This window comes from Burkholderia sp. USMB20 (genome assembly GCF_000949135.2).
Taxonomy (GTDB): domain Bacteria; phylum Pseudomonadota; class Gammaproteobacteria; order Burkholderiales; family Burkholderiaceae; genus Burkholderia.
Genome location: NZ_JTAN02000001.1, coordinates 456,918 through 512,122 on the forward strand (window position 1 = coordinate 456,918; position 55,205 = coordinate 512,122).

At 66.0% G+C, this 55,205-nt stretch carries 55 protein-coding genes and 3 pseudogenes (2 of these 58 cut by a window edge); 25 read left to right on the plus strand and 33 right to left on the minus strand.

Features of this window, described 5'->3' with window-relative positions; genetic code table 11:
* Nucleotides 1-848, minus strand: the 5' portion of a protein-coding gene (locus PL79_RS02125) for a fatty acid desaturase family protein (RefSeq protein ID WP_044846489.1). The gene continues 88 nt to the left of window position 1, outside the view; 848 of the gene's 936 nt are visible here — the first part of the coding sequence; the start codon lies at nt 846-848; its stop codon lies off the left edge, out of view.
* Nucleotides 849-961: 113 nt separating this feature from the next.
* On the opposite strand from PL79_RS02125, the gene PL79_RS02130 reads away from it, so the two are divergent.
* A complete protein-coding gene (locus PL79_RS02130; protein ID WP_063927848.1) occupies nt 962-1,846 on the plus strand; it encodes a metal-dependent hydrolase in 885 nt (294 codons plus the stop codon).
* Complete coding sequence (locus PL79_RS02135; RefSeq protein ID WP_044846488.1) at nt 1,843-2,763, plus strand: hypothetical protein; 921 nt, start codon at nt 1,843-1,845, stop codon at nt 2,761-2,763. The genes PL79_RS02130 and PL79_RS02135 overlap by 4 nt, the downstream gene beginning before the upstream one ends.
* On the opposite strand, the gene PL79_RS02140 is transcribed toward PL79_RS02135, so the two are convergent.
* Nucleotides 2,751-3,869 carry a hypothetical protein gene (locus tag PL79_RS02140; protein WP_235879179.1) on the minus strand — a complete coding sequence of 373 codons (1,119 nt, stop codon included), beginning with the start codon at nt 3,867-3,869 and terminating at the stop codon, nt 2,751-2,753. The two genes, PL79_RS02135 and PL79_RS02140, sit on opposite strands and share 13 nt — an antisense overlap.
* Entirely contained in the window at nt 3,862-4,551 is a 690-nt protein-coding gene (locus PL79_RS02145; RefSeq protein ID WP_235879180.1) for a hypothetical protein, read from the minus strand. The genes PL79_RS02140 and PL79_RS02145 overlap by 8 nt, the downstream gene beginning before the upstream one ends.
* Here PL79_RS02145 and PL79_RS02150 point away from each other — a divergent pair.
* Nucleotides 4,550-6,109, plus strand: a complete 1,560-nt coding sequence (locus PL79_RS02150; protein ID WP_235879181.1) for a fatty acid desaturase family protein — start codon at nt 4,550-4,552, stop codon at nt 6,107-6,109. The two genes, PL79_RS02145 and PL79_RS02150, sit on opposite strands and share 2 nt — an antisense overlap.
* Before the next feature lie 327 nt (nt 6,110-6,436).
* A complete protein-coding gene (locus PL79_RS02155) occupies nt 6,437-6,862 on the plus strand; it encodes a cobalamin-dependent protein (protein ID WP_442861521.1) in 426 nt (141 codons plus the stop codon).
* 105 nt (nt 6,863-6,967) lie between these two features.
* On the opposite strand, the gene PL79_RS02160 is transcribed toward PL79_RS02155, so the two are convergent.
* Both PL79_RS02160 and PL79_RS02165 read right to left on the minus strand, forming a co-directional pair.
* Nucleotides 6,968-7,915 carry a ketopantoate reductase family protein gene (locus PL79_RS02160; protein WP_044846484.1) on the minus strand — a complete coding sequence of 316 codons (948 nt, stop codon included), beginning with the start codon at nt 7,913-7,915 and terminating at the stop codon, nt 6,968-6,970.
* A gap of 10 nt (nt 7,916-7,925) precedes the next feature.
* Entirely contained in the window at nt 7,926-8,168 is a 243-nt protein-coding gene (locus PL79_RS02165) for a hypothetical protein (protein WP_044846483.1), read from the minus strand.
* Between the two features lie 264 nt (nt 8,169-8,432).
* Here PL79_RS02165 and PL79_RS02170 point away from each other — a divergent pair, with 264 nt between their 5' ends.
* Complete coding sequence (locus PL79_RS02170; protein WP_044846482.1) at nt 8,433-9,344, plus strand: LysR family transcriptional regulator; 912 nt, start codon at nt 8,433-8,435, stop codon at nt 9,342-9,344.
* A gap of 126 nt (nt 9,345-9,470) precedes the next feature.
* On the opposite strand, the gene PL79_RS02175 is transcribed toward PL79_RS02170, so the two are convergent.
* The gene (locus tag PL79_RS02175) at nt 9,471-11,195 is read right to left on the minus strand and encodes a sensor histidine kinase (protein WP_044846481.1); all 1,725 of its coding nucleotides are present in this window, start codon (nt 11,193-11,195) and stop codon (nt 9,471-9,473) included.
* Between the two features lie 205 nt (nt 11,196-11,400).
* Between PL79_RS02175 and PL79_RS02180 the strand changes: the two genes are divergently transcribed.
* Nucleotides 11,401-11,622 carry a hypothetical protein gene (locus PL79_RS02180; protein ID WP_135800937.1) on the plus strand — a complete coding sequence of 74 codons (222 nt, stop codon included), beginning with the start codon at nt 11,401-11,403 and terminating at the stop codon, nt 11,620-11,622.
* Between the two features lie 280 nt (nt 11,623-11,902).
* Here the strand turns inward: PL79_RS02180 and PL79_RS02185 are convergent, their stop codons facing one another.
* A complete protein-coding gene (locus PL79_RS02185; protein WP_044846480.1) occupies nt 11,903-12,853 on the minus strand; it encodes a helix-turn-helix domain-containing protein in 951 nt (316 codons plus the stop codon).
* Nucleotides 12,854-13,118: 265 nt separating this feature from the next.
* On the opposite strand from PL79_RS02185, the gene PL79_RS02190 reads away from it, so the two are divergent.
* Nucleotides 13,119-14,606 (plus strand): NAD-dependent phenylacetaldehyde dehydrogenase, encoded by a 1,488-nt coding sequence (locus PL79_RS02190; RefSeq protein WP_044846479.1) that lies wholly within the window; start codon nt 13,119-13,121, stop codon nt 14,604-14,606.
* Between the two features lie 72 nt (nt 14,607-14,678).
* Here PL79_RS02190 and PL79_RS02195 read toward each other — a convergent pair whose 3' ends face one another.
* The 5 genes from PL79_RS02195 to PL79_RS02215 form a co-directional block, all read right to left on the minus strand.
* On the minus strand, nt 14,679-15,770 hold the full coding sequence (locus tag PL79_RS02195) for a porin (RefSeq protein WP_044846478.1): 1,092 nt from the start codon (nt 15,768-15,770) through the stop codon (nt 14,679-14,681).
* Nucleotides 15,771-15,977: 207 nt separating this feature from the next.
* Nucleotides 15,978-16,700 (minus strand): SDR family NAD(P)-dependent oxidoreductase, encoded by a 723-nt coding sequence (locus PL79_RS02200; RefSeq protein ID WP_044846477.1) that lies wholly within the window; start codon nt 16,698-16,700, stop codon nt 15,978-15,980.
* On the minus strand, nt 16,678-17,799 hold the full coding sequence (locus PL79_RS02205) for a 2,3-butanediol dehydrogenase (RefSeq protein ID WP_044846476.1): 1,122 nt from the start codon (nt 17,797-17,799) through the stop codon (nt 16,678-16,680). Before PL79_RS02205 ends, PL79_RS02200 begins: the two co-directional genes overlap by 23 nt.
* A gap of 1 nt (nt 17,800) precedes the next feature.
* Nucleotides 17,801-19,111 carry an MFS transporter gene (locus tag PL79_RS02210; protein WP_044846475.1) on the minus strand — a complete coding sequence of 437 codons (1,311 nt, stop codon included), beginning with the start codon at nt 19,109-19,111 and terminating at the stop codon, nt 17,801-17,803.
* Nucleotides 19,112-19,129: 18 nt separating this feature from the next.
* Nucleotides 19,130-19,663, minus strand: coding sequence for a 2,4'-dihydroxyacetophenone dioxygenase family protein (locus PL79_RS02215; RefSeq protein WP_044846474.1), 534 nt, complete (start codon nt 19,661-19,663; stop codon nt 19,130-19,132).
* A gap of 191 nt (nt 19,664-19,854) precedes the next feature.
* On the opposite strand from PL79_RS02215, the gene PL79_RS02220 reads away from it, so the two are divergent.
* Nucleotides 19,855-20,817, plus strand: coding sequence for a helix-turn-helix domain-containing protein (locus PL79_RS02220; RefSeq protein WP_044846473.1), 963 nt, complete (start codon nt 19,855-19,857; stop codon nt 20,815-20,817).
* A 92-nt stretch (nt 20,818-20,909) separates the two neighbouring features.
* Here the strand turns inward: PL79_RS02220 and PL79_RS02225 are convergent, their stop codons facing one another.
* The 4 genes from PL79_RS02225 to PL79_RS02240 form a co-directional block, all read right to left on the minus strand.
* Nucleotides 20,910-22,475: a GMC family oxidoreductase gene (locus PL79_RS02225; protein ID WP_044846472.1), complete on the minus strand. Its 1,566-nt coding sequence runs from the start codon at nt 22,473-22,475 to the stop codon at nt 20,910-20,912.
* Nucleotides 22,476-22,686: 211 nt separating this feature from the next.
* The gene (locus tag PL79_RS02230; protein WP_044846471.1) at nt 22,687-23,655 is read right to left on the minus strand and encodes a helix-turn-helix domain-containing protein; all 969 of its coding nucleotides are present in this window, start codon (nt 23,653-23,655) and stop codon (nt 22,687-22,689) included.
* 583 nt (nt 23,656-24,238) lie between these two features.
* On the minus strand, nt 24,239-25,186 hold the full coding sequence (locus PL79_RS02235) for an aldo/keto reductase (protein WP_044846470.1): 948 nt from the start codon (nt 25,184-25,186) through the stop codon (nt 24,239-24,241).
* 359 nt (nt 25,187-25,545) lie between these two features.
* Complete coding sequence (locus PL79_RS02240) at nt 25,546-26,166, minus strand: LysE/ArgO family amino acid transporter (RefSeq protein ID WP_044846469.1); 621 nt, start codon at nt 26,164-26,166, stop codon at nt 25,546-25,548.
* A 106-nt stretch (nt 26,167-26,272) separates the two neighbouring features.
* Between PL79_RS02240 and PL79_RS02245 the strand changes: the two genes are divergently transcribed.
* Nucleotides 26,273-27,166 (plus strand): LysR family transcriptional regulator ArgP, encoded by an 894-nt coding sequence (locus PL79_RS02245; RefSeq protein ID WP_044846468.1) that lies wholly within the window; start codon nt 26,273-26,275, stop codon nt 27,164-27,166.
* 70 nt (nt 27,167-27,236) lie between these two features.
* On the opposite strand, the gene fnr is transcribed toward PL79_RS02245, so the two are convergent.
* Nucleotides 27,237-27,983 carry a fumarate/nitrate reduction transcriptional regulator Fnr gene (gene fnr, locus PL79_RS02250; protein WP_044846467.1) on the minus strand — a complete coding sequence of 249 codons (747 nt, stop codon included), beginning with the start codon at nt 27,981-27,983 and terminating at the stop codon, nt 27,237-27,239.
* A gap of 89 nt (nt 27,984-28,072) precedes the next feature.
* Here fnr and PL79_RS35970 point away from each other — a divergent pair, with 89 nt between their 5' ends.
* Entirely contained in the window at nt 28,073-28,228 is a 156-nt protein-coding gene (locus tag PL79_RS35970) for a hypothetical protein (RefSeq protein ID WP_193759796.1), read from the plus strand.
* On the opposite strand, the gene PL79_RS02255 is transcribed toward PL79_RS35970, so the two are convergent.
* Together PL79_RS02255 and PL79_RS02260 are read right to left on the minus strand one after the other, a co-directional pair.
* Nucleotides 28,216-28,683: a universal stress protein gene (locus tag PL79_RS02255; protein ID WP_044846466.1), complete on the minus strand. Its 468-nt coding sequence runs from the start codon at nt 28,681-28,683 to the stop codon at nt 28,216-28,218. The two genes, PL79_RS35970 and PL79_RS02255, sit on opposite strands and share 13 nt — an antisense overlap.
* 368 nt (nt 28,684-29,051) lie before the next feature.
* The gene (locus PL79_RS02260) at nt 29,052-29,462 is read right to left on the minus strand and encodes a DUF3005 domain-containing protein (protein ID WP_044846465.1); all 411 of its coding nucleotides are present in this window, start codon (nt 29,460-29,462) and stop codon (nt 29,052-29,054) included.
* 279 nt (nt 29,463-29,741) lie between these two features.
* On the opposite strand from PL79_RS02260, the gene PL79_RS02265 reads away from it, so the two are divergent.
* A complete protein-coding gene (locus tag PL79_RS02265; protein ID WP_044846464.1) occupies nt 29,742-29,975 on the plus strand; it encodes a hypothetical protein in 234 nt (77 codons plus the stop codon).
* A gap of 137 nt (nt 29,976-30,112) precedes the next feature.
* Entirely contained in the window at nt 30,113-31,033 is a 921-nt protein-coding gene (epsC, locus tag PL79_RS02270; RefSeq protein WP_044846463.1) for a serine O-acetyltransferase EpsC, read from the plus strand.
* Between the two features lie 131 nt (nt 31,034-31,164).
* On the opposite strand, the gene PL79_RS02275 is transcribed toward epsC, so the two are convergent.
* From PL79_RS02275 to PL79_RS02285, 3 genes are all read right to left on the minus strand, one after another.
* Entirely contained in the window at nt 31,165-31,968 is an 804-nt protein-coding gene (locus PL79_RS02275; protein WP_044846462.1) for an SDR family oxidoreductase, read from the minus strand.
* Nucleotides 31,968-32,597, minus strand: coding sequence for a GTP cyclohydrolase I FolE (gene folE / locus PL79_RS02280; RefSeq protein ID WP_044846461.1), 630 nt, complete (start codon nt 32,595-32,597; stop codon nt 31,968-31,970). Before folE ends, PL79_RS02275 begins: the two co-directional genes overlap by 1 nt.
* A gap of 101 nt (nt 32,598-32,698) precedes the next feature.
* Complete coding sequence (locus PL79_RS02285; protein WP_044846460.1) at nt 32,699-33,625, minus strand: LysR family transcriptional regulator; 927 nt, start codon at nt 33,623-33,625, stop codon at nt 32,699-32,701.
* Nucleotides 33,626-33,741: 116 nt separating this feature from the next.
* Between PL79_RS02285 and pobA the strand changes: the two genes are divergently transcribed.
* The 8 genes from pobA to PL79_RS37115 all read left to right on the plus strand — a co-directional run bounded on the left by pobA (nt 33,742) and on the right by PL79_RS37115 (nt 40,931).
* Complete coding sequence (pobA, locus tag PL79_RS02290) at nt 33,742-34,974, plus strand: 4-hydroxybenzoate 3-monooxygenase (protein WP_044846459.1); 1,233 nt, start codon at nt 33,742-33,744, stop codon at nt 34,972-34,974.
* 147 nt (nt 34,975-35,121) lie between these two features.
* A complete protein-coding gene (locus PL79_RS02300; RefSeq protein WP_044846458.1) occupies nt 35,122-35,838 on the plus strand; it encodes a 3-oxoacid CoA-transferase subunit A in 717 nt (238 codons plus the stop codon).
* 15 nt (nt 35,839-35,853) lie between these two features.
* Nucleotides 35,854-36,510, plus strand: coding sequence for a CoA transferase subunit B (locus PL79_RS02305; RefSeq protein ID WP_012365076.1), 657 nt, complete (start codon nt 35,854-35,856; stop codon nt 36,508-36,510).
* Between the two features lie 88 nt (nt 36,511-36,598).
* Nucleotides 36,599-37,972, plus strand: coding sequence for a 3-carboxy-cis,cis-muconate cycloisomerase (locus tag PL79_RS02310; RefSeq protein WP_044846457.1), 1,374 nt, complete (start codon nt 36,599-36,601; stop codon nt 37,970-37,972).
* On the plus strand, nt 37,972-38,757 hold the full coding sequence (pcaD, locus tag PL79_RS02315; RefSeq protein ID WP_044846456.1) for a 3-oxoadipate enol-lactonase: 786 nt from the start codon (nt 37,972-37,974) through the stop codon (nt 38,755-38,757). Before PL79_RS02310 ends, pcaD begins: the two co-directional genes overlap by 1 nt.
* A 10-nt stretch (nt 38,758-38,767) precedes the next feature.
* A complete protein-coding gene (pcaC, locus tag PL79_RS02320; RefSeq protein ID WP_044846455.1) occupies nt 38,768-39,154 on the plus strand; it encodes a 4-carboxymuconolactone decarboxylase in 387 nt (128 codons plus the stop codon).
* Between the two features lie 163 nt (nt 39,155-39,317).
* Nucleotides 39,318-40,676, plus strand: coding sequence for an MFS transporter (locus PL79_RS02325; RefSeq protein WP_044846454.1), 1,359 nt, complete (start codon nt 39,318-39,320; stop codon nt 40,674-40,676).
* A 177-nt stretch (nt 40,677-40,853) separates the two neighbouring features.
* The gene (locus PL79_RS37115; protein WP_442861522.1) at nt 40,854-40,931 is read left to right on the plus strand and encodes an IS3 family transposase; all 78 of its coding nucleotides are present in this window, start codon (nt 40,854-40,856) and stop codon (nt 40,929-40,931) included.
* Nucleotides 40,932-41,000: 69 nt separating this feature from the next.
* Here PL79_RS37115 and PL79_RS02330 read toward each other — a convergent pair whose 3' ends face one another.
* From PL79_RS02330 to PL79_RS02345, 3 genes and pseudogenes are all read right to left on the minus strand, one after another.
* Nucleotides 41,001-41,249, minus strand: coding sequence for a hypothetical protein (locus PL79_RS02330; RefSeq protein ID WP_044847536.1), 249 nt, complete (start codon nt 41,247-41,249; stop codon nt 41,001-41,003).
* 108 nt (nt 41,250-41,357) lie between these two features.
* Complete coding sequence (locus PL79_RS02340) at nt 41,358-41,975, minus strand: LysE family translocator (RefSeq protein ID WP_044847535.1); 618 nt, start codon at nt 41,973-41,975, stop codon at nt 41,358-41,360.
* A gap of 122 nt (nt 41,976-42,097) precedes the next feature.
* Nucleotides 42,098-42,612 (minus strand): annotated as a pseudogene (locus tag PL79_RS02345) (IS5 family transposase); the annotation flags it as partial.
* Between the two features lie 790 nt (nt 42,613-43,402).
* Here PL79_RS02345 and PL79_RS02350 point away from each other — a divergent pair.
* A pseudogene (locus PL79_RS02350) lies at nt 43,403-44,332 on the plus strand (MCP four helix bundle domain-containing protein); the annotation flags it as partial.
* Here PL79_RS02350 and PL79_RS02355 read toward each other — a convergent pair.
* Together PL79_RS02355 and PL79_RS02360 are read right to left on the minus strand one after the other, a co-directional pair.
* Nucleotides 44,325-44,516 (minus strand): annotated as a pseudogene (locus PL79_RS02355) (ATP-binding cassette domain-containing protein); the annotation flags it as partial. The pseudogenes PL79_RS02350 and PL79_RS02355 sit on opposite strands and share 8 nt — an antisense overlap.
* Before the next feature lie 11 nt (nt 44,517-44,527).
* On the minus strand, nt 44,528-45,649 hold the full coding sequence (locus PL79_RS02360; protein ID WP_044848636.1) for a polyamine ABC transporter substrate-binding protein: 1,122 nt from the start codon (nt 45,647-45,649) through the stop codon (nt 44,528-44,530).
* Between the two features lie 241 nt (nt 45,650-45,890).
* On the opposite strand from PL79_RS02360, the gene PL79_RS02365 reads away from it, so the two are divergent.
* Nucleotides 45,891-46,724 carry a helix-turn-helix transcriptional regulator gene (locus PL79_RS02365; protein ID WP_044848637.1) on the plus strand — a complete coding sequence of 278 codons (834 nt, stop codon included), beginning with the start codon at nt 45,891-45,893 and terminating at the stop codon, nt 46,722-46,724.
* 293 nt (nt 46,725-47,017) lie between these two features.
* Here PL79_RS02365 and PL79_RS02370 read toward each other — a convergent pair whose 3' ends face one another.
* The 5 genes from PL79_RS02370 to PL79_RS02390 form a co-directional block, all read right to left on the minus strand.
* Nucleotides 47,018-47,602, minus strand: coding sequence for a YitT family protein (locus tag PL79_RS02370; RefSeq protein ID WP_235879183.1), 585 nt, complete (start codon nt 47,600-47,602; stop codon nt 47,018-47,020).
* Nucleotides 47,603-48,074: 472 nt separating this feature from the next.
* Nucleotides 48,075-48,548 carry a hypothetical protein gene (locus PL79_RS02375; RefSeq protein ID WP_044848656.1) on the minus strand — a complete coding sequence of 158 codons (474 nt, stop codon included), beginning with the start codon at nt 48,546-48,548 and terminating at the stop codon, nt 48,075-48,077.
* A 155-nt stretch (nt 48,549-48,703) separates the two neighbouring features.
* The gene (locus PL79_RS02380) at nt 48,704-49,171 is read right to left on the minus strand and encodes a hypothetical protein (protein ID WP_044848639.1); all 468 of its coding nucleotides are present in this window, start codon (nt 49,169-49,171) and stop codon (nt 48,704-48,706) included.
* Nucleotides 49,172-49,204: 33 nt separating this feature from the next.
* A complete protein-coding gene (locus PL79_RS02385; RefSeq protein WP_044848640.1) occupies nt 49,205-49,864 on the minus strand; it encodes a hypothetical protein in 660 nt (219 codons plus the stop codon).
* Nucleotides 49,865-50,026: 162 nt separating this feature from the next.
* On the minus strand, nt 50,027-51,007 hold the full coding sequence (locus PL79_RS02390) for a LysR substrate-binding domain-containing protein (RefSeq protein ID WP_044848641.1): 981 nt from the start codon (nt 51,005-51,007) through the stop codon (nt 50,027-50,029).
* 57 nt (nt 51,008-51,064) lie between these two features.
* Here PL79_RS02390 and PL79_RS02395 point away from each other — a divergent pair, with 57 nt between their 5' ends.
* The 3 genes from PL79_RS02395 to PL79_RS02405 all read left to right on the plus strand — a co-directional run bounded on the left by PL79_RS02395 (nt 51,065) and on the right by PL79_RS02405 (nt 54,084).
* Nucleotides 51,065-51,967 carry a DMT family transporter gene (locus tag PL79_RS02395; RefSeq protein WP_044848642.1) on the plus strand — a complete coding sequence of 301 codons (903 nt, stop codon included), beginning with the start codon at nt 51,065-51,067 and terminating at the stop codon, nt 51,965-51,967.
* Between the two features lie 574 nt (nt 51,968-52,541).
* Nucleotides 52,542-53,696, plus strand: a complete 1,155-nt coding sequence (locus tag PL79_RS02400) for a branched-chain amino acid ABC transporter substrate-binding protein (protein WP_044848643.1) — start codon at nt 52,542-52,544, stop codon at nt 53,694-53,696.
* A gap of 88 nt (nt 53,697-53,784) precedes the next feature.
* Nucleotides 53,785-54,084, plus strand: a complete 300-nt coding sequence (locus PL79_RS02405; RefSeq protein WP_044848644.1) for a hypothetical protein — start codon at nt 53,785-53,787, stop codon at nt 54,082-54,084.
* A gap of 81 nt (nt 54,085-54,165) precedes the next feature.
* Here the strand turns inward: PL79_RS02405 and ydiJ are convergent, their stop codons facing one another.
* A protein-coding gene (gene ydiJ / locus PL79_RS02410) for a D-2-hydroxyglutarate dehydrogenase YdiJ (protein ID WP_044848645.1) crosses the window boundary here: on the minus strand, nt 54,166-55,205 show its 3' end. The gene runs 2,014 nt beyond the window's last position; only the last 1,040 of its 3,054 coding nucleotides appear in the window; its start codon lies beyond the right edge, outside the window — the gene reads right to left on this strand; it ends in the stop codon at nt 54,166-54,168.

The following is a 55,205-nucleotide window of genomic DNA, read 5'->3' on the forward strand; positions in this document are numbered from 1 at the left end:
CGCGTCTCCGCTGCGTCGGAGCATGCATGAAGCTCCTGCCAGCGCAGGCTCGGATGCCGGTGATGCGTCAGGTTGTAGTTGAAGTTGAGGAACGCCCAGCGGATCAGTGCGGGGGCACGCATGTTGTATGTGCCCTCGACAACGTCGAGCGGCGTGTGCATGTGATACACCCATTGGAGCGACGACCACGAAAACGCGAATGCGAGGTAGGCAATCGCGATGTCGAGCACGCGCCAGTCCAGCAATGCACCCAGTGCAATCCACGCGGCCACGGCTGCGAGGGTTTCGTATCGAATTCGTCGAAAGTCGGCCTGGTCGAAGTCCCTGAACGCAGCCGCATACGTGTTGTCGTGTCCGTACTTCGCCCAACCATGCGGGATGCGACTCGGAAGCACGGCCAGGACGAAGCTGCCCGCGAAACTCGCCAACCAAATGCCGCCGACGATCGCCACGTAGTATTCGATTCGCTTGCGCCACAGCGAAACGTCCGGCTCGACGAAGTCCACCCGCTCCGCAGGCGTTCGATTCCGCACGTGGTGACCGAGATGATTCACGTGGATCAGCGTTGCTGCGGCGCCGAACATCGTCGATGCCCACCACATCATCAAGTAGTTGATTTCCCCGCGCCGATGCCCGAAACCGTGGAATGTTTCGTGCATCATCGAAAACACACCTTGCATGATCAGGCAGAACGGTACGAGCGACACCCAGCGCAAGGGGCTCGTACCATGCGACAGCCACGTCAGGATGCCGGCCCATGCAACGCTCTGCAGCGCGAGCACGCAGAGATTCAGCCGATCGAACCGTCGCGAACGATTATCTATGGCGCTTGCATTGGCAACGAACATACAATTCGGACATGGATGGTGGCGGCGACGCAGAGCATACCTTCGATCGCCATCATCGAACAATACGCCCGCCTGCGCTGACCCTGCGCGTTACGCCACGATCGGCCACGACCATGTACGCCAAACGAACCGACGATTCAACGCATGAACGCCGCAACGACGCGGCAGACATCCGTCGGCGCAATCCGCGTTTTTGCTTCGCCGACCACATTCCGCGCTATTGGTATCGTGACAACCGCCGCGTGACGCGCTTTTTCGACGCGTTCTCGATCATGTTTCCGCTTGGCGAGAAGTTCTTTGTCGATAGCGTGAGGCAGTACTGCGACGCGCTGCCGGCCGACGGCACGCTCGCCGCGCAAGTGGATGCTTTCCTGTACCAGGAAGCCGCTCATATCCGCGAGCACCGCGCGTATAACCGGCGCCTGGCTCGCCAGGGCATGCCGGTCGACGCACTCGAGGCGCTCATGCGGAGACGGCAGCAACAATGCCGGCGTGTCGCTTCGCCGCTGCTTCAATTGACCTTCACGGCATGTCTTGAGCACTACACGGCCATTCTGGCCGATCTGCTATTGCGCGATCCGGCCATTCTCGACGGCGTCGACCCGTCGATGGCCGCGATCTGGCGGTGGCATGCGATAGAGGAAACCGAACACAAGGCCGTCGCGTTCGACGTATTTCGCGCTTGCGGCGGCGGCGCGATCAAGCGCTATTTCATGCGGACGGCGGCGATGCTCGGCGTTACGGCATGCTTCGTCGTCGATCTGGGCTATTTCATCGTCCGTCTCGCGCGTGCCGACCGCGACGCCGGCAATTGGCGAAGCTGGGCACAGCTTGGCTGGTGGCTGTTCGGCGCGCCGGGCATCGTTACCCGCGTGCTGCCTGCGTGGCTGGCATGGTTCTCGCCGCGTTTTCACCCTGCCCGAATCGGGAATCCAGCCACGCTGGCTGCTGCCCGCGCGGCGCTCGCTGCCGATGGCGTGACAACGGAGCCGGCATGAGCGCACGGTGTCCGGCATGGTCGCCGTCCGGCTTCGACGAGTGGCGGCAACACTACCCGTTGACGCCGTTCGAACCGGCGCCCGCAGCACTCGACTGGACCGGGCGCTTCATCGAATGTTGGCACGCGCATGGCGCTCACGCATTCCCGGACACCGTCATCGTGCTGGTTGCGGGACTCTATTCCGAATGGATACCTGCCTGCTTCGGGCATGCTGCGCGGGCGTTGCGTGCCGCGCGGTACTCAGTCCTTCGTGTGCCGGTCCGCTCGTCGCGCGCCGTTGCCGAGCAGGGCGCGCATATCGTGCGCAACCTGTATGCGCGCTTGCCCGCTGATCGCCGTTTTATCGTCCTTACCCATAGCAAGGGCGGGCTCGATGCATTGGCGGCTCTGCATGCGGATTCAGGGCTTCGTGCTCGCTGCGACGGTATCGCACTCGTTCAGCCGCCCGTCGGCCCGAGTGCGATCGTCGATGGCCTGCTCGAGCAACGGGGGGCGCGCATCGATCCCGCATGGTTGGGTCGAGCCGCCGGGAGATTGCTGCGCACACGCTGGCTGCATGCAGGCTCGCGCGATATCGGCAGCGGGCGCGACGCGGGCATCGCGAATCTGTTGTCTGCGGTGCCCGGTGGCCTGCACTGTGTGCATGTCGTGAGCTGGTCGATAGAACGCACGTCCCGGTTCGACGCACATCACTCATGCCTCGACCGCTACCGTCCCGGTTGTGCGCATGACGGACAGTTCTACCTCGATCACCAGACGATTCGCGGCATGCCCCAAGTGTGCGTGCCGCATCTCGACCATGGCCAGCCTGTACTCGGCGGCGCCGGCTTCGATGCGGGGCGTTTCTGGCTTGCACTCGTTGCGCTCCTGAACGACACGCGAGCGGCTGCGGTCGCGAGCGGTCAGACGAGATAGATTTCGAATCCCGGGATCGCTTCGGTGCCGCCCGGATCAAGTGTGCGCGCGCCGGGCGTGGATAGCGTGTATAGATCCATCGGCAGTGCGGTGTACCGATAACCGTGCAAGGCGGGCCATAGCGGGTCGTGATCGTACAGGCAAAGCTGCAGCAACGCATAGCGGCTCCGCTCTCGTTGCCAGACCGCATCGAGCAGTGCCTGTGCGATGTCCGGGTTGCGTCCGCTCACATGCAGATGAGTCAGGTAGATGTCCTGAAGCGGCTGGCCGGGTGCTGCGATGGGAGGGCGTCCGAGCAACGGCGCGATGGCGTTGAAGCCGTGACGCAGCGCACCGAGCGAGCGCGGCAGACGTTCCAGCACGATGCGCTTGATACGTCCTGCATCCCACGGAGCAACGCAGCCCACGATACGCCGCTGCGCGTTACGTGCGACCAGAAAGCGCTCGATTCCAAAGTCGGGCCAGACGTTCAGGCGGCGCGCGAATTCGTCCGCCGTAAAGACGCAACCGAAGGGTTGGGAACGCGACTCCTGGTCCAGAAATGCGCGGAGCGCGTCGGCGTCGGCGGCCGACGCGTTCGTGATCCTGACGGAGCCGGCGCTCCGCGCAGCGATACGCCGCGCATAGATCGACACGTTACTGTAGCCGCGCCAATGTCGAAATCCGAGCCGGGTCCGCTTGCCTGTCTTGAATAGCGATTGCGTTGCGATCCTGTTGTCGCGAATGACGCAGCAGTACGTATGCTGCACATCTTCGTGCCGGGCGAGATCAGCGAGGCGATCGACGACATAGTCGACCCACGTGTGCGCCAGTTCGCGATCGGGTGCGATGCGCAAGTCGCCGAGGTAAGCGATGCGCTGTTTCTCGCCGGCGATGTAGCCGTCGCGAACGACCATGCTGGCTATTCCTTTGACGCGCCCGGCGCTGTCCTCCGCGAGCCAGGTTCGATAGTCGTTCGAATGACACCGATGCAGTGCGGAGTAATCCGGCGAGCGATCGAAGCGAAGCGGCATTCCGCTTAGCATCGCGTAACGTGTTTGAAACGCGAGGAGCCGTTCGTTGTCGACCGCTGTGGCTAGCCGGATCCGCGTCATCGGCTCATTCACCGGTGAAGATTCGTCTTGCCATCGGGCGCAGGTTTTCCGGCGTCAGTTCACACAGGCAGGCGAGCTCGTTGCCGCATGCGTATTCTGGATTGCGCTCCAGAAAATAGGCGACATCCGGCAGCCGTCGATGCACGTCCGGCACTTCGGCGAGGGCTGGGGCGAGGCGGCCTTGCGGTACCGGAAACTTGAGCACGCCGGACGCGGCGTCGTATGCGTGCCCGAAGCGCTCAACTGCCAGATGATCGAGCAGTGCCTGATTCACGGGCTCAGTCGGTCGGTCGAATCGCGGGGTGAAGTCATGCGCGAACGCTCGCAAGTAGCGGTACGTACGATGCCCTTTGCAGATCAGAAACCAGTATAGTGCCACGTCGGGCGAGTTGCGTTTGAGCTCACCTGCGAGTCGAATCCAGCAAAACGCGAGTTGCTGGCTGCCCCAGCAGGCCGGATCCACGATCGTGTCGCCGGAAAACAGGATGCGCAGTGTGGTGTCGCACCACTGCTGTTCATATAGTTTCAATGTGGAGAAGCCGCGCAGCTTGCCGGTGTCATCGCGCATGATGACGCAATGTGTCTTGTCGTCGAGATCGTGTTCGAAACGTGCCTGTTCCGTATCCCGGTAACAGGTCGAGTAGAGCGCGTACATATGTGCAACGTCGACGTCGCGCAGCTGCGCACGTGTCATGGAACTGGCTCGAAGCGGCATAGCGTCGTTATTCATGCGAGCTGAAACGATTTATCATGATACGCGATTGAGCCGCTCCTTTTTTCACATGCGCGCCATACCTCCTGTTTCCGCCTCCTATATACCGTCAGCGTTCGACGCGTGGCGCTGGCTCGCAATCTATGTCGTCGTGTCGGGTGCGCTGTACTTCTGGGTCACACACGCGCCAATGGCACCCGTGGCGCTGTTGCGTCCGGGGCCGTACGATGCGGTCATTCCGCGCGTGTCCGCCAGCGTGCCGCTTTATTTGAGTTACGCGCTCGTGATGCCGTCGATCGTCTGGTTCGGCCGTTGCCGAAATTGGCTGCTGCCCGCGTTTTTCGCAGGTGCGCTTGCCGCAGGCCTGTGCATCGTCAGTCATCTGCTATGGCCGACTGCCGTGAGCCGGTCGCCGGCTGCGACAGGATGGATCGCGTGGCTGTATCGGATCGACACGCCACTCGCCGCGAATCCATGCGGGCATGTTGCGCTGCCTGTGGCTGTAACCGTGGTATTGGCTGCGCTACGTGTCCGTGCAGCGCGCTATTACGCTGCGTGGAGCGCAATGCTGGCGCTCACGGTTTTGACGACCGGGCAGCATCTGATCGCGGACATGCTCGCGGGACTCGCACTCGGTATTGGCGTTGGCGGTGCGACGACCGTGCTCATTCGTCTCGACGTTGACCTGCGTACGGCCGCCGCATTGTTGCTTGAATGGCTATGTATCGTAGTTACGCTGCGAGTTGCGTTATCGGTGGGGCATTGGGGAGGCTACCTCGTCGCTGCCGTTGTTGTCGCGACCCGGCAACACGCGTTATTCATTCTGTATCACGACGCGACACACTATCATTTGACCCGCCGCCGTTTCGCGAACGACTTTCTGATCAACTTGGCAATCGGCGTACCGGGACTCGTGCCCATCGAGTTTTATCGCCCGCTGCATCTCGCACACCATCGTCACGTCGGGACTTCGGAAGATCCAGAGCGGAATTATCTGTACCACGCGCAGCCATGGAAATTCGAGCCACTCGACACACTCCCGCTCGTCCGGCAACTGCTCGGTGATTTGTTCCTGGTCAACATGGTGAAAAACATGCGCGCATACCGGCGTGCGAACGGGCGTGGTGCGTCCATGTCACTGCCGCTGCTTACGGCGATAGCGACTTGGGGCATCCTGCTCGTGCCGCTCCTGCATGTATGCACAGTACGCGAACTGTTGACGCTTGCGGCGCTTTGGTTCGTTCCTCTTGTGACAATTGGGGCGCTGGTGCAGAAGATCCGTAGTATTGCAGAGCACAGCGGCGGGCCGGGTGTCACGGCTGGCTGGAATGACTGGACTTATTCGTGGCGCGTCGGGTTACTGGGCCGCTTCTTTATCTGGCCGTACAACATCAACTATCACCAACAGCATCATCGCGAACCCGGCGTGGCGTGGCATCGCTTGCCCGGATTGCGTGCGTCTGACGAGCCGGTTCTGCCTTCGCGGCAATTGCTTGCATTGCTCTGGTCGGGTGCTTCGCGCCGTGGTAGTCAAAGATAGAAAAAATCCCTTCCACGACGCGATGAAGTTTCCTATCGGTCCTGGAGCGAAAGAACGGCTCGACCCGTCGCGATCCGTCTGACGCGTGCCGCGCAACCATTGCACACGGATTGCGTCATGAGGTCCCACCGCTGCCCGGCAGATAGTCGAAAGTGATCGACGTGTTGCACACATTCAATGCGGCGATCCGAGCGTCGTCAGCGACGCGCTGAAGCGCATTCCGAACCCGCCCGTACACGCGGCCGTGTCGGTCAGCTCGCTCGCCGGCATCACCGGTTCGGCGTCGACCGCCTGGCAAAACGCGCGGGACGCAGGCCGCGCATCGCGATCGCCAAGCTCGGCCAGGACGGACACGACCGCGGTGCGGCCGTCGTCGCAGCCGCGCTCGAGGACGCCGGATTCGACGTCCTGCGCCTGCCGCTGTTTCAGCAACCGGCGTCCGTGGCGGCAGTCGCGCAGGCGCATGGCGCCGATATCGTGGGCATTTCGTCGTTGTCCGGCGCCCACCTCGAGCTCGTCGAAGGGCTGCTCGACGAACTGGCATTGCATCGCGCCCGGATTCCGGTGGTGTTGGGTGGCATCTTTCCGGCCGCGGATATTCGCCATCTGAAGGCGAAGGGCGTCGCGGCGACGTTCGGGCCCGGCACACCGCTCGATGCGATCGCCCTAAGCGCTGTGCGCATGTATCGACGCATGAGTCGTTCCTCGAGAAGTTCAGGGTGCGGTCGAAACGAGGTCGAGAGGAACGGGTGATGGCCGCCGATGCGCCGATTTGCGTGACGCTCCACACCGCGGCCAGCTGCGTGGATGTGTTGACGGACGCTTCGACGAAGCGCCCGGCGGCAACCGCCACGCGCTTCAGTGTCGAGCCGTCGCGCCGCCCGACTGACGTGTACGCGCGTCGACGAGCCTGACGAGGCAGGCCAGGCTGTTCGTATATGGCACCTCCACCCCGGCCTTGCGAGCGGCCTCGACCACCGCGCCATTGATCGCTTCGATCTCGGTGCGCCGGCCGGCCAGCACGTCCTGCAGCATCGATGGCCGATGCGTACGATGATGGGCGAGCGCATCGCGCACATTCGACGCCACGTGCGCTTCACTTGCCGAAATGCCGAGCGCACGCGCGACGGCCATCACCTCTGAAACGATCTTCAGCGCCAGCTCTTCTCCGTCTGGAGTATTCGTCAATTCGCCGACCGTGCATTGCGTCACGGCACACAGACTGTTGAGGGCGGCGTTGAATGCAACCTTCTCCCAAATCGCGGCCCAGACGTCGGGATCGACATGGCACGAGAGGCCGGCGTCATTCAACGCATGCACGGTCTGTTCGAGCGCGCTCGTATGCGTGCCGTTCGCGTTCATCAGCCGGATCGTGCCCTGGCCATGCGAGCTGACGGCGCCAGGCTCCGACTTGTCGGCGGGCCACGTGGTCACGCCGACCATGACCCGGTCGGGCGAGACGGACCGGGCGAGCCGTTCTGCGTTCCCCAGGCCGTTCTGCAACGACAGGATGACGGTGTCGGGGCCGAGTACGGCGCTTGCAGCAGCGAGTGCGGCGGTCGTATGCATCGTCTTCGTGAAGACGATGACGAGGTCGACGGGCTTGCCGGCCTCCTCCGGCCTCAGTGCGACGAGATCGCGCACGATTTGCTCGCCGGAATCGGTCGAAAGCCGCAGGCCGTGGCTGCGAATCGATGCGAGATGAGCGTCGTCGATATCGAGCAGGCTGACCGAATGCCCCGCAAGCGCGAGGCGGCCGCCAAAGAACGAACCCATCGCACCGGCACCCAGAATGGCGATCTGCATGGCGTGCTCCTCAGAACGGATCGTGGTGGAGAGTGCTCTGCAGGGCAATCCCCCGCAAGTCGGTGAATTCCGCGACACCCGCGCGGCCGCCGAAGCACCGGAAGCCGCTGCCCCGCTTGAGCGGGCCGAATCCCGACCAGATCGGGAATGCGCGGGCCGTGGCATCCACCGCTGCCTCGGCATCCTCGACGCCGTCGTCGGCGGGCGCGCGTGACGCTACCTCACCGTCGATGAGCATCGACACTGTCTTCATCGTTTGTCTCCTGGATTTTTTCGACGCCGATGTCCTCGGCGAGACGGGCTTCACTCAGCGCGTGCAGCGCGAAGGCGACCGACATGCGCTCTCACCCGGACCGGGCGCAAGCGCGCGCGGCGGAAACTGCCGGGGCGCATAGCGGCGGGAGGCTGAGCTCCATTGAAGTCTCCTGTCGTTCAGTACGGTTCTGGTGAACGCATTATCGAAACATCAGGAAGAATCCGAAATTGCCGATTTCACAAAAAGGCATTACCTTCAGGCATGACTTTCAATCTCCAGCAGCTTCACGCATTCGTCACGATCGCTTCGGCCGGTAGTCTCGGGCGCGCGGCCGAGACCTTGCACGTCACCCAACCGGCCTTGAGCCGCGCGATCCGCCGGCTCGAAGACGAGGTTGGCGCCCCTTTATTCGAGCGTCATACGCGCGGCATGCACCTGACGGCGGTGGGGGAGGCGCTGCTGCCGCACGCGATTCTGTTGCAGCGCGAGGCGGAGCAGGCGCGTGAAGAGATCGACGCGATGCGCGGGCTCGCACGCGGGACGATTCGCTGCGGTGCGGTGGGCAGCATCGCGAGCCTCGTGCTGCCGCTCGCCGTGAGCGGCGTGTTGCAGAAGTGGCCCAATTTGCGCGTTCACGTCATCGAAGGCGTCTGGGATCGTCTTGCCGAGGCGCTGGTGCAGCGCGAAATCGATCTCGCACTCAGCATGGTGATGCCCGACACCGAGGAGATCGTCGCGATCGACGACTGTCGCTGGGAGGACAACAGCTACGTGGTGGCGGCGCTCGATCACCCGCTGCGGGCAAAGCCCGGGATCACGCTGGCCGATACGCTGGATCAGCAGTGGGCGATCCCGCCGCGCGGCACCGCGCCGTTCGAGCACATGCAGCAGGTGTTCGTCGCAAACGGGCTCGGCTTGCCGAACGTCGTGGTCGAAACCCGATCGATCACCGTGCTGAAGAGTCTCGTCGCCCGATCCGGTTTTCTGAGCTGGATGGCCGAACCGATGTACGTGACGGAGAGCAAGGCGGGGGTGTTCGATACGCTCGAATTGCCGGGGGTGGTCGGGCGGCGCACGTTGACCGCATTTCGGCGTCGGCACGGTTTGTTGCCGAGTCCTGCGGTCAAGCTGCTCGAACAGTTGCGGCAGTTGACGGCTGAACCGGGCGAGTGAATGCGGCGCTTCTTCGATGCGCTTCGAGAGAAAACGTTCGGCGCCGACCGTGAACTGATCATTTAGCAAACCTGATTTTCCATCTGCTCCGCTTCTCGCGAGGCAAGGTTTCGTGGTGGCCGGGCATCAGGTGGCAACATTTGTCGACGAGACACCCGGCAACGTCAGGATGAACGTGCAGCCTTCGCCCGGGCGGGTATGCAAATCGATGTTGCCGCCGTAGCGCTTGGCGATCGTCTTCACGAAAGCCAGCCCGAGACCGGCGCCCGAGGGGTAACGAGGCGGTTCGACTTGCAGGCGTTGAAATGGCTCGAACAGACGTTGTTGGGCTTCGGCCGATATGCCGGGCCCGTGGTCTGCAACGGAAATGGCGTAGCCATGTTCGACGCCGGTCAGGCGCACGGTTACCGTCGCATTGCCAGGACTGAACTTGATGGCATTGCTCACGAGATTGACGACCGCGCGCATCAGCAGGAAGGGTTCCACGCGTGCGATGCAGATCTCGTCCCCGACGTTCACGTCGAGCCGGATGCCGCGCGCTTGAGCGAGTGCCCACAGTTCGTCGATCGCATCGAGTACCACGCTGCCGATATCCGTTTCCACCAGTGACCAGGTCGGTGCTTCGGCGCGCGCCAGCAGAACGAAGTCGTCGGCCAGTGCCAGCGTACGGCGCGCGTACGCGGCAATTCGATCGAGCAGGTCCTTGGCGGGCGGGGCCGGTTCAGCGGCTCGCTGAAGATCGATCAACGCGAGAATCGATGCCTGAGGCGAGCGCATGTCGTGGGAAATGAAGTGCAGCCATGCCTCCCGGCGCCGCTCTGCCAGGCGCATCTTCGTCACGTCGAGCACGAACCCGATCGTTCGCTGGGTCACGCCGTCTTCATGCTGCGGATAGGCGGTGGACTGAACCCATCGAATCTCGCCGTTGGGCTGAATGACGCGATACTCGACGCGATAATCCCTGCCGAACGAATTGAATTCCTCCGCGGTCCGAGTGACCTTCATCGCCTTGTCGACGTCGTCCGGATGAATCAACGCGCGAAACTGGTCGATCGAGGTAATCGCCCTCCCGGGAGCGTGGCCCATGATTCGATGCCAGTTCTCGTCGCAGTGCAGTGTGTCCGATGCGATGTCGTAGTCCCAGATTCCCAGTCCGCCGACGCGGGCCGCGATGGCCAGCCTTTCTTCGCTGCGCCGAAGCAGATCGAGCGCCACGCGCTCGCGCGTCACGTCTCTCGAAACACACAGAATGGCGGTCGTTTTTCCATCGGCGTCCAAGATCGGCGTCAGCATGTTGTCCCAGTATTGAACGTCGCGCCCCGGACGCTCGCTGCGCCCGGGAAACCTGCCGAACACACCGTTCCTGGCGGATTCGAGCGCGACATTTCCGTCGGGCCACACGTCTTCGGGCAGGAGCGGCAGCCACGGCATCCCGAATCCCGAGTCTTCGTCGACGCCCAGCGCCTGGCATCCGGCGCGGTTCATGTGCAGCACGTTGCCTGTCGGCGAAATCAGTTTGATGCAGTCGATGCTGATATTCAGCATGTCTGTCTGTATCGACGTGTGACTCTTCAGTTCGATTTCCTTGGCCTTCAGGTCATGGATATTCGTGCAGGTGCAGAGCCATCCGTCGTCGACACGGTGAAGGTTGACGGTGAACCACTGGTCGATGCCGTGGGAACCCGCCAGCCGGCACTCCAGCGTTTCGTGTACCGAGCCGGGTTGCGCCGCGTGAAGTGTCGACTCGGCGGTGCATCGGTGCTCCGGATGGATCAACTCCGTCCATTGGAGTCGATACGTGGCCTCGGCGGAGCGATCCGCGTAGGCAAGCCATGCATCGTTGATGCTCACGACCCGCCCGTTCTCGTCGAAATGGCATGCCGGTGTCCGAAGGACATCGATCAGGCGGGCAATCCTGAGACAGTCGGGGCGTGCGGGGGCTGTTTCGTCGGGCGAAACAACAGGAGATTCCGTCTTCGAACGTGTGGGGGGCGCAAGGTCCGGGCCGTCTACGTTGCATGCGCAAGAAATTTCATTTTCAAGACGAAATCCATTCATGTTTGTTACATTCCATGCATCGCTGACACGCTTCCAGAATGTCAGACATCAAATGATGCATCAATGGGTAGTCAGCACTATGGATTGGCACCGTAGTAGTGCATATTATTTTCGAGTGATGGAATCAGGTGAAGATGCGGAGCTCGTCGGGTGGAAGTTGGGCCTGATTGTGGCGCGTGTTGCACATAGTGCCGGCTTCAAGCGTCGCATTGAATGCTGATCATGTTGAATGACTTGTGCGGAGGCCGGACGGGGCGATACGCGTGGTATCGCCGATTTTTTGCAGTAACGGACCGTCGAGCCGACACGCCGGAATCGCAAGTGGACGATCGCATGTGCGTTGGCCGACGTCGTCGAACGGTGCCGGGACGATACGAATGCACGTGTGGTCGACACCGGGCGGCGATGCCAGGCTGCTGATGATGCATATTCCCCGGAGCACGCGCGCGTCGACCCCGGGATCGTTCATCGAAATCGCTGCAGTTCGCGGTGATCCCGCTTCACGCCTCCGAAATACCGCGACACGCGACGCGATACGCGCCCGGGCTGCATCCGAACCGTGCCTTGAACGCGCGCCCGAAATGCGTGATGTCCGAGAAGCCGCACGCGATCGCCAGCTCTTGCAGGTTGCGGTTGGGATCCGCCGGATCCTCCAGCGCGCGCTTGCTCGCCTGCAGCCGGTATTCCTGGATCAGGCTCTGCGGCGTGCGCCCGGTCGCGGCCAGCGCGCTGTACAACGTGCGCCGCGACACGTTCAGCGCACTCGCGAGCTTGTCCGGCGACAGGTCGGGATCGCTGTAGTGGTGCGACAGATGGATTTCCGCATTCATCCGCAGCGTCGCGCTGCGCGCATCGGCGCCGCTCAGCGAATCGCTCGCCTCGCGGCGGATCACCGAATCGAGCAGCATCAGCGTCGACTGCTCGAAGCCGAACAGGCTTTCCGGATCGTTCGGCACCTGCCCGTCCATCAGGTAATGGATCGATTGAAGCGCCAATTGCGCATTGCCGACGGTTCGACGGACCTGCACGCCCGCGCGCTCCACGAACCAGCGCCACATCGTGCCGCTTCTCGGCGGCGTCAACGCCGCGACGAAGCGCGACGCATTCGCCGATTCGATCATGTACGGCTGCGTCGCATCGTAGATCACCCACTCGCCGGGATTGACCGTCGACGCCGCGTTGCGCTGCGTGACGCGGCTTTGTCCGGCGATCTGGAACAGGATCTTGTAGCAGTCGCTGTCGGCGCGCGACGCGAGCGAGCGGTCGCGATCGACGCGGATCGCGGTGGTGTCGACCTCCGCCATCCGCAGGCCGCCGACCGTGGCAACCCGCACCGACATCCGGAACTGCGGGCCGGTGTCGTGAAAGACCAGCGGCAGGAAGCTGTCCGCGATCAGGTCGCGCAGATTCGCGTTGCTGTTGCTGGCGTCGACGACGAGTTCGTGTGCCATTGCCGGAAGAGGGAGAGGGCCGGGGAATGCGTCGAGCTTAATGCATTCGGCGCGGACGCGGGGGCGAAACGCAATCATCGTCGGCAGCGGCGACTTTCAGCGTCAATGGTGGTTTCCACAGGGAAACCGCTGCGTCGCACCAGTCTGCACGCTGAGGCCAAAAGTGTGCACGCAACGCCGATCCGCGTGCGCGACGCGTCCCTAGAATCGAAGAGCGGCCGGCAAGTCGGGCCTTTCACTCAATTCGAATTCCGGAGGGATACAGATGGCACGGGTACGGATGCTGGACGAAGTCGGCGCGTTTCTCGCGCGCGAACACGGTCACTACATCGACGGCCACGCGGTAGCCGGCCGCGGCGAACGGATCGACGTGCGCGATCCGTCGACGCGCGCGGTGATCGGCTCCGTCGCGCAGGCGACCGACGACGACGTCGAGGCCGCGGTCGCGTCGTCGCATCGCGCGTTCCACGGCGAGTGGGCCAGCCTGACGCCGGCCGATCGCGAGCGCATCCTGCTGCGTTTCGCCGACCTGATCGACGCGCACGGCGAAGAGATCGCGCAGATCGAAACCGCGCAGTCGGGCAAACTGATCGGGCTGTCGCGCGTGATCGAAGTCGGCTGGTCGGCTCGCTGGCTGCGCTATTACGCGGGCTGGGCGACGAAGATCGCGGGCGAAACGCTCGCCCCGTCGTTCCCGAGCATGAACGGCGAGCGCTACACGTCGTTCACGCTGCGCGAACCGCTGGGCGTCGTGTTCGGGATCATTCCGTGGAATTTCCCGGTGATGATCCCGGTGTGGAAATTCGGCGCGGCGCTCGCGACCGGCAACACGGTGCTCATCAAGTCGTCGGAGTTCACGCCGCTCACGATGCTGCGCATCGCCGAACTGGCGACCGAAGCCGGCCTGCCGCCCGGCACGCTCAACGTGATCAACGGCACGGGCCAGGTCGGCGCGAAGGTGATCCGCGATCCGCGCGTGGCGAAAGTGTCGTTCACGGGGTCGGTGCCGACCGGCCGCATCATCGGCGAGGAGGCCGTCAACGCGAACTTCACGCGCTTCACGCTCGAACTGGGCGGCAAGAACGCGGCGGCGTTCCTGCCGGATACGCCGGTCGACAAGATCCTCGACGGCATCGTCGAAGCCGGGTTCCTGCATAGCGGGCAGGTGTGCGCGTCGGCGGAACGCTTCTTCGTGCATCGCACGAAGTTCGACGAAGTGGTCGAGAAGATGAAGGCGCGCCTGGACAGCTTCCAGCCGGCCGACCCGATGGACGACGCCGGGATGATCGGCCCCGTCTGCAACGAGCCGCAGTTCCGCAAGTGTCTTGAGGCGTTCGAACTCGCGCGCACGGAGGGCGATACGATCGTCACCGGCGGCGGCGCGTATGCGCGTGACGGCTTCTACGTGAAGCCGACGATCGTGCTGCCGCGCTCGCTGGAATCGGCTTCGTATCGCAAGGAGATCTTCGGGCCGGTCGGCGCGTTCGTGCCGTTCGACGACGAGGAAGAACTGATCGCGATGATGAACGACACGCCGTTCGGGCTGACCGCGAGCCTGTGGACGAACGACCTGTCGAAGGCGCTGCGCTACGTGCCGCGGATCGAAGCCGGCACCGTGTGGGTGAACATGCACACGCTGGTCGACCCGGCCGTGCCGTTCGGCGGCGCGAAGGGCTCCGGTATCGGACGCGAGTATGGCTCGTCGTTCATCGACGCTTATACCGAGCCGAAATCGGTGACCATTCGCTTCTGACGACATGACCCGCCAACGGAAACCCGCCCGGCATCGACCGGGCGGGCGTTTTCCGTTCAACGCCGACGTCGATCAGAACCGCGTACTGAACCCGATCCGCGCGACCGACTGCAGCGCGCCGCTCGACGCGCCGTTCGCATCCATCACGCCGTTGATCTGCGCGTTGCTGCCGTGGCTTGCACGCTGATGCACGCCCGCGACATACACCATCGTGCGTTTCGACAGCCAGTACTGGACGGCGGCCAGGAGCTGGTGCGCATGCGCGTTGTCGAGCGTGTCGTTTCCCTTCATGTACGTGTAGCTCGCCCCGATCACCCAGACCGGTGACGGATGCCACGCGGCGCCGGCTTCCGCCGACCACGCGCCCGTGCCGTTCCACGCGTTGTGCACGGTCGTGAAGAGCGCCTTCGCCGTGACCGTGCCGAGCGTGTAGTGGGCGCCCGCGCCCCAGTTGCGCACGGTGGTGGCCGGCAGCCCGCCCGCCGCGCCGTACTTCTGGTTCGTATAGGCCGCGCCGGCGCCGAACGGGCCGTTGTCGTAGCTCGCGCCGACGCTGACCGTATTGTTCGCGCCGATCGATCCCGCGACATTGCCGAAGCCGTACAGCGCGCCGAAGGTCAGGCCTGAGATCGACGCGCTCGTGTACTTCACGGAATTCCCGACGCGGTTGCTGCCCGCGACGCGATCCCAGTCGAACGCGCCGGTCGGGTTGTTCGGCAGCGCGAGCTTGTCGAACGGGCCGTTGCGAAAGCCGTACAGCCCGACGAGATCCTGCGCGATCTCGTTGCCGCTCGCGGCCAGCGCGTCGACCATGAACTCGTACTGGTTGCCGAGCGTCAGCGTGCCGTAGCGGTCGTTCTGCAGCCCGACATAGGCCGTGCGCGCGAACAGGCCGCCGCCGATCATTGATCCGTTCGCGAGCGAGAACTGATTGACGAGCCGGAAGATCGCGCGCGTGCCGGCGCCGAGGTCCTCCTTGCCCTCGAAACCGAGCAGGTTCGGGAAGAAGATGTTGTCGTCGAATTTCGCGTTGCCGTGGCCGCCTTCGTTGCTCACATAGCTGAGGCCGGCGTCCAGCAGCCCGAACATCGTCACGCTGCTCTGCGCGAACGATGCGGCCGGAATCGTGCAGGCCGCGAGGGCGAGCAAGGTCTTTTTCGTCATCTCCAAAGTGCTCCTCACATGTCCGGTCACGCCGGAATATTTTTGATGGGACTACTGATTGATATGAAGATAGTGAAACGTGCAACGGTCGATCGGGGCGCGCCAGGAAACAGGACCTGAAAACAGGAGCCGGAGGCGCCACGCCGGCATTCCGGCACGCGGACACCGACGCACGCCTCCTGCGCCGATGCACGCGCGCCCCCGGCGCTAGACCGTCGAATACCCGCCGTCCACCGGCACGATCGCACCGGTGACGAACGATGCGCCGGGCGAGCACAGGAACAGGATCACGTCGGCGACCTCGTCGGCCGTGCCCCAGCGCGCGAGCGGCGTGCGATCGAGAATCCGCCGCGACGCCTGCGTGTCGGCCATCAGCCCGCTGCTGAGCGGCGTGTCGATCCAGCCGGGCGCCACCGCGTTCACGCGGATGCCGCGCTCGGCCCATGCCTGCGCGAGCGAGCGCGTCAGTTGCGCGATGCCGCCCTTGCTCGCGCTGTATGCCGGGCGGTCCTTGCTGCCGAAGTACGTGTACATCGACGCGACATTGACGATGCTGCCGCCGTTCGCCGAGAGTGCCGGCAGCGCGGCGTCGGACGCACGCATCACCGACGTCAGGTTCACGTTCAGCACGAGTTCGAACTGGTCCATCCGGTATTCGTCCGCGTGCCGGCTGATGCCGACGCCGTTGACGAGCACGTCGACGCGCGACAGCGAGCGGATCAGCCGTGTCAATGCTGCGTCGTCGGTCACGTCGAGCTCCACGCAGCGGATGTCGGGATGCGCCGGCGCATGCGGGCCGGCGGCATCGAGCCCGAGCGCGACGACCGACGCGCCCGCTTCCGCGAAACGCCACGCGGTGCGCGCGCCGATGCCCGACGTGCCGCCGGTGACAACGACGGTCTTGCCGTCAAACGACCAGGGGCGGTTCATGTTCGATGCTCCCGACGGTGTGAACAGGGCGCGCATGCCGGCGCGATGGCGCAACCAGGATCTTGATCTGCGCGCGATCGGCGAGCAGCGCGTCGAAGCCGTCGGCGACGGCATCCTCGAGCGAGACGGTGCGCGTGACGATCGACGTGAGATCGAGCGCGCCCGACCCGATCAGCCGCAGCAGATCTTCGTACACGTGCCGGTAGCCGACGCTCGCCGTGAAGGTCAGCTCGTCGTTGACCGCGCGGAACGCATCGAAGCTCGCGTGCGGCATCAGGCCGACCATCACGAGGCGGCCGCCCTTGCGCAGCCCCTGCATCGCCGCCTCGAACGTGGCCGGCAGGCCGGCCGCCTCGAAGCTCACGTCGACGCCGAGCCCGCCCGCCGCTTCGCGGATCGCGTCGCGCAGCACCGGGGCGTCGAGCGAGCGCGCGTCGAACGCGTGCGTCGCGCCGAAGCGCGCGGCCGCCGCGAGCCGCTCGGGCGACACGTCGACCGCGACGATGGTCGTCGCGCCCTGCAGTTTCGCGAGCATGATCAGCAGCAGGCCGATCGGCCCGAGCCCGAACACCGCGCAGGTGTCGCCGAGCCGCAGCTCGCCGCGCCGCAGCGCGTGCAGCGCGACGGCCGCCGGTTCCATCACCGCGGCCTGTTCGAGACTGACGTCGTCGGGCAGGCGGTGCAGCATGTAGGCCGGCACGACCGCGAAATCGGCCATCCCGCCGTCGCCCATCAGGCCGGCGAAGCCCATCGATACGCACAGGTTGTACGACCCCGCGCGGCAATACGCGCACTGGTGGCAGTGATACTCGGGCTCGACCGCCACGCGGGCGCCGGGGACCAGCGTCGTGACGCCCGCGCCGACTTCGACGACGGTGCCGCAGAACTCATGACCGAGCGTCAGCGGCGCGGTGCGGCCGGACAGCGGATGCGGCGCGTCGACGGGAATCGCGTGCGGGCCGTCCGCGTATTCGTGCAGGTCGCTGCCGCAGATGCCGCAATACGCGACCGCGATGCGAACCTCGCCGGGCCCGGCGCGCGGCGTGTCGAGATCGACCAGGCGGATGTCGCGCGGGCCGTGCCATTGAAGTGCGCGCATGTCAGCGTCCTCCGAGGTTTTGCGTATCGAGACGGGGAGCGGCATCGGCGGGCGCGCGCTTGCGCAGCACCGCGGGTGCGGTTTCGACGAGGCCGAACGACAGCACGCACGCGAGGATCGCGCCGGCCGCCGACGTCCACATCGCGAACTGCAGGCCGTACTTGTCGGCCGCGAAGCCCGCGACGGTCGGCGCGACGAAGCCGCCGATCAGCTCGCCCGCGCCCATGATCAGGCCGAGCGCGCTGGCGATCGCGCGGGGCGGCACCGTTTCGGCCGGGATCGTCGCCATGAACAGCGTGAAGCAGCCGAGGCCGGTGTACGTGACGAACACGAGCGCGCCGAGCGCCCAGAGCGAATCGACGTGGATCATCACGACCGGGCAGGCGGCGGCGACCAGCGCGAACGCGATCATCGTCGGCTTGCGGCCGATCCGGTCGGAGATCGCCGGCACCGCGAAGCCCCAGAACACCCACGCGGCGCCGAGGCACGTCATCACGACGCCCATGTCGGCCGGGGACAGGTGGCGGCTCTCGACGAGGAAGACCGGCGCGAACGAGATGATCACGATGAACCACGTGAGGAAGAAGCAGCTGATCAGCACGCAGAGCAGGATGTTGCGCTCCTTCAGCAGCGCCCAGCGGTCGATCGCGGCGCCGCCGACCGTCTGCGTACCGTGCGTGGCCGCGCCTTCGGCCTGGGCGTGCCGTACGCCGCCGGGCGGCACCTCGCGCACCCAGCGCCAGATGCAGAACGCGATCAGGAAGCCCGGAATGCACGATACGTAGAACGCCTCGCGCCAGCCGTAGGCGGTCGCGATGCCGATCACGACGGGCGGGCCGATCATCGCGCCGAGCAGGCCGGCGGCCGAGCCCTGCAGCAGGCCCATGTTCAGCCCGCGGCGGCTCGGCGTCGAGCTCTCGACCATCAGCGATTGCGACAGCGGCAGCACGGGGCCTTCGGCGATGCCCATCAGCGCGCGGAACGCGATCAGGCTCGCGAAGCCGCCGACAAGCCCCGACAGCGCCGAGCACACGGAGAAGCCGAGCACGGCCGCGATCAACAGCGGCTTGCGCGTGCCGCGCGCATCGGACCACGCGCCGGTCGCGGCGCCGGACAGCGCCCACGTGAGCGCGAGCGCGGACGACACCATGCCGAGCTGCGTATTCGACAGGTGCAGCTCGGCCGACATGAACGGGAACAGGAACGACAGCGCGAGGCGGTCGAAGAACACGAAGCCGAACGTCATGAACAGGATCAGCAGCAGCCTGTTCTCGTACGTCCATGCGAGTTTGGGGGAAGGGCGGGATGTCATGGGCGGCCTCGTCGCGCGTCAGCGGAACAGCTTCTCGATCGCGTGCGCGCCGAGGCCGACCTTCTCGTAATGCGCCTTGCACATCGCGATGTACGAATGCACGTCGAAGTAGCCGTCGGGGTTGCCTTCGTCGTCGAGCCAGATCAGCGGGCCCTTGACGATGAAGAACGCGCGCATCGGTTCCGGATGATCGAACGCGACGAGCGTGTGGCCTTCGCCGGGCGTTTCATACACGAAATCGCCGCGCGTCGCGGTCCATTCGTGCTCCAGGTAGCCCCACTTGCCGGACAGCGTGTAAGCGAACACCTCGTGCGGGTGGTAGTGCCGGTTCACGAGCCCGGCTTCCTTCGCCATCAGGATGTCGCACCATTTGTTCTGCGACGGCGAGATCCACAGCGGCCGCGACGAAACCGTTTCGGTGAACGGAACGTAATAGCGCGCGTCCTCGGTCGCCGCGTTCGGGATGTACGCTTCCGGCAGCGCATCGGGCTTGAACGGATTGGCAATCGGCGCGATGTTTTGCCAGAATTCGGATACGGCTTGGTCGACCACGGTTCGTCTCCTTGTGGTTAGGTGTCGTGGGGTCGACTTTAGCCAGCCGGTGCGCACCGCTCTTGACTGGGCTGGACGAATTGCTTGATCGGGCCGGACATCGCGGGCCGGACATCGCGCCGCACCTGTAATCACAAGAACCATTCCCCAATCCGTGCCGCTCCGCACGACAGGCGCCCGCAGGAGGCGACGTGACGAATTCGACCGTTCTTTCATGCACGCGCGGCTCGACGGCCGACGTGCCGGTGCGCGACCGCATGGACTACTGGGATGCGTTCAACGCCGCGACGCTGGTCGGCCTGCGCTGCTCGTCGCTGTCGCCGGCCGGGCTCGAGGTCGAGAAGACCGACCTCGCGCTGCCGGGGCTCGGCGTGGCCGACATCAGCGGGCGCGATCACGTGATCGAGCGCAGCCCCGCGCTGGTGCGCCAGTTGCCGAAGGAGTCGCTGTTTGCGTGCCAGATCCTGAGCGGTCGCGCGTATTTCATCCAGCGCGAGCGCTGCCTGCTCGCGGAAGCCGGCGACGTCGTCGTGTACGACACGCGCGTGCCCTATCTGTTCGGATTCCTGACGCCGATGCGGCAATTGCTGATCGATATCCCGATTGCTACGTTCGACGATCGATTCGACGCGGAGCTGGCGGTGCTGCCGTTGCGGATCGCGCCGAAACCGGGCGCGGGCGCGATGCTCGGCGCGACACTGCGCGCGAGCGTCGAGCGCTTCATGAAGGCGCCGGTCGAAGACGACGCCGCGCGCTTCGTCGAACACACGCGCATGCTGGTCGCGGAACTCATCGACGCGGAAGTGAACGGCGCAGGCGCATCGCGCGCGTCGCTGTCGTACCTGCTGACCGCGAAGCAGTACATCGCGGCCCGTCTCGGCGATCCGGAGCTCGGGCCGCAGGCGGTCGCCGATGCGGTCGGGCTGTCGTTGCGGCACCTGGGCCGGCTCTTCGCGGCCGAAGGCGAGTCGATCACGCAGCACATCTGGTCCGAGCGGCTGACGCATGCGCATCGCGAGCTGACCGACGCGCGCCTGCGCAAGACGAGCATCGGCGAGATCGCGTTTCGGTGGGGGTTCTCGAGCCAGGCGCACTTCAGCCGTGCGATTCGCGAGCGCTACGGTGCGTCGCCGATGGCGCTGCGCAGCGCTTGACGCTGAAGCAGCGAAACCGATGCCGGTGCGGCGCGTGGCTCACGCGCCGCTTTCGTTTTCATTGCATGCCGGTCGCGGCGTGAGTCGCCGCGTCACTCCGCGAGCATGAACTCGGCACAGCGTTCCGCGATCATGATCGTCGGCGCGTTCGTGTTGCCCGATACGATGCGCGGCATCACCGACGCGTCGCAGATCCGCAATCCGTCGATCCCTTGCACCGCGAGACGAGGCGTCACGACCGCGCTTTCGTCGCTCCCCATCCGGCAGGTGCCGGCCGGGTGATAGACGGTTTTCGCGCGGTGCCGCACGTAGTCGGCCAGCGCGTCGTCGGTCAGCGCTTCGGCTTCGCGGACGATGCGGGCGAGCGACGGCGCGCGGATGATCTTCCGCGCGAGCGCGACGCCGCGCACGAGGCCGTCGACGTCCGCCGGATCCGACAGTGCGCCGCTGTCGAACCGGATCGGCGCGGCCGGATCATTGCCGCGCAGTTGCACCGAGCCGCGCGAACGCGGCCGCAACAGGCACGGATTGATCGACAGGCCGTGGCCCGGCAGCGGTTCGCGATCGACGTCGCCGACGAGCGTCGGCAGCACGTGGAACTGGATGTCGGGGCGGCCGCTGCCGGTCGTATCGACGAACGCGCCGGATTCGACGACGTTCGACGTCAGCAGGCCCGTGCGGGTCAGCATCCATTGCAGCCCGTGCCGCAGCGCCTTCAGCCCGCGATCCTCGCCGAACAGGCTGATCGGCGCGTGGCTGTAGCCGTAGATCGAGACCTCGAGATGGTCCTGGAAATTCGCGCCGACTTCCGGGCTGTCGTGCAGCACGTCGATGCCGTATGCGCGCAGGTGCGCGCCGGGTCCGATGCCCGACAGCATCAGCAGCTTCGGCGTACTGAGCGCGCCGGCGGCGAGTACGACGTCGCCGCGCGCGGTGGCCGAGCCGGTCGCACCATTCTCCATCCGCCATTCGACGCCGGTCGCGTGCCGGCCATCGAAGCGCACGCGGGTCACGCGGCAGCCGGTCAGTACGCGCAGGTTCGGGTGGCCGAGCGCGTCGGCGAGATAGGTTGCCGCGGTGCTGCCGCGCTGCCCGTCGAAAATCGTCGTGTGGTAGAAGCCGGCGCCGTGCTGCGCGGCGCCGTTGAAATCGTCGTTGTACGCGATGCCGGTTTCCTGAGCGGCCTTCACGAACGCGAGGCTCAGCGGATGCCGGAAGCGCGTGTCGCCGACCTTCAGCGGCCCGTCGGTGCCGTGGAACGGCTCGGACAGCCGCAGGTGCGACTCGGCGCGCTTGAACACCGGCAGCACGTCGCTCCAGCGCCAGCCCGTGCAGCCGAGCGCGGCCCATTCGTCGTAGTCGGCGCGCGTGCCGCGCACGTACAGCATCGCGTTGACCGAACTGCCGCCGCCGAGCGTGCGGCCCTGCGGCACGTAGGTCCTGCGTCCCGCCGCGCCGGCCTGCGGCTCGCTTTCGAACGTGACCGTGCGCTGTGTGCCGAGCACGCGGATGAACGTCGCCGGAATCCGGATGAACAGGTTGTCGTCCTTCGGGCCGTCCTCGAGCAGCAGCACGCGCCTGCCGGCCTTTACCAGTCGATGTGCCACCGTGCAGCCGGCCGAACCGCCGCCGACGACGATATGGTCGTACGTCTCCATCCCGCTTTGTCTCCTCGCTGTCAGGCGGCGGAACGAGCACCGCCGCGCAGGAAGCCAGCTTAGCGACGGGCGCGTGTCCCCGTTTGACCGGGGCGGACGCCGGGCTTGCTTCGCGCGGACACGGCGGGGCGCCGCGGCGGCTCATGCAGCGATCTCGTTGCGCTGACCGTTGGCCGTGGATTGCGCAGCGGGAGAACCCGGCGACGAGCGGCTAGCGCGGGTTGTCCGGCGCGCGCGTGTCGCTCGGCGTCTCGCCGAAGCGCGCGCGATAGCTGCGGCTGAAGTGCGCGCTGTTGTTGAAGCCCCAGCGGAACGCGATTTCGCTGACCGTCAGGTGCTTCAGCGACGGGTCGCGCAGATCGGCGCGGCAGCGTTCGAGACGCCGCGCGAGGATGTAGCGCGTGAGCGGCATCCCTTCGATTTCGAAGATGCGCGCGAGCTGGCGCGGCGACAGGTTGATCGCGCGGCTGACCGACCGGGTGTCGAGCTCGTCGTCGGCGAGATGGCTGTCGATGAATGCCTTCGCGCGCGACAGCGTGTGGACGGTCGACTTGGTCGGCGACGCGTCGCCGTCGCGCAGCCGCAGCATCGACCGCATCAGGTCGAGCATCGCGGCGGCGCGCCGTTCGCGCGCGTCGGGCATCGATTGATGCGGTTCGGCGAGCAGCGCGTAGAGCTGCCGCGCGGCCCACGACGTGACGCCGTCGTCGCGGTCGATCTTGACGACGCTGCGATGGCGCCACGGGCCGACGTGCGCTTCGAACACGTCGCGCGGCACGTCGAGCACGGTCATCGCCATGTTCGCCGGAAAACCGTGGCCGTACGGCATCGACGTGTCGTACAGCACGATGTCGCCGGGCGCATGCCGGATGCACTCGACGTCCTGGAACGTATAGCCCTGCCCTTCGTGCATCAGGCACACGAACACGGCGTCGCGCGGGTCCGCGTGGATGTTGTGCGGCGTGCGCACGACCGCATGCCGGTTCGCGACGATGTCGCACACGCCCAGCAGCCCCAGGTCGCGCTTGCGCAGCGACGCGTCGATGCCTTCGGACGATTTACCGCTGCATTCGATGCGCACGAGCGAGCGGGCGACATGGTCGACCCAGAAGTCGACGCGTTCGTCGCCGCGTACGGCGCGCGTCGAGATCGACACGATTCCCGTGCTGATATCCGGCATGACGTTCTCCCAATGACCGCCCGAGCGGCGCAGTCTCGGATACGCCGGCGGGCGCGGTCAATCGGTGAAAGACCCGGGGCGGGCCCGGGATGCGCTCGCGGCGGCGCGTTGCGGCCGGATGTCCGTGTGAGTCAACGAATATGGCCGGGAAAGGCAAAACGTGCGGGCGTGTTCGGGGTACGTTGTTCGGTTCGGTTCGAACGGTGAGACGCACAGCTGCTTCGTTATACGGAATAAAAGTCGCGTGCCGCCGGATCGTCTCGTTGAAGCTGCGCGGTGCTCGCGTGATTCATCGAGCTCGCATCTCGCGCGCTGGCGAAGCGATGGCGGTATGCATGTTTGCGTGCCGCCGAAGACCTGGGGCAGCGGTGTGTCGTGGATTTTTTTCGTTGTGTTGGAGCAGAAGCGCGTGTTGTCGGATCGTCTTGCCGAAACCGCGCGCCGGTCGAGTGATTCGCGGCGCTCTTCCCGCGCGCGCGGCGCGAGCGATGCCGACATCCCTGTTCGCGTCACCCGCGCGTCGCACCGGCGGCTTGAAGCGCGAAACGCCGCGATTCAAGCCGTCATCTGCTTGTACGCGACGTCAGACCGCGCTGGCCGAGTCGATCTTCCGAATGTCCTCATCGTCGAGCCGCACGCGGATCGCCTCGCCGAGCAGCGCGAGCTGTTCGAGCGACGTCGCGCTCGCGATCGGCGCGGTGATCGTCGGCCGCGCGATCTGCCATGCGAGCGCGATCGCGGCCGGCTGCGTGCCGTGCTTCGCCGACACATCGTCGAGCGCCGCGAGAATGCGCAGGCCGCGCGCATCGAGATAGCGGGCGACGCGATCGCCGCGCACGCTCTTCTTCAGGTCGGCCTCGCTGCGGTACTTGCCCGACAGGAATCCGCTCGCGAGTGCGTAGTAGTTGACGACGCCGAGCTGCAGGTCGCGCACGACCGGTTCGAGATCGCGCTCGTAGTCGGCGCGGTTGATCAGGTTGTATTCCGGCTGGATCACCTGGTACGCGGGCAGGCCGTCGCGCTTGCTGATGTCGGCGGCTTCGCGCAGGCGCGCGCCGCTGTAGTTCGACGCGCCGATGATGCGCACCTTGCCCGCGTCGATCAGCGTCTGGTATGCGGCGAGCGTTTCTTCGAGCGGGGCCGTGTCGGCCAGATCGCGGTGCGAAAAGTACAGGTCGATGTAGTCGGTCTGCAGGCGGCGCAGCGAATCGTCGGCGGCCTTCAGGATGTTGTCTTTCGTGAGGCCCGCACGCGCGTCGAGCAGGCCGACCTTGGTTGCGATCACGACCTGGTCGCGCTTGCCGGAACGCTTCAGCCACTTGCCGATGATCGTTTCCGATTCGCCGCCGCGGTTGCCGGGTACCCAGGCCGAATAGACGTCGGCCGTGTCGATGAAGTTGATGCCGGTGTCGGCGAGCGCGTCGAGCAGCGCAAACGATGCGTTTTCGTCGACGGTCCAGCCGAAGACGTTGCCGCCGAAGGCGAGCGGGGAAACCTGGATGTCCGAGGTGCCGAGGGTGCGTAGTGCCATGTTGCTCTCCGGAATCTGAAGGGTGACGGGTTGGAACGACGGGATTGGCCGCGATGAATGCGACGGGACGGCGGTCGGGTGAAGCACGTTCGCCGTTGTCGCGGGACGCTGGAACATTCTCGCCGATCGACCGGATTCGTGCAGCGGGCGCGCGGCCGTGAAGACGGAGGAATTGCAGCGGACGGCGGACGCATCGTCTGCTGCGTGGGTCATTCGTGCCGCCGCGTTCGATCGGGAACCGAATTTTGTTGCGACCGGGCGTGGCAGCGGGAGAGACGGGCGGACCCGGCCGCTTCGCCGCGGCGGAACGAAAAACGGGCGGCAAGTTGCCGCCCGCGATCGATCATTCACCGAGGCCGTTATCGCAACTGCACGGCCGCCAGGAACAGCACCATGCTGCCGATCGCGCCGTCCAGCACGCGCCACGCGACGGCCTTGCGGAACCACGGCGCGAGCAGTCGCGCACCGTATCCGAGCCCGAGGAACCACACGACGCTGACCGACATCGCGCCGATCGCGAACGCCAGCCGCGTGCCCTCCGGCTCCCGCGCACCGGCCGTGCCGATCAGCAGGAACGTATCGAGATACACGTGCGGGTTGAGCCACGTGAACGCGAGCGTCATCAGCACGATCGCGACCGCGCTCTGCGGCGGCGGCGCGACGGCGTCGCCGCGCACGTCGAGCGTTGCGTGTCCCGGCTTGAACGCGCGACGCAGCGCGTTGAAGCCGAACCATGCGAGATACGCGAGGCCGACGTACAGCACCGCGTGGACGAAGGTCGGATAGCGTTCGACGAGGACCGACGCGCCGCCGACGCCCGCGCCGATCAGGATCATGTCGGACAGCGCGCACAGCAGCACGATCTTGCCGACATGCGAGCGCATGATGCCTTGCCGGAGCACGAATGCGTTCTGCGCGCCGATGGTGACGATGAGCGACCCGCACAGGGCGGCGCCGTGGGAAAAAGCGATCCAGTTCATGATGGGGAGCGGTGACGCAGTAGACGGGTGAATCGGTTGGCGCTAGTCTGCGATGAGCTGGAACATAAGAGAAGCTAATTCACCTAATGCAGATTAAGGAAATCTAATGCTCGACTACGCATTGCTCGATGCCCTCGCGGCGGTGATCCGGCACGGTTCGTTCGAGCGGGCGGCCAAGGAGCTGAACGTCACGCCGTCGGCGGTATCGCAGCGCGTGAAACTGCTGGAGGAGCGCGTCGGCAGCGTGCTCGTCAAGCGCGGGCAGCCGTGCGTCGCGACGACGTCGGGTGCGCTGCTGTGCCGGCATACCGAGCGCGTGCAATTGCTCGAGGCCGAACTGGGCGGCCGGATGCCCGCCTTGCCGGGCCAGATCGCGAGCGCATGGCCGACGTTGCGCGTGGCCGTCAACGACGACAGCGTCGCGACCTGGTTCATCGATGCGGTCGGGCCGTTCTGCACCGAGCGCGAGACCTTGCTCGACCTCGTGATCGACGACCAGGACCATACGGCCGCGCGGATTCGCGACGGCAGCGTGCAGGGCGCGGTGACCGCGCAGGCCGAGCCGATCCAGGGATGCCGGTCGACGCGGCTCGGGCGTATCCGCTATCGCGCGGTGTGTTCGCCGGCGTTTTACGCGCGCTATTTTGGTGCGGGCATCACGCGCGATGCGCTGCGCCGCGCGCCGTGCGTGATGTTCAATTCGAAGGACGGCTTGCAGGCGCGCTTCATCCGGCGCGTGACGCGCGCGGATCTCGATCCGCCGCAACACTGGATCCCGCACGTCGCGGGCTACCTGCGCGCTTGCGAAACGGGGCTGGGATGGGGGATGTGCCCGGACCGGATGGTCGATCGCCAGCTGGCGGCGGGCGAACTGGTCGACATGTCGCGCGGGCGGACCGTCGATATCGATCTGTACTGGCAGAGCTGGCGCCTGTCGATCGGCTGGCTCGACGACTTCAGCACGGCACTGAAGGCGCGCGCCGCGCTGTTTCTCGACTGATCGAGGCGGGCGCGGCGGATCGTGGCGGGTCGCGGCGGGCGGCGGCGCGCAGGTCACGCGCCGCGCGGGGTCAGACGTGGTGCAGGCCGTCGAAGTCGACGATCTGCACGAGGCGGCCGTGCATTTCGATCAGGCCGCGCTTCTGGAACTTCGACAGCGTGCGGCTGACCGTTTCGAGCGTCATGCCGAGGTAGCTGCCGATGTCCTCGCGCGTCATCCGCAGGTTGAATTCCGACGGCGAGTAACCGCGCTTCAGGTAGCGCGCCGACACGTCGAGCAGGAATGCGGCGACGCGCTCTTCGGCGTTCAGCGAACCGAGCAGCATGGTCTGCGACGTTTCGCGCACGATCTGCTCGCTCATCAGCTTGTGCATGCGCAGTTGCATCGTGCCGGCTTCCGAGCACAGCGACTTGAGCGCGCTGTACGGAATCACGCAGACCGAGCTGTCTTCCAGCGCGACCGCGGTGCGCGGGTGCGTGTCGTCGCAGATACCGTCGAGGCCGAGCGCCTCGCCCGCCAGGTGCAGGCCGGTGACCTGCTCGCGGCCGTCGTGGCGCGTGGCGACGGTTTTCAGCGAACCCGAGCGCACGGCGTACAGGTTGTCGAAGGTGTCGCCTTCGCGGAACAGCGCTTCGCCGCGCTTGACCGGGCGCGCCGCGCAGATGACCGATTCGAGGCGGCTGAGCGCGTCGGGTGCGAGGCCCTGCGGCATGCACAGGTGCCGCATTGCGCATGACGAGCAGTGCGGGGCCTGGCGGGGCGCCCAGGTGCCTGCATGGGACGGAACGGCGGGGCGTGTGGCGACGGGCGTCAACATGATCGTTTACTCCGGCATTGAATCGACGGAATCATTGTCCCACCGCAAGTTGCCGCTGTCGGGCGACAAAACGTCGCGACCGCGCGCACATGCCGCGGGCATCGCAGCAGCCTGCGTGCAGGCATGCCGCTGCGCATGCGCGGCGCGCCGCGCACGCCGATGCCGATGCCGATGCCGATGCCGATGCCGATGCCGATGCCGATGCCGATGCCGATGCCGATGCCGACACCGATCAGCCCTCCTGATCGTCCGTATGCGCGGCGGCCGGGATCAGCAGCACGGGCAGCGTCGCATGCCGCACGCACTGTTCGGCGATGCTGCCGAGCACGAGGCGACGGAACCCGCGGCGGCCGTGCGTGCCGAGCACGAGGAGGTCGGCGCCGAATGCTTTCGCACCGTCGAGGATCAGCATCGACACGTCGTTGAGCGACGACGCCTCGCTCGTCAGCGTCTCGCCCTTCACGCCGGCCGCCTGCATCAGCTTCCTGAAATCCGCCGCGAGCGCATTGCCTTGCGCGATCAGCTGATCGCGCAGCACGGACGGGTCGTAGCCCGGCACGTTGTAGTAGATCGCGGCGTTTTCGACGACGTAGAACGGCTGCAGTTCGGCACCGTGCTCCTTTGCGAGCGCGAGGGCGGCGTCGAACGCGTGGCGTGCGGTGTCGCTGCCGTCGATGGCAACCAGAATGCGCTTGTACATAGTGTCTCCGAGTGGCGGATTGAACGGAAGTCGGCCGAACGGCCGGGCCGGCCGTGCGTCGCTGCGAGGCAGGGTAAACCAACGGCAGGGACTTTGCAGCGACGTGCCGGTGGTCGCGAATGGGCATTGAATCGCATCCGTATCGCGAGGACGTGACTTCGATCAACGCAGATGCATCGACGTCGCGAAATCCCGCGTGCCGAACCCGAGCCGGGCGCTGATATCGATTTCAGCGCCGCTTCTGAAGATCGCACTGCCTGCGCACCGACCGAGCGGCGCGCGCGCAAACGCGCACGCCGATCTGCCGCCATCGTCCGTCGGCACCCTTCAACCCGCCGGACGAACGATCGATTCAAACGCTGCGTGCGTTACCGCGGCACCGCGGTGATTTCGATCACCCGTTCCGGCCGGCGTCCGTGGCCGGGCCAGTGCGCGCTGCCGTACATCCGGTGAACCGGGCCGTACGGCGCGTCGCCCGCGTGCGACGGCGCGTCGAACCCCTTCTCGATCACCATGTAGCCGGCCCGCAGCGCGAACGCCGGATGATTGCCGCCCGGCCGGCTGTCGAAGCCGGCGAAGCCGTCGCCGGCCTCGGGCATCGCGTTGACGAGCGACGCGTTGCTGCCCGTGATCTGGTCGGGCGGGAAGGGGTTGCCGCTCGCGAGACGCGCCGCCTCGCGATTCTTGCCGTCGGTGTCGACGGTGCTGTCGTGCGTGTCGTCGTTGTCGAGTTCGATGCTGCGCGGATGCGCGGCGTGCGCTTGAGCTGACGTTTCCATCACGGCTCTCCTGGCGGCGTAGCGCTCCGGATCGAAGCAAATCCCGTTCCGGGCAAGACGGGAAAATGGTGCGCGGGCGATCGCCGCAGTCGCGTGGCGCGCACTGATTTGTCATGATTTATTTCAGCTAGAACACCCGTTTTCTACAGAGTATGATTCTTTTCCTGCGAAGCGGCGACAGGGGATGCAGTACGCGCCGACTCTGCCCGCACCGGGCGCCGCAGCACCCTTAGAGACGGGTAGCGAACAACAAGCAAAGGGACTAGAGGTGGCGGATTCATGCAAGCGACTACTGCCTTCACGCACCGCGGTTATCTGTTGAATTGCGCGCCCGCGCGCGCCACTGACGGGTCGTTCAAGCCCTACGTCGTGATCTCCCGATCGAGTGACGGGGAACTCGTCGCGAACCGTTTTTTCCCGAGCGAGCTCCAGTTCAACGACGAAGGCGACGCGATCGCGCATGCGCGCGACTGGGCCGTGCGCTGGATCGACGCGAGCAGCGTCACGATCTGACGCCGTCGCGCGGCGGCAGCGGCGGCCGTCCGGCCGATCCCCCGGCGTGCCGCTGCCCGGCGAAAACGCGGTAATCTTGCGGAACCCGTCACTTTATTAGCGGCCGTGCGATCGCGCGCGGCTGCCTGCATTGGCATATGTCGACATCACCCGCCCGTCAGTGGGGCCTCGAAGAAATCGTTGCCGGCTTGCGCGAATCGCGCGAGGAACTTCACCGCACGCGTCATCCGCGTGGCATCCGCGAGCTGCCGTCGCGCGACGCGATCTGCAAGATCGTCACCGGCCTGCGTGCGTCGATGTTCCCGACGCACTACGGCGCGCCGGATCTGACCGACGAAAGCGTCGACTACTACGTCGGCCACACGCTAGAAAGCACGCTGCGGATCCTGTCCGAACAGATCCGCCGTGCGCTGCCGTTCCTGCCGGAGCATGCGGACACGCCATTCGCGGAACTCGACGAACGCGCGTTCGAGATCGCGCGCGAGTTCGGCCGGCAGTTGCCGGCGGTTCGCGCGCTGCTGGTCAGCGACATCCAGGCTGCCTACGCGGGCGATCCGGCCGCGCAGCACATCACCGAGATCCTGCTGTGCTATCCCGGCGTGTTCGCGATGATGCACCATCGGCTCGCGCATGCGCTGCACCAACTCGGTGTGCCGCTGCTCGCCCGTTTCATCAATGAAATCGCGCACTCGGCCACCGGCATCGACATTCACCCGGGCGCGCAGATCGGCCCGAGCTTCTTCATCGACCACGGCACCGGTGTCGTGATCGGCGAAACCGCGATCATCGGCGAGCGCGTGCGCGTGTACCAGGCCGTCACGCTCGGCGCGAAGAGCTTCCCGGCCGATGGGGACGGCACGCTGGTGAAGGGCAATGCGCGGCATCCGATCGTCGAGGACGACGTGGTGATCTATGCGGGCGCGACCATTCTCGGCCGCGTGACGATCGGGCGCGGCTCGGTGATCGGCGGCAACGTGTGGCTTACGCACAGCGTGCCGCACGGCACGAGCGTCGCGCAGGGCAAGGTCCGCGAAGGCGGCAGCGGCGAGAAGCCGTAACGCGGCGCGCGAACGGCGAAACTGTCGTTCGCGCGGCGAAGACGCAGGCGCAGCGAAGGCGAAGGCGCGCACCAACACCCGCACACCGGTGTGCCAAGAGGGTGCACGGCTGCCGCCGCACCCCCGCTTCGTCAGTGCTTGCCGGCCGGCGAGCGATGCTTGTAGAGCACGTCCTGATCGACGCGGATCAGGTTCTGCCCCGCATCGACAACGAAATCCACGCCGTTGTACGCGCTGCCCGTCAGCAGCAGGATCGCGCTCGCGACGTCGTCGGGGCCGGCGATGCGCGCGAGCGGCGTCGATGCGCGGCTCGCGTGTTCGAAGTCGGCCTGCGTCTGGTCGTCGCTCGGCAGCATCAGCCCGGGGAACACCGCATTCACGCGCAGCACCGGCGACGACGACAGCGCGAGCATCTGCGTGAGGTTGCCGAGCGCGGCCTTCGCGACCGTGTAGCTGAAATGGTCGCGGTGGAAGTTTTCCTTGATCTTCTGGTCGACCACGTTGACGACGACGCCCTGCGTGCCGGCCGCGCGGGCCCGTTCGTAGAACGCGCGCGTGAGCAGGATCGGCGCGCGGCAGTTGACGGCCCAGGCCTGGTCGAATGCCGCGAGGTCGAAGCTCGGGAAATGGTCCTGCCAGAACACCGACGCGTTGTTGACCAGCACGTCGAGGCGGCCGAAGCGCGCATACACCTGGTCGATCAGTGCGGTGATCTGCGCGGCATCCGACAGGTCGGCCTGCAACGCGACCGAATCATGCCCGCGTTCGGCGATCGCGCGGGCCGCCGCCTGTGCGGCATCGGCGGAGCGGTCGTAGTGGACCGCGGTGCGATAGCCGTGCGCGGCGAAATACTCGGCGAACGCGCGCCCGGCCCGGCGCGCGGCGCCGGTCACGAGCACGACCGGCGCGTGTGCCGCTTGCTTCGTGGACTGCATTACGTATTCGTCAGGTTGACTGAAGAAGGATTCGCGACAATCGACAGGAATTCGCGCCGCGTCGACGGATCGGTGCGGAACGTGCCGAGCATGCGCGACGTGACCATTTCGACGCCCGGCTTGTGAATGCCGCGCGTCGAGATGCACTGGTGCGCGGCTTCGAGAATCACGCCGACGCCCTTCGGCTGCAGCACGTCGAACAGCGTGTCGGCGATCTGCACGGTCATCTTTTCCTGGATCTGGAGGCGCTTCGCAAACGCGTCGACGAGGCGCGCGAGCTTCGAGATGCCGACGACGCGATGGTTCGGCAGATATGCGACGTGCGCGCGGCCGATGATCGGCACCATGTGGTGCTCGCAATAGCTCTCGAAGCGGATGTCCTTCAGCACGATCATCTCGTCGTAGCCGTCGACTTCGCTGAACGTGCGCGCGAGGATGTCGCGCGGTTCCAGCGCATAGCCGGCGAAGAACTCTTCGTATGCGCGCACGACGCGCGCCGGCGTGTCGAGCAGCCCTTCGCGGGCGGGATCGTCGCCGGCCCAGCGCAGCAGCACGCGAACGGCATCCTCCGCTTCTTCGCGGCTCGGCCGGGATGCGGCCGGCTCGGGCCGCGCGTTCTTTTTACCCATCTAGTCGCTCCATCGAATGCGGCCGCCTGTGGCGGCGCGGATATCCGGTCATTGTTTCATGCTTTCGCGGGTCGTGCGTGCGGCCTGCCGCACACCCCGCGTCACTTCGGCCACTCGTCCTGCTCGTCGTTGAACAGCGACGCGACGACGCCGCGCAGCCACGCGGTGCGCGGATCGTTGTGGAACTTGCGATGCCAGTGCTGCTTCAGGTCGAAGCGCGGCAGCGGCACCGGCGGCTCGACCGGCACGATGAACGCGTGCTCCGCCGCATACGCATAGCCGATCGCATGCGGCACCGTCGCGATCAGGTCGGTGCGGCTCAGGATGAACGGCAGGCTCATGAAGTGCGGCGTCTCGAGCACCGCGCGGCGCTGCATGCGCTGCTTCGCGAGGTATTTCTCGAGCACCTCCTGGCTGCGCCCTTCGGCGCGCACCACCGCATGCCCGCACGCGAGGAACTGCTCGGCCGTGAACGGGCGCGCCTGTTCGAGCGGATGGCCGCGCCGCATCAGGCAGACGAACCGGTGTGTAAACAGACGCTGCTGGAAGAAGTTGTTGCCGTCGAGATCGGGGAAATAGCCGACCGCGAGATCGATCGAGCCGGCTTCGAGGCCGCGGCCGACTTCGTCGTGTGCGAGCGAGACCGAGCGCAGGTTCGCGTGCGGCGCGCGCGTCGCGAACGCCTGCAGCAGCTTCGGCAGGAACACGATCTCGCCGACGTCCGACAGCGCGATCGAGAACGTATGCGTGCTCGCCGCCGGATCGAAGTCGTGCGGCGCGACGAGGCCGCGCTCGATCTGCGCGAGCGCATCGCGCGCGGCCGGCAGCAGCGCGAGCGCGCGCGGCGTCGGCTCCATCCCGCGCGACGTGCGCACGAACAGCGGATCGCCGAAATACTCGCGCAGGCGGCCGAGCGCGGTGCTCACGCGCGGCTGGCTCACGCCGAGCAGGTCGCCGGCGCGGCTGACGTTGCGCGTGTCGTCCAGCGCGACGAGGTAGGGAATGAGGTTCAGATCGAGCGTATCCATCGCCAGGCCAGTATCTGGAAAACGTATAGAACATATCTCCTGAATCGCGTTGCTGCATAGTCGGGAAAGCGCTCAAATGTGTTCCACGATTCGAATTACTGTTCAGGAGACGAACAATGCGCACCCAGGTCGCCATCATCGGCGCCGGTCCGTCCGGCCTTTTGCTTTCCCATCTGCTGCGCCTGCAAGGCGTGGATTCCATCCTCGTCGAGGCGCGTTCGCGCGAATATTGCGAGAATCGCATCCGCGCCGGCGTGCTGGAGCAGGGCACGGTCGACACGCTGAACGAAGCCGGCCTCGGCGACCGTATGCGCCGCGAAGGGCTCGAACACCACGGCATCGAGCTGCTGTTCTCGGGCCAGCGCCATCGCATCGACCTGAGCGCGCTCACCGGCGGGCGCGCGATCACCGTCTACAGCCAGCACGAAGTGGTGCGCGACCTGATCGCGGCCGGCGTCGAGCACGGCCACGCGATGCATTTCGAAGTGAGCGACGTTGCGCTGCACGATGTCGAGAGCGAGCGCCCGTTCGTCACGTTCAAGCATGCCGACGGCCGCGAAGACCGCATCGACTGCGACTACATCGCCGGCTGCGACGGCTTTCACGGCATCGCGCGCCAGACGATTCCGGCCGAGCGGCTGAACACGTTCGAGCGCGTCTATCCGTTCGCGTGGCTCGGCATCCTCGCCGACGCGGCGCCGTCGCTCGACGAACTCGTCTACGCGCATCACGACAACGGTTTCGCACTGTTCTCGATGCGCTCGCCGACGGTCACGCGCCTCTACCTGCAGTGCAAGCCCGACGAAGACCTCGCCGAATGGTCCGACGCGCGGATCTGGGACGAACTGCACACGCGCTTCTCGAACGACACCGGCTGGACGCCGACCGAGGGCCGGATCACGCAGAAGAGCGTGACGCCGATGCGCAGCTTCGTGTCGGAGACGATGCAGCACGGCCGCCTGTTCCTCGCCGGCGACGCCGCGCACATCGTGCCGCCGACCGGCGCGAAGGGGATGAACCTCGCGGTGGCCGACGTCCGCGCGCTGTCCCGCGCGCTCGGCGCCCGTTACCGCAACGGCGACGCGACGCCGCTCGAGCGCTATTCGGCGACCTGTCTCGAACGCGTGTGGCGCGCCGAGCATTTCTCGTACTTCATGACGAACATGCTGCATGCGTCCCCGGAGGATTCGCCGTTCGTCAATCGCCTGAAGTTTGCCGAGCTGAAGTACGTGACGCGCTCGCGGGCCGCCGCGCAGTCGCTCGCCGAAAACTACGTCGGCCTGCCGTTCGACGACCAGACGCCCCCCGAGGGATCCCGCCTTGACAACGCGCTGTGCGCGACTCTATGATCGGCCCATCGTTCGCTAATCGAATCTCGGTTCGAATAGCGAACAAATGCCGAAGGTCGACGACGGCCTTCGACGCGGCACGCGACACGCGCGCGTGTCCCCTCGACAGGCCGCGCATCGAGCCGCGGGTTCGTATCAGGAAGAGACATGGTCAACAAGATTTTCGAATCGCTTCAGTCGGCGGTGGCCGACATCCACGATGGCGCGACAATCATGATCGGCGGTTTCGGCACGGCCGGCATGCCGTCCGAGCTGATCGACGCGCTGATCGAACAGGGCGCGCGCGACCTGACGATCGTCAACAACAACGCGGGCAACGGCGAGACGGGCCTCGCGGCGCTGCTGAAGGCGAAGCAGGTGCGCAAGATCATCTGCTCGTTCCCGCGCCAGAGCGACTCGCAGGTGTTCGACGCGCTGTATCGCGCGGGCGAGATCGAGCTGGAGCTCGTGCCGCAGGGCAACCTCGCGGAGCGGATCCGCGCGGCGGGCGCCGGCATCGGCGGCTTCTTCACGCCGACCGGCTTCGGCACGAAGCTCGCGGAAGGCAAGGAAACGCGCGTGATCGACGGCAAGTCGTACGTGTTCGAGACGCCGATCCACGCCGATTTCGCGCTGGTCAAGGCGTACAAGGGCGATCGCTGGGGCAACCTCGTCTATCGCAAGACCGCGCGCAACTTCGGGCCGATCATGGCCAGCGCCGCGAAGGTCGCGATCGTCCAGGTGTCGGAAGTCGTGCCGCTCGGCGGGCTGAACCCGGAACACATCGTGACGCCGGGCATTTTCGTGCAGCGCGTCGTCGAAGTGCCGCAGGCCGCGCATGCGGCCGAGCTGGCTGCCGAACACGCTGCATCGCAAGCTGCCTGACCGAGGAGACCCGACATGAAACGACTGACCCGCGATGAAATGGCCAAGCGCGTCGCCCAGGACATTCCCGAAGGCGCGTACGTGAACCTCGGCATCGGCGTGCCGACGCTGGTGGCGAACCACCTCGATCCGAGCAAGGAGATCTTCCTGCACAGCGAGAACGGCCTGCTCGGCATGGGCCCGGCGCCCGCGCCCGGCGAGGAAGACGACGAGCTGATCAACGCCGGCAAGCAGCACGTGACGCTGCTCACCGGCGGCGCGTATTTCCACCACTCGGATTCGTTCGCGATGATGCGCGGCGGCCACCTCGACTACTGCGTGCTCGGCGCGTTCCAGGTGTCGGCGAACGGCGACCTCGCGAACTGGCATACGGGCGCGCCCGATGCGATTCCGGCCGTCGGCGGCGCGATGGACCTCGCGATCGGCGCGAAGCAGGTGTTCGTGATGATGGAGCACCTGACGAAGCAGGGCGAGAGCAAGATCGTCGCGCAGTGCTCGTATCCGGTCACCGGCGTGCAATGCGTGAGCCGCATCTACACCGATCTGGCGGTGCTCGACGTGACGGCCGACGGCCTCGCGGTGAGCGAAATCTTCACCGACCTGTCGTTCGACGAACTGCAGAAGCTGACCGGCGTGCCGCTGATCGACGCGACGCGCAAGGCCGCGGCCTGACCGGCAAGCGTGCCGGCGCGCGCGATCGCGCGCACGCCGGCACGCTTGGGTAGACAATAAGCGCACGCCGTTTCCCCAATCTGATGCCATGCTCGAAGACAGCGCCCGCCTGACCTCCCTCATTTGCGGCACCGAGCCGCTCAACCGGATCTGGTCGCCCCGCGCGACGATCCAGCGGATGCTAGACGTCGAGGCCGCGCTCACGCGCGCGCTCGCCGCGCAGCAGGTGATTCCCGCTACCGCGGTCGCGCCGATCGAACGCGCGTGCGACGCCGATCGGCTCGACGCCGAAGCGCTCGCGCACGGCGCGGCGCTCGGCGGCAATCTCGCGATCCCGCTCGTCAAGCAGCTCACCGCGCAAGTGAAGGCCGACGACCCGGAGGCAGCGAAGTTCGTGCACTGGGGCGCGACGAGCCAGGACATCATCGATACCGCGACCGTGCTGCAGCTGCGCGACACGCTCGACGTGCTCGAGCCGCTGCTCGACGAAGCGTGCGCGTCGCTCGCGACGCTCGCGCGCACGCATCGTGCGACGCCGATGATCGGCCGCACGTGGCTGCAGCAGGCGCTGCCGATCACGCTCGGCCTCAAATTCGCGCAATGGCTCGACGCGCTGCTGCGCCATCGCGCGCGCTTCGCCGAATTGCGTGCGCGCGCACTGGTGCTGCAGTTCGGCGGCGCCGCCGGCACGCTGGCGAGCCTGCGCGAGCACGCGGCCGGCGTGAGCGCCGCGCTCGCGGCCGACCTGCGGCTCGCGCTGCCGGCCGTGCCGTGGCATACGCAGCGCGACCGCATCGCGGAAGCCGCGTCGTGCTTCGGGATGCTGACCGGCACGCTCGGCAAGATCGCGCGCGACGTGTCGCTGCAGATGCAGACCGAAGTCGGCGAGCTCGGCGAACCGGCGGCTGCCGGCAAGGGCGGCTCGTCAACAATGCCGCACAAGCGCAACCCGGTCGGCTGCGCGGCCGTGCTGACTGCCGCGGTGCGCGCGCCGAACCTCGTCGCGACCGTGTTCGCGGGGATGGTGCAGGAGCACGAGCGCGCGCTCGGCGGCTGGCAGGCCGAATGGGATGCGCTGCCCGACCTCGCGCGTCTGACCGGCGGCGCGCTCGCGCAGATCGCGCAGATCGTCGCGGGCCTCGACGTGAACACCGAGCGCCTTGCCGCGAACCTCGAGCTGACGCACGGGCTGATCCTAGGCGAAGCCGTGATGCTCGCCCTTGGCGACCGGATCGGCCGGCTCGATGCGCATCATGTCGTCGAGCATGCGTCGAAGGAAGCCGTGCGCACCGGCGCGACGCTGTTCGACGTGCTCGCCGCCGATGCGACCGTATCGGCCCATCTGTCGCGCGACGCGCTCGCGCGGCTGCTCGATCCCGCACATTACGTCGGCGAGGCGCAGGCCTGCGTCGACGCCGTGCTCGCGCTGCACGCGGGCACGACACAACCAGGAGAACACTGATGCCTTTCGCCACTGTCAACGGCGTGAAACTGCATTACCGGATCGACCGTGCCGCGCGCGACGACGCGCCGTGGCTCGTCTTCTCGAACTCGCTCGGCGCCGACCTGCAGATGTGGGCGCCGCAGATCCGCCCGCTCACGCAGCACTTCAACATCCTGCGCTACGACACGCGCGGCCACGGCCATTCCGAAGCACCGGCCGGCTCGTACACGGTCGACCAGCTCGCGGGCGACGTGATCGGCCTGCTCGACCACGTCGGCATCGAGCGCGCGCACTTCTGCGGGATCTCGATGGGCGGCCTGACCGGCGCCGCGCTCGCCGCGCGTTTCCCGTCGCGCATCGTGCGCGCCGTGCTGTCGAACACCGCCGCGAAGATCGGCTCGCCGGAAGTGTGGGCGCCGCGTGCGCAGAAGGCGCGTGCCGAAGGGATGGCCACGCTGGCCGACGCCGTGCTGCCGCGCTGGTTCACCGACGCATTCGTCGAACGCGAGCCGCGCCTGTTCGACGCGATCCGCGACACCTTCGTGCATACCGACAAGGACGGTTACGCCGCGAACTGCGACGCGCTGAACGCGGCCGACCTGCGCGAGGAAGTGAAGGGCATCGCGCTGCCGGTGCTCGTCGTGACCGGTGCGAAGGACATGTCGACGCCGCCCGACCAGGGCCGTGCGCTGGCTGCTGCAATTCCGGGCGCGCGTCACGTCGAATTCGACGCCGCGCACATTTCGAACATCGAGTGCACCGACGGCTTCAACCGCGCGCTGCTCGACTTCCTGACCGCGTGAGGCACCGACGATGGACGACCAGCAACGTTATGAAGCAGGGATGAAGGTGCGTCGCGCGGTGCTCGGCGACGCGCACGTCGACCGTTCGATCGAGAACCGCACCGAAGTGACCGACGAATTCCAGAACCTGATCACGCGCTATGCGTGGGGCGAGATCTGGACGCGAGACGGCCTGCCGCGCCATACGCGCAGCCTGCTGACCATCGCGATGATGGTCGCGCTGAACCGCGGCGAGGAACTCGCGCTGCACCTGCGCGCCGCGCGCAACAACGGCGTGACGCGCGACGAGATCAAGGAAGTGCTGCTGCAGACCGCGATCTACTGCGGCGTGCCGGCCGCGAATTCCGCGTTCCATCTCGCGGACAAGATCTTCAAGGAACAGGATGCGGCCGCCTAGGCGCAGCTGAACAACACGGCCGGCTCGCGCCGGACGTGACCCGATCGCGACGCCTGCCGCTGCCGGCCGGTGTCGACGATGCATGACGCGCCGGCGACGAATCGGCGCGCGTACAAGGAAAGGCGCGGCCATCAAGCTGCGTTGTTTACATAGGAGACACGCGATGAATCGCACACCCGTGGTCGATGTCCAGACCTTCATCAACGAGCAGCCGTTCGGCGGCTTCCAGTGGCTCGTGTTCCTGATGTGTTTCGTGATCGTGCTGCTCGACGGCTTCGATACGGCCGCGATCGGCTTCATCGCACCTTCGCTGCTGGGCGAATGGAACCTCACCAAACCCGATCTCGCACCCGTGCTGAGCGCTGCGTTGTTCGGCCTCGCGTGCGGCGCGCTCGTGTCGGGCCCGCTGTCCGACCGCCTCGGGCGCCGCTCGCTGCTGCTCGGCTCGGTGTTCCTGTTCGGCGTCGCGTGCTTCGTGTCCGCGTTCTCGAACACCATCGGACACCTGACGATCCTGCGTTTCATTACTGGCGTCGGGTTGGGCGCCGCGATGCCGAACGCGGTCACGATGATGGGCGAGTTCTGCCCGGACAAGCGCCGCGCGACCGTGATCAACCTGATGTTCTGCGGCTTCCCGCTCGGCGCCGCGTTCGGCGGCTTTCTCGCCGCGTGGATGATCCCGCATTTCGGCTGGCGCAGCGTGCTGATGCTCGGCGGCGTGACGCCGCTGCTGCTCGGCGTGCTGTTGCTGCTGAAGATGCCGGAATCGGTGCGCTTCATGGTCGCGCAAGGTCAGGGCGTCGACCGGATCCGCGCGACGCTCGCACGGATCTCGCGCGACGCGCTGAACGCCGGCTCGTTCGCGATGACCGAAGCCGCGCCGCAGACGGGCGGCAAGGGGATCGGCGTCGTGGTGTCGCGCTCGTACATCGTCGGCTCGGTGATGCTGTGGATCGCGTATTTCATGGGCCTCGTGATCTTCTACGCGTCGATCAACTGGATGCCGATTCTGCTGAAGGATGCCGGTCTGACGCCGAAGAGCGCGACGCTGATCTCCGCGCTGTTCCCGCTCGGCGGCGTCGGCGCGGTGCTGTGCGGCGTGCTGATGGACCGTTTCAACGCGAACCGTGTGATTGCCGTGTGTTACGCGCTGACCGCGATCAGCGTGTATGCGATCGGGCAGGCGGCAGGCAATGTGGGGATGCTCGTGCTGGTCGTGTTCATCGCCGGCGTGCTGATGAACACCGCGCAATCGTCGATGCCGGCGCTTGCCGCCGCGTTCTATCCGACCGAAGGGCGCGGTACGGGCGTGGCATGGATGCTGGGCGTCGGCCGCTTCGGCGGGATCGCCGGGTCGTTCCTCGTCGCCGAACTGACGCGCCGGCACTTCTCGTTCGCGGGCGTGTTCGCGACGATCGCGGTCGCGGGCTTGCTTGCGTGCCTCGCGTTGCTGATCAAGCAGGCGGCGCGGCCGCACGGCGTCGCGCAGCCGTCCGGCAAGATCGAGTCGCTCGGGCATTGAGCGGATGCGGGGCCGGGGCGATGCGCCGGCCCCGCGTGTGATCGGGATGCTGCGGTGGGTCGCAAGACGGCTCACACGCAACGACAGACCGGGCCGCTTTGAACTGCACCCCAAAAGTTGGACTAGATCCAATCTTTGGGGTGTTTTTCATGACGAAGTACGACGAACGTTTCCGGCATCGAGTGGTTCAGGATCAAGCTCAAATTAAATGGGCTGAGTCCCGTGCAATACAGAACTCAGCCCTCGGCCGCCTAGGCTTCAACCGTCCAACTTCGTGGGGTCAGTTCACTTCGGCGGCCCGTCGTCATTCCGGCCGCCGCGCCGCTACTCCTCCGCGTCGTGTTCCTTGACGAAGTTGCGCAGATACGCGCGCAGCGCGGCCTCCTGGCTGCGATGATCGGCAAGGTTCGCGGCGCCCAGCGCTTCCTCGTCGCCGAATAGCGTGGGCGGCGCGCAGTACGTACCCACTTCGATGTTTTCGCGCAGCACGCGGATCTCGTGCGTGAGCGGGTGGTATTCGGCGATCCAGTGCATGCCTTCGATGTGCTCGCCAGTCTTCAGCATTGGCTTCATCGGCCACCTCCATGCAGATGCGGCGCAACCGCCGTAGCGATTGCGCGCGCCCGTACCAAAAGGGTACGCCTGCACGGCGTGAAGCTCAACGGGTGTGCTGGTGAGTGCTTACTGCGGCAGCAGATGCGCGACGAGCGGATATAGCGACAGGATCAGCAGCACGGCCATCGTCACATTGAAGATGCGCAGTGCGCGGCGGTTCGACAGGAAGCGGCGCAGGCCCTGGCCGAACGCGGCCCACAGGCTGATGCACGGAAAGCCGATCAGGATGAACACGACGGCCATCCACGCGGCGTTCATCCCGTAGTCGGCGGACAGGCGGATCGTCGTCGCGGCGGTCAGCACCATCATCCACGCCTTCGGATTGACCCACTGGAACGCGGCGGCTTCGAGGAACGTCATCGGCCGCGGCTTGGCGCCTTGCGCCTTCACTTCTCCTGACGTGCCGATGCGCCATGCGAGATACAGCAGGTACGCGACGCTCGCGACTTCGAGGATCGTGTACAGGACCGGCACGCGGCGGAATGCTTCGCCGAGGCCGAAGCCGACGCACAGCATCAGGATCGCGACGCCGATGCTGATGCCGAACAGGTGCGGCATCGTGCGGCGGAAACCGAAATTGACGCCGGACGCGAGCAGCATCGTGTTGTTCGGGCCGGGCGTGATCGACGTGACGAGCGCGAACAGCATGCCGGCGGGCAATGCGCTGAGGGTGAGGAAGTCCATCGCGGATTCTCCATTCGTGTTCGGGACTGGGATGGAGTCAGTGTAGCGACGGTATTCTGTACAGTACCGGTACAGTTTGCCTGGTGGTTGCCGGTACGGGAGAGGGTGTGCGCGGGTATTTGTGCCACGCGCCACTTCACGGACTTGCTCCTCATTTCATCGCGCTTGTCTACGCCGATGTAGTCCGCGTCCCCGAACGCTTCTTGCTCGTGACCGTGCAGCAGCGCGTGCGCTTGCGAAACATCCGACACGTTGGCGGACGTGCCGACCACACTGTGGACAGCCCCGAAACCGCATCGACGCCGATGTGCGCCTTCATGCCGAAGTGCCACTCGTTGCCTTTCTTCGTCTGATGCATGTCCGGATCGCGACGCTTCTCGGCGTTCTTGGTCGACGGCGGCGCTTCGATGATCGTCGCATCGACCAGCGTGCCTTCCTTCATCATCAGCCCGCGTTCGCACAGCGAGATGCCAATTTCGTTGAACAGCTTGCGCGTCAGGTCATGTGCGAGAAGCAGGCGCCGGAACTTCAGCAGCGTGGTCGCATCCGGCACGTTCTCGACGGCCAGATCAATCCCGGCAAACGCCCGCATCGCAATGCTGTCATATAGCGCATCCTCCAGCCCTTCGTCCGACAGGCTGAGCGAGGATGATAAGCCGGAGCCGTTCGACTACATGTTTGTCGTTCGACTTTGCGCTCTCATCGCAAATCATCCGCAATGCCAAATCAAAGTGCCGACACAAGCTGCAGCTTTCCGTCGTCGCTATGGTGAGTCCGGCTTAAGCGGCAGAGCAGTGGGAACGCGGTATGTCATCGCGCCATACTCAAAGAACGCCTCGCCACATGGCATGGTTGGACTGACTCTCCCGCAGCCAACGAAGTTATCTGATAAGGATAACGACTCTTGAGGAAGACACGTGGCATGCACTTATCAACTTGATATAACTATTTCGTCTTCTTCATCGCTTCATTCTCCCGCCGCCTCTTCACCAACTTACAGAGTCTTTGCGTGGCTTTCACGAGTCGGGCGACACGAAAATCGATAGTCATGCTCACATCCCCATATCGGAAACATTTCAATTAGATTTCAGACGATTCGATCATGCGTCATTGTTCCGCATTTCAGGCCGCCGATGCCCCATCGTCGGCCGGCCAGCCGAAATACCGGCAGCAACCTACCCCTGCTCCCTTTCAAATTTCCGCAAACGTCTGCGTATTGACCTATCTTTAATGGGATGAAAAAAGCATGGCTCAATGCGTAAAAAATTCGATTGCGATCAGGCGCGCCGCATGACAGCATGCGGGGCGTCGGCAATCGGGCACCCATCCGGAACGATTCGATCGATCGCGCCGACCCGCGACCGAATCGTTTTCTCTGCACTTCGCGCCGCCGGATCCAGACGACCCAAGCCCTACGGGAGATAGACATGGCCACTGCGACGACGCCCCGCGCCGGCACGCCCCCTTTGCCCGCCCTGCTGCGCGGCGGACGCTTCACGCTCGGCAAGCGCATCGTGCTCAGCTTCGGCGCGATCTTCGTGCTGATGCTGCTCATGGCCGCGATTTCATACACCCGATTGACGGCGATCGACGCCGCTGCCGACAGCCTCCAGCGGGATTCGGTGCCGGGCCTGTACCTGTCGACGTCGCTGCGCGCCGCGACCAATCAAAGCTATACGATGGTCGAACGCGCGATCTTCAGCGACGGCGATTCGGACGGCACGAAGCGCGATCTCGATCGGATTCCGGAAGCGCTGCGGCGTTTCGATCAGGCGTCGACGCAATACGAGGCGACGCTGTTCCGCGACGACGACAAGGCGCGCTTCGCCGCGCTCCGGGCCGCATATGACCAGTACCTGCCGCTGTTGAACGACGCAGCGCATGCGGCGGCGAGCGACCGCGCGGCTGCGCAGGCCAACTTCGTGCACGTGACGACGGCGTGGGAGAACTTAGTCCGTGTCGCGGACGCGCTGGTCGACGAAAACCGCGGCCAGGCCGACGATTCGGCACGGCAGATCCGCACGTCGGTCAACACGGCGGAAGCGACGCTCGCGACCGCGCTGAGCGTCGTGCTGCTGGTCGCGCTCGCGACCGGCTATGCGCTGTTCCGCGCGATCACGGGGCCGATGGCGCGGCTCGTCGAGGTGCACGACGCAATGCGCACCGGCAACCTCGCGCAGCGGCTCGACCTGCGCCGCAGCGACGAATTCGGCACGCTGCAGGACGGCTTCAACCGGATGGCCGAACAGCTCGCGAGCCTCGTGTCGCAGGCGCAGCAGTCGTCGCTGCAGGTGACGACGTCGGTCGCCGAAATCGCGGCGACGTCGCGCGAGCAGCAGGCGACCGCGGGGTCGACTTGCCGCAGCCGGAGCTGCCGAGCAGCGCGAACAGCTCGTTCTTCGCGATCGTCAGGTTCACGTTGTCGACGACCGTGCTGTCGCCGAACTTCTTCACGACGTTTTCGATGCGCACGAAGGCGTCGTGCGCGGGCCGGATGCGTTGACCGATGGCGGCCGGCCGGGCGGATACGAAATGGTCCATGATCGTCGCCCTCAACCGCCCGACTTCAGTTGCAGCCACAGGCGGTTCTGCATCCGCGCGATGTCGGCGCTGCGCGGCATCGCGAGCGACGTCTTCGCGATCGCGGCGTCCGACAGGTAGATGCCCGAATCCTGTGCGATCGCAGGCGTCACGAACGCTTTCGCGGCCTTGTTCGCGCTCGGATAGAAGATCTCGTTCGTGATCGCCGCGTTGGTCTTCGGCTCCTCGATGTAGTTGATCCACTTCAGCGCGGCTTCGGGGTGCGGCGCATCCTTCGGGATCGCCATCACGTCGAACCACAGCAGCCCGCCTTCCTTCGGAATCACGTAGCGAATTTCGTACGAGCGCTTCGCGTCGAGCGTGCGTCGCCGCGCGATGCTGACGTCGCCCGACCAGCCGAGCACGACGCACACGTCGTTGTTCGCGAGGTCGTCCGCGTAGCCGGCCGAGCTGAACTGCGTGACATACGGCCGGATCTTCCTCAGCACGTCGTAGGCGGCCTGATAGTCGGCCGGGTTCTTGCTGTTCGCATCCTTGCCCATGTACTGCAGCGCGGCCGCGAACACGGCGTCCGGCGCATCGAGCAACGAGATGCCGCAGCCCTTCAGCTTCGCCGCGTTCGCCGGGTCGAACAGCAGCGCCCAGCCGTCGGTCGGCGCGGCGTCGCCGAGCCGCTTTTTCACGGCTTCCACGTTGTAACCAATGCCCGTCGTGCCCCACGCCCACGGCACGCCGTACTGGTTGCCCGGATCGACCTTCGCGATCATCTTCATCAGCACCGGGTCGAGGTTCGCGAGATTCGGCAGCTTCGACTTGTCGAGCTTCTGGTACACGCCGGCCTGGATCTGCTGCGCGAGATAGTTCGACGTCGGCACGACGATGTCGTAGCCCGAGCTGCCCGCGAGCAGCTTGGTCTGCAGCGTATCGTCGCTGTCGTAGCTGTCGTAGCGGACCTTGATGCCGCTCTGCTTCTCGAAGTTCGGCACGGTGTCCTTCGCGACGTACTCCGACCAGTTGTACACGTTCAGGTTGGTATCGCCCGCTCGGGCGGACAGGCTGGTCGCGACGGCTAGCCCTACCGACGTGACGAGCGCGGCACGCAGGGCCGCGCGACGACGGATACGGATACGCATGGGGATTCTCCTTGTGATGGGTATCGGCCGTGGCGCAAGGTCCGGGTCCGGAACCGCGTCAACGCCGTCAGGCGGTGTTCAGCACAAGGGTCAATGTAGGGATCGCAGCCCGCACCGTCAGTCCCGAAAACCGGGACAAACGTCATCGTTGCTCAGGGCCGTTTGGGTAGATTCCCGCGTAGGCAGTCGAAAATTTTCGTGATACCTGTAGCGCCACCTGAGTTTTTCGACACCCGACGCCATGAGCGCTGCGCTTCCCACCCCCGATCTCCCGCTGAGTCACGTCGCGTTCGTGACGGATACGCTCGGCGATATCGCGCAAGCGATCGGGACGCCGCAGTTCATGCGCGCCGTGTACGACACCCTCGTGCGCTACGTCGATTTCGACGCGGTGCATCTCGACTACGAACGCGGTGCGGCGTCGGGCCGCCGCAGCGTCGGCTGGATCGGCAGCTTCGGCCGCGAGCCCGAGCTCGTCGCGCAGGTGATGCGCCACTACTACCGCAGCTATGCGAGCGAGGACGTCACGTACGCGGCCATCGACAGCGAAAGCGACACGCAGCTGCTGCAGGTGTCATCGCAGCGGGTTGCAAGCGAGCTGCGGCACCTGTTCTTCGACGCCGGCGACATCCACGACGAATGCGTGGTCGCGGGCGTGACGGGCGGCACGCGCTATTCGATTTCGGTTGCGCGTTCGCGGCGACTGCCGCCGTTTTCATTGAAGGAGCTGAGCCTGCTGAAGCACCTGTCTCAGGTCGTGCTGCCGATGGCCTCCGCGCACAAGCGGCTGCTCGGCGCGGTCTCCGCCGACGAGGCGCCGCGCGACGAACTCGATCTCGACCTCGTCGCGCAATGGCTTCCGGAACTGCAGGAACGACTGACCGCGCGCGAGATGCACGTGTGCGCATCGTTCATCCAGGGCATGACGTCGGCGGCGATCGCGCAGTCGATGGGACTCAAGACGTCCACCGTCGATACCTATGCGAAGCGCGCGTTCGCGAAGCTCGGCGTCGATTCCCGCCGGCAGCTGATGGCCCTCGTACTCAGGAATGCATCGCGCCGGCACGATGCGTGAGCGCCCGGCGAGCGCGCCGCTTGACGGTTGCACACGCAACGATACGGCAATACGCCACCGCGCCTCATCACGATTCGACTTTTTTTGGTTCCCTTGACGATGCGCCGTCCATATCGTTCAGCGATTCGTCGGACCTATCGACCAACGGGGGAATCCAACAATGAAACGATTCCGGTCATTCGCGCTGCTCGCCCGTCCGGCCTCGCTCTACGCCGCCGGCAAGCAGTTCTTAGATTCTGCTACGACCACCGCCCTTGTCCGACGCCGTGCCGCGCCGTGCAATCCGCCTGGAATCACTGCGTGATACCTGTATAACGTCCCGGGCGGTGCCATGCCACGATCATTCCGCTCATTGCCACGGCACTGAGCGCCGACCAACCGACACGACTGGCCGGTATCGTCGACATCGACACCAGCAGGATGGTGGCGTCAATGCACATCTGCGTAATGCCCGCGTTGATGCCGCGCTCGCGTTGCAGCCATAGGGTAACGATACCTGTTCCGCCGACACCGACACCGTGCCGCGCAAGCGCGAGAACGCCCATGCCGCACAACGTACCGCCGGTAAATGCTGCAAAAGGCAGACTGACGAACGCAATGGTCAGGGTTACCGGCATCGTCATCAAGGCAAGTGTGATTCCGCAACTCGCGACCGTCGACTTGATCGCGAAGCGCGCCCCCATCACAAAGTAGGCGAAGATGAAAAACGGGATATTCACGAGCGTGAATATCAGGCCGACCGGCAACGGAAAGATATACGCTGCAAGCAGCGCAATGCCCGCAATTCCGCCCGTGACAAGCCCGGCGGCCTTCAGCAGCACCAGGCCGGTTACGACGAATACCATGCCGACGATCATCGCGTAGAGATCCTCGAACAAGGAATGAGGCGTCCCGGTTCTTTCCTGGGGCGTGGAAAAGCTCAATGCCGAGGCAGATTCAGATTTCACGATGGCAAAAATTCACGTCCGATGGCGATTCGATCCCTCCCGGTTCGAACGCGCCGCTTGCTTCAAGTGCGTGCCGCTGTCTCGGATCGGCTCGCCACGAATTTCCGACCGAGGATACTTCCGCATAAAAATGCTGGCAACAGCCCAGGCACCGCTGCCAGGTCGTCATCACGCGGCCACGGTCGGGTGACCTGAGTAACCGTGTTGAGTGTCAAGCCGAGAGGGCGGGATTTCGAGCAGTTAGGTGGGTACGGGCGATGGCATTGAGGTGGGTGATGAGTTTTCGCATTCAGGCCGATCCTGGCTCGATTCCACGTACAGCAAGTTCTGACGGCACCGCCCCATCGCGAAGAAGCGGCACACGCACAGTGCGGCGTGCGTGCGCCGCGCCATGTACGCCGGCTCAATGCCGCCTCATTCCCCCGAACCCGTGCTCACCGCCGACGAACACCGGGCCACGGTGAAAGCCGGTGCCCATCGGAGCACCGACGCGGCCACGCATGCCCCCGTCGAAGTGGCCGACGTGACCGAAGTGGTCGAAGTGATGGCGATGATGGAAACGGTCGATGAAGACGAAGCTGACGCCCGTGCCGACGAACACCGCCGGTCCCCAGTACCAGGGATCGGCGTACGGATAGGCGGTATCCGGATACCACACGATGCTGCCGTCCGTGCTCTGCATCATCTGCCAGGTGCCGTCGCCTTGCCGGCACGCGCGCCCGACGATCTGCTGTTCCGTGCCGTCGATTTCCGCTTGCATGACGACCGCACGGCAGCGGGCGCCTTCGTCCGGCGAGTCGTCATAGGTTTGCGCAAGCACGCACATGGAGCAGCCGAGACAGACGACGCCCATCCCGACCCGAAACAAGTTGCACATGATCGGCTCCTGCATTGTTGCCCCCGACCACCCGAGCCTTGGCGTCACGGACGACGCGCGGCTTCGTATAGGGTCACCCGACCGTTAGACGATGTGGCATGCCCGATTATTCCTGGGGTCGGGATACGCATGCGTGATACACGAACCGCCGACGATCATGCGCGCGCCGAACGCCGGACGATGCAGTAGACGCCCGCCGCCATCACGCCGAAGACCACATGGGCGACCAGCGTGATCGCGCCGCGCACCGGAACGAACCACGGGAAGATCGCAGTGAACGCGTGCAGGTTGATACCGTAGAGCACCAGTCCGAACGCGCCGCCCGCCACCAGCGCGGCGCCGGGCGACAGGTTGCGCACCATCCTCGCCAGCACGGCCGTATAGGCAAGCGACAACGCGGCATGCACCAGCGTCGCCACGCCCATGATCGTCGGATCGAAGCCCGGGGACGCGCCGAGCACGGCTCGCCCCATCACGAGGGCGGCCGTCAGGCGCGCGTCGCGAAGCAGGTTGTGAAAGGGGTCTTCTCCGGCAATCGGCCAGAGCAGCAGCTCGATGACGGTCGAGCCGACCGCCGCGCCGAACGCTGCCCAGAGAATCGGGACCGGACCGTTCTGTTTCAATGGTGCTCCGCGATGGCCGCGCGCCGTGCGGACTTACAGCGGGCGTTCGCAATCCGTCCAGTATGCGAACGGATCGCGATGCTTCGGGTAGTGCTCGTCGAGCCATTTCAGCAACGTCGCACGCGCGTTGTCCAGATCGGCCTTCGACGACGACGTCGTCAGCTCGTGCACCTCGGCGGATTTTTCCCGGTCCATCACGTAGCAGTTCCAGTCGGGGCCGTCGAGATCCGGATCGTCGGACGCCTTCGACGACTTGCGCCAGCCGACCCCCTTGCGCGCATCGATGTAATAGCGCGGATGCACTTTCAGATACGACAGCTCGCCGCCCTGCAAGCTGCTTTCCGCGCGCAGCACGTCGCGTTCGTCGACGATCTGCGTGACTTCCGGCAGCCGGCGCGAGCGCCAGCCGGCCGGCAGCGTCGCCGTCGCCCGCACGGCGTCGTACGGGCCCCACGCGAGGCCCCAGGCTTCGGCCATGCGCTTCATGAACGCATCCGCGCCCGGATAGCCGCGCAACTGGATTCTCGTCGACAACGTGACTTCGACGCGGCCGTCGGCGCCGGTCGGGTCGCCTGCCGCTTCGAACGGGTTGCCCGGGCGCGACGCGCGCTGCTGCGCGTCCGCGGGCGCCATGCCCGAAAACAGCTGGTCGAGCGCCGCACGCGCTTTCGACGACTTGTCTGGTCTATTCATTCCTCATTCCCTCTGCATTCGAACGGTTCAACACGCTCGATTCTCGTTAATCTGTCGGGTCCCGCAATTTTCCGCGGTCGCATTGTCGACGATCCGGTAGCCCGGGTCGAGCGGCGGCGCCGTCCGCGCCGCCTGCGTCGCACACCTCGACACCCGAGCCGCCTATCCCAGCGCGGCCCGCATCCGCTCCATCAGCGCGAGCACCTCCGGACGATTCTCGCCCTTCGCATGCACGAAGTGATACCTGAGCGGCGACTCGACCTCATGCCGGCTCACGCGGACGAGCGCGCTGCGCTTGAGATACGCATCCGCGAGCGGCGTTCGCGCCAGCGCCACGCCGAGCCCCGCCTCGGCCGCCGCGAGCACGAGGTTGTAGTCCTCGAAACGGCGATCCTGCGCGCGCGGCTTGAACGGTATGCCGAGCGCGTCGAACCAGGTGCGCCAACCGGTCACGTCGGAGTCGTGCAGCAGCGGCATCTCGAGCAGCGCGGCGGCGTCGTTGCGACGGCGCCGCGCGGCCACCTGCGCGGCGAGCCGCGGATGCGCGACCGGATGGAGCGTCTCCGGCATGAACGCGCTGGTTTCGAGCTGACGCCAGTTGCCGCGCCCGTACCGGATCGACAGATCCGCTTCGCCGGCGGCGATGTCCACATTGCGAAGCTCGATGCCGAGCTCGATGCGCAACGCGGGCGCCTCGCTCTCGAGCGCGTGCTGGCGCTCGAGCAGCCAGAGCTGCGCGAATGCCGGCACCACGCTCATCCTGACCAGTCGCGGCGTACGCGGCGAGCGCCACTGGTCGGCCGCGCCGTCGATGATCGCGAACGCCTGTTCGATCCGGCCGACGAAACGCTGGCCGTCCGGCGTCAGCCGCACGCCGCGCGCATGACGTTCGAACAACGCCATGCCAAGCCAGTTCTCGACGGCCGCCACGCGCCGGCTGATCGCGCCGTGCGTGACGGCGGATGCGTCGGCGGCCGCCAGGAACGAGCCCAGCCGCGCCACCGCACAGACGGTTTCCAGGCTGGCCAGCGGCGGCCGCGGGCCGGGTGCCGGCGCGACCGACGGCAGCGCGTCCGCCGCATGCTGCTGCGTGCGCGCCGGGCCATCGGCCCTGCGTCGCACCGAGCTGTGAGCCATATTCATACCCGCTGGTTGATCTGTGCGCTAGCTTAACATCTCGCGTCGCCACACCATTGCCGCATGAACACGCTTTCCTCCCCCTCGTCGCGCAGCGCGCGACTGCCGCTCGTCGCGGCCGGCGCGGTGGCGTTCACGATCGTCTCGTGGGCCTCCGCCTTCCCGTTCATCCGGATCGGCCTGCACGGGCTGGCCCCGCTGCAACTCGCGGCCGCGCGCTTCGCGACCGCGGCGGTGCTCGCGATCGCATGGCTCGCATGGCGGCGGCCTCGCATGCCGGCCAGACGCGACGCGTTGCGCTTTCTCGTCTGCGGCCTGCTCGGCATCGCACTCTACAACGCGCTGCTCAATACCGGCGAGCAGACCGTGTCGGCCGGCGCGGCGAGCTTCATCGTGAACACGCTGCCGATCTTCACGGCGCTGCTGGCCGCGGTGTTTCTGCGCGAACGCTTCAATCGCCGGGGATGGCTCGGCTCGCTGGTCAGCCTGGCCGGCATCGCCGTGATCGCGCACGGCCAGCCCGGCGGCCTCGTGCTCGGCTCCGGCAGCACGCTGATCCTCGGCGCGGCATTGTGTTCGGCCAGCTATTTCGTGCTGCAGCGGCGGCTGATTCCCGTCTACGGCGCGCTGCCCTGCACCGCGTATACGCTGCTGGCCGGTGCGCTGCTGCTCACGCCATGGTTGCCCGGCGCGCTCGCGTCGCTCGGCGGCGGCGCGTCACGCGACACGGCGCTCGCCGTCCTGGTGCTCGGCATCTTTCCCGCCGCGCTGGGTTACGCGACCTGGACCTTCGCACTCGGCTACTTCGGCGCGGCACGCGCTGCCAATTTCCTGTACCTGACACCGGCCGTCGCGACGGTGTTGTCGATGGCGCTGACAGGCGAGCGGCCCGGCATCGAAACGGTGTGCGGCGGCCTGCTGGCGATTGCCTGCGTGATATTCGTGGCCTTGCGCGGACGGACGTAGGCATGCGGCCGCGCCGAACGGCAACGCCGGTCCGGACGAGCCGAACGAGCCGGCCCCGTCATCTGCAAAGCCGGACGTACACGCTGCGCCGAACGACCCGTCGCCATTCGCAATTCGCCGCCGCGGCCGGGCTTGACCGTTAGTTGCAACAAGCGGATGACGGCATCTCGTGCAGCGCCACGGCGACGAAACTGTGCAGACAAATCGACCGAACAGTGCCGGATTGATTGCATCGCGCTGTCCATGGTCATCGGGATCGGCCCGGTCGAATAATCGAAGCAATCGACGGCGCAAGACGCTCACACCTGCGCGACGCATCGCGAAACGGCCGCGCCATCGCATCACATTTGCGCAAGGCCGGGCAATTCGCGGAAGCGGGCGCAAGCGCGTTCGGATATATTCATACGAATTGCGTGTCGCCGGACGCAATCGCCCGCTCGCTCGTGCGAGCCCCGGGCGACATGCAAGCCGGGCCCGTCACGGGTCACGGAGATTCGTCCGGCACACCGACCGCCTCACAAGGGCGCGCGGCAAACCGGACGGCACCAGAAATATCAATCAACGGAGATGGCAGATGGAACGAAGCACTGTCGGCATGCGCTGCAAACCCCTGATCACCGTCGCACTGGCGGCCGCCGCATTTGCGGCCGCGTCGGGCGCGATGGCCGACCAGGTCGTGAAGATCGGCAGCGTCGAACCGACGACGGGCGGCATTTCGCACCTCGGCAAGGACAACGAGAACGGTGCGCGCCTCGCGGTGGAAGAAATCAATGCGAAGGGCCTGACGATCGGCGGCCAGAAGATCACGCTGCAGCTCGACGCGCAGGATGACGCGGCCGACCCGCGCCAGGCCACGCAGGTCGCGCAGAAGCTCGTCGACGACAAGGTCGTCGCCGTCATCGGCCACCTGAACTCGGGCACGTCGATCCCGGCGTCGAAGATCTACAGCGACGCGGGCATCGTGCAGATCTCGCCGTCCGCCACGAACCCGACCTACACGCTGCAGGGCTTCAAGACCACGTATCGCGTGGTCGCGACCGACGCGCAGCAAGGTCCGGCACTCGCGAGCTACGCGCAGTCGAAGGGCGTGAAGAGCGTCGCGGTGATCGACGATTCGACCGCGTACGGCCAGGGCCTCGCGAACGAATTCGAGAAGAAGGCGAAGGCGCTCGGCCTGAAGGTGCTGTCGCACGACGCGACCAACGACAAGGCCGTCGACTTCCGCGCGATTCTCACCAAGGTCAAGGGCGAGAACCCGGACGCGATCATGTACGGCGGCATGGACGCCACCGGCGGCCCGCTCGCGAAGCAGGCGAAGCAGCTCGGCCTGCGCGCGAAGATCCTGTCCGGCGACGGCGTGTGCACCGACTCGCTCGCCCAGCTGGCCGGCCCGGCCGCCGACAACGTGCTGTGCTCGCAGGCGGGCGCGGCGCTCGAGAAGATGCCGGGCGGCGCGGCGTTCCTCGCCAAGTACGAGAAGCGCTTCAACCAGGGCATCAAGTTCGATGCGCCGTTCGCGTACGACGCGGTCTACATCGCGGTCGACGCGATGAAGCGCGCGAACTCGACGGACCCGGCGAAGATCCTCGCCGCGATGCCGTCGACGAAATATGAAGGCGTGATCGGCACGACGACGTTCGACGCGAAGGGCGACCTGACGCACGGGATCATCTCGATCTACGGCTACAAGAGCGGCAAGAAGACCTTCCTCGACCAGGTGAAGATGTAACGCCTCGCGACGCCGGCACGACGGGAACGCCACCCGTTTGCGCCGGCGTCGCGCGGGGCCGATTCAAGTTTTGCGGAGACGAGGCGACATGTGTGCAATGGCGTATGCGGAATTTCAACAGGAGTTGAAGAAAGCGCAGTTGACGGCGCGCGAGTTCGCCCGGCTGATCCGGATGAACGAGAGTTCCATCACGAACTATTCGAGCAAGGGCACCGTCCCTTCCCACCTCGCGGTCATCGCGACACTCATCGGCGCGCTCGCCGCGCACGAGATCGATTTCCGGCACGTGATCGGCAAGACGGGCATCGAGCCGAAACGGCCGCGCGGCGTCGGCGCGTTTCCGGCGGCAAAGCCGCGCACGCGAAAGACCGCGAAAGCCGGCTCCTGAGCCGCAGCGGTCGGTAGCGGCATCGTCGGTGCCGCTCGACACCGTCACGCGCGCTGCCGCGCCGCGCTCGCGGCCCGCCCGTCACGCCGCCGCACGCACGTGCTCGAGCAGCGCCTGCAGCGGATGACGCACCTGCCGCGCGGACATGCGCTTCACCTGGCTGCGGCACGAATACCCGGTCGCCAGCGCTTCACCCTCCTCTTCCGGCGCATCGACATGCGCGGCCCACGATTGCGCATAGATCGTGCGCGACGTCTGCAGATTGCGCGCCTCGTGCCCGTAGGTCCCCGACATCCCGCAGCACCCTGCCGCCTGAACCGCCAGGCGCAACCCGCGACGCGCGAACACCTGCGCCCACTGCTTACCGCTGTCGGGCGCGTTGGTCTTCTCGGTGCAATGCGGCAGCAGCCGGTACGCTGCCGATACGCCGTGCGCGCCCGCCCCGGCCTCCGGCATCGCGTCCAGCAACCACTCCTGCGGCAGCGCGACCTTCGGCACGTCGGCGAGCCCCGTCACCTTCAGGTATTCCTGCCGATACGTGAGCGTCATCGCCGGATCGAGGCCGACGAGCGCGACACCCGCGCGCGCGAGCGCGGCCAGTTGCGTCGCGTTGCGAATCGCCGCCTGCCCGAACGCGCGAAGAAAGCCCTGTACGTGCAGCGCCTTGCCGTTCGGCGCGAGCGGCGCGAGCCACACCTGGAAGCCGATACGCGCGGCCAGTTCGATCAGCGTCGCCAGTTGCTCGGTATCGAAATAACGCGTGAACGTGTCCTGCACGATGACGACGCTGCGTGCGCGCTGCGCATCGCTCAACGCGGCGAGCGCCTGCGGCTCGGCCGGCCGCACCTTCCATTGCCGGATCACGGCCGCGAGGTCGAAGCGGCTCAGGAGCGGACTATCGACCATGCCGACGTGCCGCTCGAGCAGCGTGCGCACCCAGCCGGCGCGCATCAGGCCGTTGTACAGCGCGGGCACGCGCGCCATCCACGGCATCGTGAATTCGAGCGAGCCGATCAGGTAGTCGCGCAGCGGCCGCAAGTAGCGCTGGTGATACAGCTCGAGAAAGCGCGAGCGGAACTCGGGCACGTTGACCTTGACCGGGCACTGCCCCGCGCACGACT

What these genes read in the sequence shown, in the direction of transcription:
- PL79_RS02255 (WP_044846466.1), bottom strand. Translation starts at nt 28,683, where the DNA reads ATGTACAAGCGCATTCTGGTTGCCATCGACGGCAGCGACACCGCACGC.
- PL79_RS02395 (WP_044848642.1), top strand. Translation starts at nt 51,065, where the DNA reads ATGAACACGCTTTCCTCCCCCTCGTCGCGCAGCGCGCGACTGCCGCTC.
- PL79_RS02260 (WP_044846465.1), bottom strand. Translation starts at nt 29,462, where the DNA reads ATGGAAACGTCAGCTCAAGCGCACGCCGCGCATCCGCGCAGCATCGAA.
- PL79_RS02180 (WP_135800937.1), top strand. Translation starts at nt 11,401, where the DNA reads ATGTTTGTTACATTCCATGCATCGCTGACACGCTTCCAGAATGTCAGA.
- PL79_RS02400 (WP_044848643.1), top strand. Translation starts at nt 52,542, where the DNA reads ATGGAACGAAGCACTGTCGGCATGCGCTGCAAACCCCTGATCACCGTC.
- PL79_RS02235 (WP_044846470.1), bottom strand. Translation starts at nt 25,186, where the DNA reads ATGGCACTACGCACCCTCGGCACCTCGGACATCCAGGTTTCCCCGCTC.
- PL79_RS02310 (WP_044846457.1), top strand. Translation starts at nt 36,599, where the DNA reads ATGCTCGAAGACAGCGCCCGCCTGACCTCCCTCATTTGCGGCACCGAG.
- PL79_RS02185 (WP_044846480.1), bottom strand. Translation starts at nt 12,853, where the DNA reads ATGGCACACGAACTCGTCGTCGACGCCAGCAACAGCAACGCGAATCTG.
- PL79_RS02150 (WP_235879181.1), top strand. Translation starts at nt 4,550, where the DNA reads ATGGAACTGGCTCGAAGCGGCATAGCGTCGTTATTCATGCGAGCTGAA.
- PL79_RS02375 (WP_044848656.1), bottom strand. Translation starts at nt 48,548, where the DNA reads ATGTGCAACTTGTTTCGGGTCGGGATGGGCGTCGTCTGTCTCGGCTGC.
- epsC (WP_044846463.1), top strand. Translation starts at nt 30,113, where the DNA reads ATGTCGACATCACCCGCCCGTCAGTGGGGCCTCGAAGAAATCGTTGCC.
- fnr (WP_044846467.1), bottom strand. Translation starts at nt 27,983, where the DNA reads ATGTTGACGCCCGTCGCCACACGCCCCGCCGTTCCGTCCCATGCAGGC.
- PL79_RS02325 (WP_044846454.1), top strand. Translation starts at nt 39,318, where the DNA reads ATGAATCGCACACCCGTGGTCGATGTCCAGACCTTCATCAACGAGCAG.
- PL79_RS02245 (WP_044846468.1), top strand. Translation starts at nt 26,273, where the DNA reads ATGCTCGACTACGCATTGCTCGATGCCCTCGCGGCGGTGATCCGGCAC.
- PL79_RS02330 (WP_044847536.1), bottom strand. Translation starts at nt 41,249, where the DNA reads ATGAAGCCAATGCTGAAGACTGGCGAGCACATCGAAGGCATGCACTGG.
- PL79_RS02340 (WP_044847535.1), bottom strand. Translation starts at nt 41,975, where the DNA reads ATGGACTTCCTCACCCTCAGCGCATTGCCCGCCGGCATGCTGTTCGCG.
- PL79_RS02285 (WP_044846460.1), bottom strand. Translation starts at nt 33,625, where the DNA reads ATGGATACGCTCGATCTGAACCTCATTCCCTACCTCGTCGCGCTGGAC.
- pcaD (WP_044846456.1), top strand. Translation starts at nt 37,972, where the DNA reads ATGCCTTTCGCCACTGTCAACGGCGTGAAACTGCATTACCGGATCGAC.
- PL79_RS02390 (WP_044848641.1), bottom strand. Translation starts at nt 51,007, where the DNA reads ATGAATATGGCTCACAGCTCGGTGCGACGCAGGGCCGATGGCCCGGCG.
- pobA (WP_044846459.1), top strand. Translation starts at nt 33,742, where the DNA reads ATGCGCACCCAGGTCGCCATCATCGGCGCCGGTCCGTCCGGCCTTTTG.
- PL79_RS02275 (WP_044846462.1), bottom strand. Translation starts at nt 31,968, where the DNA reads ATGCAGTCCACGAAGCAAGCGGCACACGCGCCGGTCGTGCTCGTGACC.
- folE (WP_044846461.1), bottom strand. Translation starts at nt 32,597, where the DNA reads ATGGGTAAAAAGAACGCGCGGCCCGAGCCGGCCGCATCCCGGCCGAGC.
- PL79_RS02145 (WP_235879180.1), bottom strand. Translation starts at nt 4,551, where the DNA reads ATGACACGTGCGCAGCTGCGCGACGTCGACGTTGCACATATGTACGCG.
- PL79_RS02130 (WP_063927848.1), top strand. Translation starts at nt 962, where the DNA reads ATGTACGCCAAACGAACCGACGATTCAACGCATGAACGCCGCAACGAC.
- PL79_RS02210 (WP_044846475.1), bottom strand. Translation starts at nt 19,111, where the DNA reads ATGACATCCCGCCCTTCCCCCAAACTCGCATGGACGTACGAGAACAGG.
- PL79_RS02190 (WP_044846479.1), top strand. Translation starts at nt 13,119, where the DNA reads ATGGCACGGGTACGGATGCTGGACGAAGTCGGCGCGTTTCTCGCGCGC.
- PL79_RS02360 (WP_044848636.1), bottom strand. Translation starts at nt 45,649, where the DNA reads ATGCGTATCCGTATCCGTCGTCGCGCGGCCCTGCGTGCCGCGCTCGTC.
- PL79_RS02195 (WP_044846478.1), bottom strand. Translation starts at nt 15,770, where the DNA reads ATGACGAAAAAGACCTTGCTCGCCCTCGCGGCCTGCACGATTCCGGCC.
- pcaC (WP_044846455.1), top strand. Translation starts at nt 38,768, where the DNA reads ATGGACGACCAGCAACGTTATGAAGCAGGGATGAAGGTGCGTCGCGCG.
- PL79_RS02200 (WP_044846477.1), bottom strand. Translation starts at nt 16,700, where the DNA reads ATGAACCGCCCCTGGTCGTTTGACGGCAAGACCGTCGTTGTCACCGGC.
- PL79_RS02225 (WP_044846472.1), bottom strand. Translation starts at nt 22,475, where the DNA reads ATGGAGACGTACGACCATATCGTCGTCGGCGGCGGTTCGGCCGGCTGC.
- PL79_RS02365 (WP_044848637.1), top strand. Translation starts at nt 45,891, where the DNA reads ATGAGCGCTGCGCTTCCCACCCCCGATCTCCCGCTGAGTCACGTCGCG.
- PL79_RS02160 (WP_044846484.1), bottom strand. Translation starts at nt 7,915, where the DNA reads ATGCAGATCGCCATTCTGGGTGCCGGTGCGATGGGTTCGTTCTTTGGC.
- PL79_RS35970 (WP_193759796.1), top strand. Translation starts at nt 28,073, where the DNA reads ATGCCGCGGGCATCGCAGCAGCCTGCGTGCAGGCATGCCGCTGCGCAT.
- PL79_RS02405 (WP_044848644.1), top strand. Translation starts at nt 53,785, where the DNA reads ATGTGTGCAATGGCGTATGCGGAATTTCAACAGGAGTTGAAGAAAGCG.
- PL79_RS02230 (WP_044846471.1), bottom strand. Translation starts at nt 23,655, where the DNA reads ATGCCGGATATCAGCACGGGAATCGTGTCGATCTCGACGCGCGCCGTA.
- PL79_RS02165 (WP_044846483.1), bottom strand. Translation starts at nt 8,168, where the DNA reads ATGAAGACAGTGTCGATGCTCATCGACGGTGAGGTAGCGTCACGCGCG.
- PL79_RS02300 (WP_044846458.1), top strand. Translation starts at nt 35,122, where the DNA reads ATGGTCAACAAGATTTTCGAATCGCTTCAGTCGGCGGTGGCCGACATC.
- PL79_RS02240 (WP_044846469.1), bottom strand. Translation starts at nt 26,166, where the DNA reads ATGAACTGGATCGCTTTTTCCCACGGCGCCGCCCTGTGCGGGTCGCTC.
- PL79_RS02305 (WP_012365076.1), top strand. Translation starts at nt 35,854, where the DNA reads ATGAAACGACTGACCCGCGATGAAATGGCCAAGCGCGTCGCCCAGGAC.
- PL79_RS02265 (WP_044846464.1), top strand. Translation starts at nt 29,742, where the DNA reads ATGCAAGCGACTACTGCCTTCACGCACCGCGGTTATCTGTTGAATTGC.
- PL79_RS02170 (WP_044846482.1), top strand. Translation starts at nt 8,433, where the DNA reads ATGACTTTCAATCTCCAGCAGCTTCACGCATTCGTCACGATCGCTTCG.
- PL79_RS02135 (WP_044846488.1), top strand. Translation starts at nt 1,843, where the DNA reads ATGAGCGCACGGTGTCCGGCATGGTCGCCGTCCGGCTTCGACGAGTGG.
- PL79_RS02385 (WP_044848640.1), bottom strand. Translation starts at nt 49,864, where the DNA reads ATGAATAGACCAGACAAGTCGTCGAAAGCGCGTGCGGCGCTCGACCAG.
- PL79_RS02205 (WP_044846476.1), bottom strand. Translation starts at nt 17,799, where the DNA reads ATGCGCGCACTTCAATGGCACGGCCCGCGCGACATCCGCCTGGTCGAT.